We start from the raw sequence: 56943 nt of genomic DNA, 5'->3' as shown, positions 1-56943 counted from the left end.
CTGCAGCGCGATATAAAAAGGCGCTAAAATTGCGGATTAGTGTGACAACATAGTAGGGGTCTAGCATGACTGACGCAGTAAGAAAGCCGAGGCCGGAATACCGGAACATCGGATTCGGCGATATCACGATGAAATACCGCATGCCGCTGGCAGCGATATTGTCGATCCTCCATCGAATCAGCGGCGCGCTGCTGTTCCTGTTCCTGCCGTTCCTGCTGTTCCTCTTCGACCAGAGCCTCACCTCCGAGCTCAGCTTCGAAGTCTTCAAGGCTTTCCTCTCCAACATCGTCGTCAAGTTGATCGTCCTCGCGCTGTCGTGGGCGTTCTTCCACCATTTCTGCGCCGGCATTCGCCACCTGCTGATGGACGTCAACCACGACGCCGTCACGAAGGAAGGCGGCAAGCGGACGGCAGTCGTCGTCTTTGTCGTCTCGATCGCCCTGACGATCGCCATGGCACTCAAACTGTTCGGAGCATTCTAAGAAAATGGCAGCCAACAACCGAATCGGCTCGAAGCGCCTCGTCGTCGGCGCTCATTATGGTCTGCGCGACTGGCTTGCGCAGCGCGTCACCGCCACGATCATGGCGGTCTACACGGTCATTCTGCTCGTCCTGTTCTTCGGCGCGCATGATTTCTCGTACGAAGGCTGGGCATCGATCTTCTCCGCACAATGGATGAAGCTCGCGACCTTCGTGACGCTGCTTTCCCTCTTCTACCACGCATGGGTCGGCGTGCGCGACATCTGGATGGACTACGTGAAGCCCGTCGGTGTGCGCCTGCTGCTGCAATCGCTGACCATCGTCTGGCTGCTCGCATGTGCGGGCTACGCCGCGCAGATTCTCTGGAGAGTGTAAAGAATGGCTGCAATCAAAACTTCCCTGCCGCGCCGCAAGTTCGACGTGGTGATCGTCGGCGCGGGCGGCTCGGGCTTGCGCGCAGCGCTGCAACTGTCGCGCGCGGGCCTGTCGGTCGGCGTGCTGTCGAAGGTGTTCCCGACGCGTTCGCACACGGTGGCCGCGCAGGGCGGCATCGGCGCCTCGCTCGGCAACATGAGCGAAGACAACTGGCACTTCCACTTCTACGACACGATCAAGGGTTCCGACTGGCTCGGCGACCAGGACGCGATCGAGTTCATGTGCCGCGAAGCACCGAACGTCGTGTACGAACTGGAACACTTCGGCATGCCGTTCGACCGTAACGCCGACGGCACGATCTACCAGCGTCCGTTCGGCGGCCACACCGCGAACTACGGCGAGAAGCCCGTCCAGCGCGCTTGCGCGGCTGCCGACCGTACCGGTCACGCGCTGCTGCACACGCTGTACCAGCAGAACGTCGAAGCGAAGACGCAGTTCTTCGTCGAGTGGATGGCGCTCGACCTGATCCGCGACGCCGACGGCGACGTGCTGGGCGTGACGGCCCTCGAGATGGAGACGGGTGACGTCTACATCATGGAAGGCAAGACGACGCTGTTCGCGACGGGCGGCGCAGGCCGGATCTTCGCGGCATCGACCAACGCGTTCATCAACACCGGCGACGGCCTCGGCATGGCAGCCCGCTCGGGCATCGCGCTGCAGGACATGGAGTTCTGGCAGTTCCACCCGACCGGCGTGGCCGGTGCGGGCGTGCTGATCACCGAAGGCGTGCGCGGCGAAGGCGGCATTCTGCGCAATGCGAACGGCGAGCGTTTCATGGAGCGCTACGCACCGACGCTGAAGGATCTGGCGCCGCGTGACTTCGTGTCGCGTTCGATGGACCAGGAAATCAAGGAAGGCCGCGGCGTCGGTCCGAACAAGGACCACGTGCTGCTCGACCTGTCGCACATCGGCGCAGAGACGATCATGAAGCGTCTGCCGTCGATCCGCGAAATCGCGCTGAAGTTCGCGAACGTCGATGCGATCAAGGAGCCGATCCCGGTCGTCCCGACGATCCACTACCAGATGGGCGGCATCCCGACCAACATCCACGGTCAGGTCGTCGGCACGTCGCGCGATCACAAGGAACCGGTCAACGGCTTCTACGCAGTGGGCGAATGCTCGTGCGTGTCCGTGCACGGCGCGAACCGTCTCGGCACGAACTCGCTGCTGGACCTCGTGGTGTTCGGCCGTGCGGCCGGCAACCACATCGTCGAGCACGTGAAGAACCAGAAGGAACACAAGCCGCTGCCGGCTGATGCAGGCGAATTCTCGCTGGCACGCCTGGCGAAGCTCGAGAAGTCGAGCTCGGGCGAGTACACGCAGGACGTCGCGAACGACATCCGTTCGACGATGCAGAAGCATGCAGGCGTGTTCCGCACGTCGGCGCTGCTCAAGGAAGGTGTCGAGCAGATGGCCGACCTGAAGGCCCGCGTGGAAAACATCCACCTGAAGGACAAGTCGAAGGTGTTCAACACCGCGCGCGTCGAAGCGCTCGAGCTGGAGAACCTGATCGAAGTGGCCCGCGCGACGATGGTGTCGGCGGAAGCGCGCAAGGAAAGCCGTGGCGCGCACGCACACAGCGATTACGAACACCGCGACGACGACAACTGGCTGCGCCACACGCTGTGGTACAGCGAAGGCGATCGCCTCGACTACAAGCCGGTTCAAATGAAGCCGCTGACGGTCGAATCCGTGCCGCCGAAGCCGCGCACGTTCTAAGCCGAGTCAAAGGAATCCGAAATGGCAAAACGCATTTTTGAAGTCTACCGCTACGATCCGGACAAGGACGCGGCACCGCGCATGCAGACGTACGAGCTCGAGATCAAGCATGAACGCATGCTGCTCGACGCACTGGTCAAGCTGAAGGCAGTGGACGAGACGCTGTCGTTCCGCCGCTCGTGCCGTGAGGGCGTGTGCGGTTCGGACGCGATGAACATCAACGGCAAGAACGGTCTCGCGTGCCTGACGAACCTGAACGACCTGCCGCAGAAGATCGTGCTGCGCCCGCTGCCGGGCCTGCCCGTCGTGCGCGACCTGATCGTCGACATGACGCACTTCTTCAACCAGTATCACTCGATCAAGCCGTACCTGATCAACGACGCGCCGCCGCCGGAGAAGGAGCGCCTCCAGTCGCCGGAAGAACGCGACGAGCTCGACGGCGTGTACGAGTGCATTCTGTGCGCGAGCTGCTCGACGTCGTGCCCGAGCTTCTGGTGGAACCCGGACAAGTTCGTCGGCCCGGCCGGCCTGCTGCAGGCTTACCGCTTCATCGCGGATAGCCGCGACACCGCCACCGGCGAGCGTCTCGACAACCTGGAAGATCCGTACCGTCTGTTCCGTTGCCACACGATCATGAACTGCGTCGACGTTTGCCCGAAGGGCCTGAACCCGACGAAGGCGATCGGCAAGATCAAGGAACTGATGGTTCGCCGCGCGGTTTAAGGTCGTATGAGCGACGATTCGCATCAATCCGACCCGCACCGTCGCGCGCGCCTTCGCTGGCGCGCGCGACGGGGTCTGCTGGAGAACGACATCGTTTTCGAACGGTTCTTCGGCAGATACGAGCATGACCTCACCGATGCAGACGTAGGCGCGTTGTCGCGCCTGCTCGATCTGAGCGACAACGACCTGATGGACTTGCTCCTCGCGCGCAAGGAACCAGAAGGCGACCTAGACAGCCCGGATATTCACCGGCTGTTGGAGATGCTGCGCAACGTGTAACGCGTTACGCCCGTTATCGAATCCCGTTTCTTTATTTCGATTGAGGATGTGCCATGACTCCGTCTGATGTTAAAGCCACGCTATCGTTCAGCGACAACTCGCCGAGCGTCGAAATGCCGATCTACAAGGGCACGATGGGCCCGGACGTAATCGACATCCGCAAGCTGTACGGCCAGACCGGCAAGTTCACGTATGACCCGGGCTTCATGTCGACGGCAGCTTGTAATTCGGCGATCACGTACATCGACGGCGACAAGGGCGAACTGCTGTACCGCGGCTACCCGATCGACAACCTCGCGCAAAACGCGGACTTCCTCGAGTCCTGCTATCTGCTGCTGAAGGGTGAACTGCCGAATGCAGCGCAGAAGAAGGAATTCGTCGACACCGTCACGAAGCACACGATGGTGCACGAGCAGATGCACTTCTTCTTCCGCGGCTTCCGTCGCGATGCGCACCCGATGGCAGTGCTGGTGGCGGCCGTCGGCGCACTGTCGGCGTTCTATCACGACTCGCTCGACATCAACGACCCGCGTCACCGCGAAGTGTCGGCGATCCGCATGATCGCGAAGCTGCCGACGCTCGTCGCGATGGCGTACAAGTTCAGCATCGGCCAGCCGTTCGTGTATCCGAAGAACGAGCTGTCGTACAGCGCGAACTTCATGCACATGATGTTCTCGAACCCGTGCGAAGAGTACAAGGTCAACGACGTGCTCGTCCGCGCACTCGACCGTATCCTGATCCTGCACGCCGATCACGAGCAGAACGCATCGACGTCGACCGTCCGTCTGGCCGGCTCGTCGGGCGCGAACCCGTTTGCATGTATCGCAGCCGGTATCGCCTGTCTGTGGGGCCCGGCGCACGGTGGTGCGAACGAAGCCGCGCTGAACATGCTCGAGCAGATCGGCTCGCCGGACAACATTCCCGAATTCATCAAGCAGGTGAAGGACAAGAATTCGGGCGTGAAGCTGATGGGCTTCGGTCACCGTGTGTACAAGAACTACGACCCGCGTGCGAAGCTGATGCGCGAAACGTGCTACGAAGTGCTGAACGAACTGGGCCTGCACGACGACCCGCTGTTCAAGCTCGCGATGCAGCTCGAGAAGATCGCGCTGGAAGACGAGTACTTCGTGTCGCGCAAGCTGTACCCGAACGTCGACTTCTACTCGGGTATCGTTCAGCGCGCGCTGGGCATCCCGACGTCGATGTTCACGTGTATCTTCGCAATGGCACGTACGGTCGGCTGGATCGCACAGTGGAACGAAATGATTGCCGATCCCGAGCAGAAGATCGGCCGTCCGCGTCAGCTGTTCATCGGCGACACGCCGCGCGAAGCGAAGCCGATCAGCGCACGTTAAGTCGTGCGTGGCGCGAACGGCCGCGAGGCCGCTCGCGTCCGGCAGGTGCAACGCCTCGACACCCCGGTGGGTCATCCCGCCGGGGTGTTTTCATTTGTGCGGCCGAAGCCGGCCCGATCCGGTGCGGTGTTCCAGCGACGGCGGCCGCGTATCGAGCGGCGACGCGCCGTTATCGGGCGCGTGGCCGTGCTGCACGAAGAACTGCCGGTATGCGCCCGGTGTCATCCCGCGCGCGGCAAGAAACTGGCGGTTGAAGTTCGCCGCGTTCGGAATGCCGCAGCGCACGGCCACCGTCGCGATCGGCCAGTCGGTGCCGACCAGATGCCGGCACGCATGCGCGAGCCGCAGCCGCTGCACGTAGCGGCCGACGCTTTCGCCGAGGTGCCGCACGAAGAGCCGCTGCAGCGTGCGTTCGGACATGTGTGCCGCCGCGGCGAGTGCGTCGACGCGCAGCGGTTCGTGGAAGTGCCGGTCGATCGTATCGAGCACGCGGTCGAGGCGTTCGGCCTCCGGCGCGGCGACGTCGGCGGCCACGGACGTGGCTGGTGCAGCGGGCCGGCCATACGCCTGCGCGGTGGCGAGCGGCTCGCCGCCGGCTTCCGCGAGATCGGCGAGCGTGTCGAGTGCGGCCGCGAGGCGGATGCGCGGCGATGGATCGAGCAACTGCGGCAGCCGTGCGCGCATCGCGCGGGCCGTGCCGGCTGCAAAGCTCAGCCCGGGCGTCGCGCGCCGCAGCAGCGAGCGCAGCGGCGCGTACTCGGGGCAGCAGTCGGCCATGCGTCGCGCCCAGTCGCCATCGAACCAGACGACGAGCGCGACTTCGGGCGCATCGCGATCGATGCGCGCGTTCGACGACCACGTATGCGGCAGGTTGGGCGGTACGAGTACCAGGTCCTCGTCCGCGTAGCTGGCGACGTGATCGCCGACGAAGCGCCGGCCGCGGCTGTTGAGCGTCAGCGTCAGTTCGTATTCGGGATGGCGGTGCCATTCGAACGGAATGCGCGCGAGCTGGCGGTGGTACACGCGGATCGAACAGCCGGGGGCGAACATCACGTGCTCATACTGCGGTTTCATCGCGGCCTCCAGCGGGAGCAGACAACGCGCCGTGGCATGATCGTGAGCATTCGTCACGACGGAGCGATGCCATGTTTTCACATGTTTGCGTGGGTGTCGGCGATACCGCGCGCGCGTACGACTTCTATGCGCCGCTGCTCTCGGCACTCGGGCTGCGTCTGAAGTTCAGCGAGCCGGACGGCTGGTCGGGCTGGATGCCGGCCGATACCGACCGTCCGCTGTTCTTCTTCGGCCGCCCGCTCGACGGCCGCACGCCGGAACCGGGCAACGGCCATACGATCGCGTTCGCCGCGCAGACGCGCGCGCAGGTCGATCGCTGCCATGCGCTCGCACTGCAGCAGGGCGGCACCTGCGAAGGGCCGCCGGGGCTGCGGCCGCATTATCACCCCGACTATTACGGTGCGTATTTCCGCGACCCGGACGGCAACAAGCTATGCGTGGCGTGTCACCGGGCCGAATGATATCGGTTGTCAGGATTGTATCGATTGTTGGCTGAATAGTGTCGTTGCAGGACGCGCGGCGGCCGTACGCTGAGCACTTGTCACGACACGATTCAGCGAGGAGACAACGATGCACCTGACGATTGACGATCTGCCCGTCGCGATTGGCGCGGCGAAACAGGCGCTGCGCGCCGATCTGCCCGGCTACGCGGCCACGTTCCGCGAACTGGAGGGCGACATCGCGCGACAGGTCGACGCGATCCGCCGCGCGCACGCGCACGGCCACGATGTGATTCCGGTGCTGCAATTCGCGGATATCGCGAACGGCACGGTCGATCCGGGCGCGATTGCCGCGATCCGCACGCGCGGCGCGGCGGTGATCCGCGGGGTGTTCGACGCGCGGCAGGCGCGCGACTGGAACGACGAGATCGGCGCCTATCTGGAGTCGAACCGCTTTGCCGAGCGTCTGCATGCGCGCGCGGAGGATCGCTACTTCGGCAACCTCGCGTCGAGCAAGCCGCAGATCTTTGGCGTCTACTGGTCGAAGCCGCAGGTGGCCGCGCGCCAGTCGCCGGCACTCACGCAGGCACGCGTGTTCCTGAACCGCCTGTGGCGCCATGCGGACGGCGCGCGCTCACATTTCGATCCCGATCAGGTGCCGGCCTACGCGGACCGGATCCGCCGCCGGCCGCCCGGTTCGACGTCGCTCGGGCTGTCGCCGCACGTCGACGGCGGCTCGGTCGAACGCTGGCTCGGCGCGAATTTCCGGCAGGTTTACCGACACGTGCTGGCCGGCCGGTGGCGCGATTACGATCCGTTCGACGCGGCGTTCCGCCCGGAGGTCGAGGAGATTCCGTCGCCGGCCGTGTGCTCGATGTTCCGCACGTTCCAGGGCTGGACCGCGCTGACGCCGCAAGGGCCCGGCGACGGCACGCTGCAGCTGATTCCAGTCGCGAACGCAATGGCGTATGTCGTGCTGCGCGCGCTGCAGGACGACGTCGCCGACGATGACCTGTGCGGCGCACGTCCGGGCCGCGCGTTGTCGATCCTGCCGGAATGGCATGCGCTGCTGCTCGACGCGCTGGTGCCGATCCCGCACATGGAGCCGGGCGATGCGGTGTTCTGGCATGGCGACGTCGTGCACGCGGTCGAGGATGCGCATCGCGGCAGCGGGGACAGCAACGTGATGTACATCGCGGCCGCGCCCGGTTGCGCGAAGAACGATGCATACCTGCAGCGCCAGCGGCTCGCGTTCCCGCGCGCCGACAGCCCGCCCGATTTCCCGGCTGACCACCTCGCGGTCGACATCGACTGGCGGACTGTCGCCGCTCTGCACCGCACCCGGCCGCGCGCGCAGATGGGGTTCGACCGCTCGCGTAACGGTTGCGACGCGTCGCGCAGGTACCTTCGGCGGCCGTTTGAGCCGCCGTCGGAGGCGGCCTGCCGAATCCGCTGCATCGCGCATGCAATTCGACGCGATCGGCTGCGGACACCCGCGAAATCGACGCGAATTGCGCAATTTGGCTTCCGATAATGGTCCGGACACAACGCAGCTGCCCCGTGCGCCGCATGGGGGAAGCGATGACCATGGAGAAGTCGATGCAATTCACGCAAGCGATCGTTCGCCGTCCCGCGCCGTCCTGTGGCGCGGGTCTCACCACCGCCGTGCTCGGTGCGCCGGACTACGACAAGACGCTCACGCAGTTCCACGCATACTGCGACGCGCTGCGCGGGCTCGGCGTCGAGCTGACCGAGCTGCCGCCGCTGGACGCGTTCCCCGATTCGCACTTCGTCGAGGACGTCGCCGTCGTGACGCCCGAATTCGCGGTGATCACGCGACCCGGCGCGCCGGCACGGCGCGGCGAGACGGCGCATATCGAAGCGGCGCTCGGCGCGCATCGCGACCTGCTGCCGATGCAGGCAGGCCGTCTCGATGGCGGCGACGTGATGCTGGTCGGCAAGCGCTTCTACATCGGCCTGACGAGCCGCACCGACGCCGAAGGCATCGCCGCGTTCGAATCGCTGGTGTCGCGCTACGGCTATTCGGTCGTCGCGGTGCCGGTCGGCGCCGGCCTGCACCTGAAGTCGGTCGTCAACGCGCTCGGCGACGACACGCTGCTCGTGACGGAGGCGCTGGCCGCACATCCGGCGTTCGCCGACTATCGCCGGATCGCGATCTCGACCGCCGACGAATATGCGGGCAACACGCTGCGCGTGAACGGCACGCTGATCACGCCGGCCGGCTATCCGCGCGTGCACGACGCGATCGGCTCGCTCGGGCTGCCGCTGCACGTGATCGACACGAGCGAGTTCCGCAAGATGGACGGCGGCCTGACCTGCCTGTCGCTGCGGTTCTAGCCGATTGGCGCGCGTCCGCTTCGGCCGGATAATGTGGCCCCCGCGCGGAACTGGAGGAGACGCTCCGCGCACCAGCCACGACCCGACCGGAGCGAACGCGGATGACCGACAAGAAGATGCAGCTCGACAAGATCGATCTACGGATCCTCGACATCCTGCGCACCGACGGACGGATCTCGTACCGGAAGCTGTCGGAGCTCGTGAACCTCACGCCGCGCCCGTGTCAGGCGCGCGTGGAACGGCTCGAGGCGCTCGGCGTGATCGAAGGCTACCGCGCGGTGATCAAGGCGCCGCGCGCGACCAAGCCGATCGTCGTGATCGCGCAGATCGTGCTGGCCGATCACGGGCGTTCGCAGGCGCCGTTCGAGGACGAGATGCGGGCGAATCCGGCCGTGCTCGATTGCTGGCTCGTCAGCGGCACGTTCGATTTTCTCGTGCGACTCGCGTGCGAGGATCTCGACGAATACCGGCGGATCGCGAACGAGTGGCTGGAAAGTTCGCGCTTCCGGATCGAGAAGATCGTGACGACGGCCGAGCTGCAGGCGATCAAGCGCAGCGTCGTCTGACGGGGCAGTGCGCGTACGGGCCGGCGGCATCGGATGCGCGGGCCCGTCGGGCAGCGCCGGTTTCGATGCGAATAACCGGCGCGATCGATTGGTATTCCGAATCAAATCGATCGCGCCGAATCCAATCAGGGTGAACACTATGGATGCTTTGCAAGCGGCAGCGGAGACGGCCGCACCGTCCGGGACGGTGCTCAAGCGCCGGCTGCAGAGCCGCCACATCGCGATGATCGCGATCGGCGGTTCGATCGGCACGGGGTTGTTCGTCGCGTCGGGCGCGTCGGTTGCGCAGGCGGGGCCAGGTGGCGCGATCGCCGCATATATCGCGATCGGGCTGATGGTCTACTTCGTCGTCACCGGGCTCGGCGAGATGGCCGCGCTGATGCCGGTGTCGGGCTCGTTCGCGGTCTACGGCGAGAAGTACGTCGACGAAGGCTTCGGCGTCGCGCTCGGCTGGACCTACTGGTACAGCTGGGCCGTGACGATCGCGATCGAGTTGGTCGCCGGGCAGATCGTGATGCGCTACTGGTTTCCGGAGATCCCGGGCGTATGGTGGGGTGCCGGGTTCCTCGTGCTGATCTTCCTGTTGAATACGTTGTCCGTGCGCGGCTTCGGCGAATCCGAATACTGGTTCTCGCTGATCAAGGTCGTCACCGTGATCGCGTTCATCGCGGCCGGGCTGTTGATCGCGGCCGGCCTGCTCGGCAACGGGCATCCGGTCGGCTTGCACAACTTCAGGATCGGCGACGCGCCGTTCGTCGGCGGCGTGCACGCGATGATGAGCGTCGCGCTGATCGCGGGTTTCTCGTTTCTTGGAACCGAGCTCGTCGGGATCACGGCCGGCGAATCGGAAAACCCGCGCAAGACGATTCCGCGCGCGGTGAAGCAGATCTTCTGGCGGATCATGCTGTTCTACGTGTTCGCGATCTTCGTGATCGGGCTGCTGGTGCCGTACACCGACCCGAACCTGCTGAAGAGCGACGTGACCGACATCGGCGTGAGCCCGTTCACGCTGGTGTTCAGCCATGCGGGCTTCCGGCTTGCCGCCGGCGCGATGAACCTGGTGATCCTGACGGCCGTGCTGTCGGCCGGCAACTCCGGCACGTATGCGGCCACGCGGATGCTGTACAACCTCGCGGCCGAAGGCCGTGCGCCCGCGATGTTCGCGACGCTGTCGCCGGGCGGCGTGCCGCGCAACGCACTGTACGCGACGATGGCGGTGGGCGGGCTGTGCTTCCTGACGTCGCTGACCAATAACCAGAGCATCTACCTGTGGCTGCTCAATACGGTCGGCATCACTGGATTCATTGCATGGCTCGGCATTGCGGTCTGCCATTACCGGTTTCGCAGGGGTTTCCTGAAGCAGGGCTACCGGCTCGACCAGTTGCCGTACCGCGCGAAGTGGTTCCCGTTCGGGCCGCTGTTCGCGATCGCGGTCTGCATCGTGATCTCGCTCGGGCAGGATTACCAGGCGTTCTTCGCGACCCGCATCGACTGGATGGAAGTGCTGTCGATCTACGTGTGGATTCCGCTGTTCGTCGCGATCTGGTGGGCGTATCGCCGCGCGCGCAAGAGCCGGCTCGTGCGGTACGAGGAGATGGATATCGGCCCGTGGCTGACGCGCTCGGTCGAGGCCGTCGACGCGGCGACGACGCAGCACGGCCAGTCGCGCTGATCGCGGGGCCGCGGCGCTACGGTCATCGGAGCCGGCATGGGCCGGAGGCCGGCTCCGATGAAGTCCGCACTTCGGCATCGGGCGCGGGCTGTCGGGTCACGCGGAACCCGAGCGGCCCGCATCGCTGCTCAAGCGCCTTTCGCCGGTTTCTCGCTGGTCACGCTGTCGGGTTCGGTGCTCGATTACACGGGCGTCGACGCGCTGTTTTCGCACGGTGCGTCGCTCGACGGCGGGGTTCCTGCGCGAGGCGGATGGCCTGATTGGGTGGCGCTCCTTCACGAGACGCCGGTCGGCGCCTGAGTCGCTGCTATTTGTCCAGCTCCGGATAGTGCCGGAAGATCCCCATGTCGTTGAACGGGATGCGGCGCTCCGACTCGAGATAGCGCGCGACGGGAGGATGCTGCGCAACGCGGTCATGCAGGCCGACGAGTCCCGCAACCTTGTGTTGCGCGCGCTTCATCGCTTTCGGGAATGCGTAACGCAGCCCTTCGATCAGCTGGAATATCGACAGATCGGCGTAACTGAGCGCATTGCCCGCGATGTAGCCGCTCTTGTGCGGATTCTGGCCGAGCACACGATCGAAGTAGTCCAGGAACTTCGGCAGCCGGTGCTCGAGGAAATCGGCCGCGCGCTCGGCGGCCTCGGCCTTCTGGTCCTCGTAGTACAGGCCACTGCCGATCGGGTGATGCGTGTCGTGGATCTCGACGACGAAATCCGCGACGGTCAGCTGGAGCTGATGCACCCATAGCCGCCCGGCTTCGTCGTCGGGCGCGAGCCCGAGCCGCGCGCCGAGAAACAGCAGGATGTTCGCGGTCTGCCCGACGACAACGTCGCCGGCTTTCAGGAACGGCGGCGCGAACGGCACGCACTCGGCCTTCGTGCTGTCCATCATGCGCATCATCGCCGACATGCCCATGCCGCGCCCCGATTCCCGCGCGACGTCGACAGTCAGCCTCGGCCGCTTCCAGCGCGAGCCGTACGTATTCGCCGCGGCCCTGGATCTCGGGCCAGTAATAGAGCTCGTATCGCATGCAGTGCTCCTGTCCGGCCGATGCGTCGGGCGATGCCCGCATCGTGATGACGGGGAGGTCGGCCGTGCGCCGCCCCGTTGCGAATAGACAGTCTAGGAGATCGTACGGAAAGCGCGGTGCGTGCCGCGCGTCATGCGCCGCGTTCGTTGCGCTCGCCGCTTTCGGGGCCGTAGAAAGACACCCGGGTCGAGAAGTCGTCGGAGAATCCGGCGAAGCGGTGCGCGGCGAATGCGGGCACGGACGGATAGCACGTCGCCGGCCGGGGTGACGCTGCCGGTGCGCTACGACACCGCCGCGCAGATGCCCGCGTTGCGGCGTCGCGATCTCTACCTGCCGAGTAGCGCGGGTGTGCGGCTCGGCATCCTGCGGCTCGACCCGATCAGCCGCGAATACCCGAACGGCTGATGCCCCAATTTGGCTGGTAATGCCGATACAGGTATTGGCACTACCAGCCAAACCACTGTTTTTAATGGGTTTTTTCTCGTCTTCGCTGCGCCGTGGCGCATTCTGCGTGGCATAATCGATCGCACCAGTAAGGCTTGTAGTCACAACGACCCCGCATACCCATGGCACAGACTCTCTACGACAAACTGTGGAACACCCACGTCGTCCACACCGAGGACGACGGCACGGCATTGCTCTATATCGACCGTCAGCTGCTGCACGAAGTCACGAGCCCGCAGGCATTCGAAGGGCTGAACGTCGCGCACCGTCCGGTGTGGCGCATCAGCGCGAACCTGGCCGTGTCGGACCACAACGTCCCGACCACCGATCGCAGCCACGGCATTGCCGATCCCGTCTCGAAGCTGCAGGTCGACACGCTGGATGCGAACTGCGATGCGTTCGGTATCACGCAGTTCAAGATGAATGACGTGCGCCAGGGCATCGTGCACATCATCGGGCCGGAACAGGGCGCGACGCTGCCGGGCATGACGATCGTATGCGGCGATTCGCACACGTCGACGCACGGCGCGTTCGGCGCGCTCGCGCACGGCATCGGCACATCGGAAGTCGAGCACGTGCTCGCGACGCAAACGCTGCTGCAGAAAAAGAGCAAGAACATGCTCGTGAAGGTCGAAGGCACGCTGCCGCGCGGCTGTACCGCGAAGGACATCGTGCTTGCGATCATCGGCAAGATCGGCACGGCAGGCGGCACGGGCTACGCGATCGAATTCGGCGGCTCGACGATCCGCGCGCTGACGATGGAAGGCCGGATGACCGTCTGCAACATGGCGATCGAAGCCGGCGCGCGCGCGGGCATGGTCGCCGTCGACGATACGACGATCGACTACCTGAAGGGCCGTCCGTTCGTGCCGACCGGCGCGGAATGGAACCAGGCCGTCGAATACTGGCGCGAGTTCAAGTCCGACGAAGGTGCGCAGTTCGACCGCGTCGTCGAGCTGAACGCGGCCGAGATCGTCCCGCAGGTCACGTGGGGCACGTCGCCGGAAATGGTCACGTCGATCGACGGTCGCGTGCCGGACCCCGAGCGCGAGAAGGATCCGGTCAAGCGCGACGCGATGGAGCGCGCGCTGGCCTATATGGCGCTCGAGCCGAACACGCCGATCGAGTCGATCAAGGTCGACAAGATCTTCATCGGTTCGTGCACGAACGCGCGCATCGAGGATATCCGCGCGGCCGCGTATGTCGTGAAGAAGCTGAACCGTCGCGTCGCATCGAACGTGCGCCTCGCGATGGTCGTGCCGGGCTCGGGCCTCGTGAAGGCGCAGGCCGAGCGCGAAGGGCTCGACAAGGTGTTCACGGACGCCGGTTTCGAATGGCGCGAGCCGGGCTGCTCGATGTGCCTCGCGATGAACGCCGACCGGCTCGATCCGGGCGAGCGCTGCGCGTCGACGTCGAACCGCAACTTCGAGGGCCGGCAGGGCGCGGGCGGCCGTACGCACCTCGTGAGCCCCGCGATGGCGGCGGCAGCGGCGATCGAAGGCCACTTCGTCGATATTCGCAAGCTGGGGTAACGCGTGACGGCATCGAAGGTCATCGCGCGGCTAGTTGCCGCGCTGGCGCTCGCGGGGCTGGGCTTCGGTCTGGCCGGCTGCAATACCGTCCGAGGCTTCGGCGAGGACGTCAATGCGGCCGGCAACGCGCTCCAGCGCGCCGCGGACTGATGCCCGCCGAGAATTTGTCGATGTGCGCCGGCTGATTGCCGGCCCTTCAACCGGATAGACGGATCATGGAAAAATTCAATGTGCATACCGGCGTCGTGGCGCCGCTCGATCGCGAGAACGTCGACACCGACGCGATCATCCCGAAGCAGTTCCTGAAGTCGATCAAGCGCACGGGCTTCGGTCCGAACGCGTTCGACGAATGGCGTTATCTCGACCACGGCGAGCCGGGCCAGGACAACTCGAAGCGCCCGCTGAACCCGGACTTCGTGCTGAACCAGCCGCGCTACCAGGGCGCATCGGTGCTGCTCGCACGCAAGAACTTCGGCTGCGGCAGCTCGCGCGAGCACGCACCGTGGGCGCTGCAACAGTACGGCTTCCGCGCGATCATCGCGCCGAGCTTCGCGGACATCTTCTTCAACAACTGCTACAAGAACGGGCTGCTGCCGATCGTGCTGACCGAGCAGCAGGTCGATCACCTGTTCAACGACACGTACGCGTTCACCGGTTATCAGCTGACGATCGATCTCGACGCACAAGTCGTGCGCACGGGCGACGGCCGCGAGTATCCGTTCGACATCACCGCGTTCCGCAAGTACTGCCTGTTGAACGGCTTCGACGACATCGGCCTGACGCTGCGTCACGCCGACAAGATTCGTCAGTTCGAAGCGGAGCGGCTCGCAAAGCAGCCGTGGCTCAACAACAAGCTGGTCGGCTGAGATTGCCTTTCGGGCGGGCGCGCATGAACCGCGCTCGCCGACCTGCCACCATCACCTACCCAGTCAGGAATAACGCATGAAGATTGCAGTGCTGCCCGGCGACGGCATCGGTCCGGAAATCGTCAACGAAGCGGTCAAGGTGCTGAATGCACTCGACGAAAAATTCGAGCTCGAGCAGGCGCCGGTCGGCGGCGCGGGCTACGAGGCGAGCGGTCATCCGCTGCCCGACGCGACGCTGAAGCTCGCAAAGGAAGCTGACGCGATCCTATTCGGCGCGGTCGGCGACTGGAAGTACGACTCGCTCGAGCGCGCGCTGCGCCCCGAGCAGGCGATCCTCGGGCTGCGCAAGCACCTCGAGCTGTTCGCGAACTTCCGCCCGGCGATCTGCTATTCGCAGCTCGTCGATGCGTCGCCGCTGAAGCCGGAGCTCGTCGCGGGCCTCGACATCCTGATCGTGCGCGAATTGAACGGCGACATCTACTTCGGCCAGCCGCGCGGCGTGCGCGCGGCGCCGGATGGCCCGTTCGCGGGCGAGCGCGAAGGCTTCGATACGATGCGCTACTCGGAACCGGAAGTGCGCCGCATCGCGCACGTCGCGTTCCAGGCCGCGCAAAAGCGCGCGAAGAAGCTGTTGTCGGTCGACAAGTCGAACGTGCTGGAGACGTCGCAATTCTGGCGCGACATCATGATCGACGTGTCGAAGGAATACGCGGACGTCGAGCTGTCGCACATGTACGTCGACAACGCAGCGATGCAGCTCGCGAAGGCGCCGAAGCAGTTCGACGTGATCGTGACCGGCAACATGTTCGGCGACATCCTGTCGGATGAAGCGTCGATGCTGACGGGTTCGATCGGCATGCTGCCGTCGGCGTCGCTCGACAAGAACAACAAGGGCCTGTACGAGCCGTCGCACGGTTCGGCGCCGGACATCGCGGGCAAGGGCATCGCGAACCCGCTCGCGACGATCCTGTCGGCTGCGATGCTGCTGCGCTACTCGCTGAATCGCGCGGAGCAGGCCGATCGCATCGAGCGCGCAGTGAAAACGGTGCTCGAGCAAGGCTATCGCACGGGCGACATCGCGACGCCGGGCTGCCAGCGGGTCGGCACGGCGGCGATGGGCGACGCCGTGGTCGCCGCGCTGTAACGCGTACGGCAGTTAATGTAGAAAGGGCGCGAACGGGCCGGAAAATCGGCCGGTTCGCGCGCGGTTGACCGTTGTGCGGGCAACCGGCTTTGTGTAGACTCGAACGATGGCGCTGATTTCCCTGATCTCCCCGGTCCTGAAACTCCACGGCAACACTGCCCGTGCGGGTGCGCGCGCCATCGTCATCACGAAAACCATTACCACGAAAACGATCATTAAACGCTGATCGTCCGTCGTGCCCGCCTGTTTCCCCGCGCGGTCACGCCGGGGACGGAAATGGCGGGGAAGCTCCATTCAAAGGGTTAGTCATGAACGTAGGTCTCGTAGGTTGGCGCGGCATGGTCGGCAGCGTGCTGATGCAGCGCATGCAGGAAGAGGGCGATTTCGACCTGATCGAACCGGTGTTTTTCAGCACCAGCAACACGGGCGGCAAGGCGCCGTCGTTCGCGAAAAACGAGACTACGCTCAAGGATGCGACCAACGTCGACGAACTGAAGAAGTGCGACGTGATCATCACGTGCCAGGGCGGCGACTACACCAACGAAGTGTTCCCGAAGTTGCGTGCGGCCGGCTGGAACGGCTACTGGATCGACGCGGCATCGTCGCTGCGGATGAAGGATGACGCGGTCATCATTCTCGATCCGGTCAACCTCGACGTGATCAAGGACGCGCTCGTCAAGGGCACGAAGAACTTCGTCGGCGGCAACTGCACGGTCAGCCTGATGCTGATGGCGCTTGGCGGCCTGTTCCGCGAGAACCTCGTCGACTGGATGACGGCGATGACGTATCAGGCCGCATCGGGCGCGGGCGCGCAGAACATGCGCGAACTGCTGTCGCAGATGGGCGCGCTGCACGGCGCGGTGCAGGAACAACTCGCTGATCCGGCTTCCGCGATCCTCGACATCGACCGCCGCGTGCTCGCGACGATGAACAGCGACGCGATGCCGACGAGCCACTTCGGCGTGCCGCTCGCCGGCTCGCTGATTCCGTGGATCGACAAGGATCTCGGCAACGGGATGTCGAAGGAAGAATGGAAGGGCGGCGCGGAAACCAACAAGATCCTCGGCAAGCCCGCGATGGGCGAACCGGGTTCGATCCCCGTCGACGGCCTGTGCGTGCGGATCGGCGCGATGCGCTGCCACTCGCAGGCGCTGACGATCAAGCTGAAGAAGGACGTGCCGCTCGACGAGGTCAACGGCATCCTCGCGTCGGCGAACGATTGGGTGAAGGTCGTGCCGAACGAGCGTGAAGCGTCGATGCGGGATCTGTCGCCTGCCAAGATCACCGGCACGCTGACGGTGCCGGTCGGCCGTCTGCGCAAGCTCGCGATGGGCGGCGAATACCTGTCTGCATTCACGGTCGGCGACCAGCTGCTGTGGGGTGCGGCCGAGCCGCTGCGCCGCATGCTGCGCATCCTGCTCGACAAGTAAGTATCGGGCCGCGCCGCGCGCCATCGGCGCGCGAAGCGATACGCCTGCCTGCCCTTTGCGGGGCGGCAGGCGTTTTTCGTTGGTCGCCCGCGTGTGCAGGGTCGGTATCGATCGATACCCCTGTTCTCGATAAAACCGCTGCACGCGATTCATGCGCCGGCGGCCCGGCGTGGACGTCATTGCAACGATGCACGGCCACGGCCGGCCGCGCCCGCCGGCGACGAATTCGGCCCGAACCCGATCGTGTGAAGTAAACTACGCGGTTACGACGCGCAGAATCGCCGAAAGCGTCGCGTTCTGCGCGACGCTTTTGCATTTCTGCGGCGACTTTGTTGACGCTTCCAAACGCGAATCCGAGCCGCGCCCGCGCGCGGCGATTGAGCCTACGATGTCCCGAATTTCCTTGTTTCCGCGTCAGTCTCGTCTGTCGCGCGCCGTGCGTGGCGCGCTGGCGATCCTGGCGCTCGGTGCGGCCGCGTCGGCCTGGGCGGCCGGCACCGGCGAACTGCCGGCGTCCGGCGCCGGCGGCGCCGCGCTGCTCACCGTGACGGTCCAGCCCGGCCAGTCGTTGAACGACATCGCGAAAGCGGCCACGCAGTCGCACGATCCGGTCGTGCTCGCACGTGCCGGCCGCGCGCTGTTCGACGCGAATCCGCAGGCGTTCATGAAGCATGACGCGAGCCGCCTGAAAGCGGGCGCGACGCTGACGGTGCCCGCGCTCGACGCGACGGGCGCGGCACTCGTGCCGGCCGGTGCGTCCGCGGCAACGGCAGCCTCCGCCGCAGTCGCCGGGGCGGGGGGCTCCGCAGCCGCGCCGCATCCGGGTTCGGCCGTGCAAGCCGCGCCGAGCGCATCGGTCGTGCATGCTGCACCGGTGAGCGGTGCGAGCGCAGCAGCGCCAGCCGGTGCATCCGCTTTGGTCGGTGCTTCCGCCGCACATGGCGCGTCGACGGTCGAAACCGAGCAGCCGACGGCACCTGTCGCCGGTGCAAGCGGGCCGCACGTCTGGAGCGGTACGATCCAGTCTGCACCGTCGTCGGCGAGCGAGGCGGCTGCCCAGCCTGCACGGGGTGCTCCGATCGAAGGCATGCATGAACCGGCCGGTGCGGCACCCGCCGCGGCCGCATCGCAGCCGCGGCCATCGAGCCTACAGCAACTGCTCGCGCTGAAGAATCGTGTGCTGATGGAGCTGCAGAAACACGGGATCGGCAAGCCGGCTGCAACGAACGGCACGGCACCTGCGCCTGCTGCGCCGCGCCCGGCCGCGAACGATGCCGGTGCGCCGGCCGCTGCAGCGCCGGCGAGTGAAGTGGCGTCCGGCGTGGCCACCAGTGCCGCGCAACCGGCATCGGCGCCGGTGCAACCGGCCGTGCCTGTAACAAGCGCACCGCCTGCGAGCAATGGCGTACAGATGGACTGGCGTCCGGCTGCGGTGGCCGGCACGGGTGTGGTCGTTCTCGCAGCCGGGTTCGCGTGGCGCCGGCGCCGGAAAATCCGGCTTGCAAACGCGATCGCGACTGGATCCGGCGATGCACCGACTGCCGATGCCGGCGCGTCGCCGTCCGTCGAGCCGCTGCCGCCGGCACTGCCCGAAACACCGCTTGCCCGCGACGCAGCGACCGACGCAAGTCTCGTCGCGGCGGACGCGGTAGCCGCCGAGGCATTCGATGCACGCGATGCCGATGTGTCGCCGCAGCCGGACGTGGCGAAGCCTCTTGATGATCGAGCGGAAGCGACGACCGCGCACACCGCGCCCGAGAGCGATACGGCGCCGGTTTCGCACGACGTGAAACCCGATGCGGAAGCGGTCGCGGATGCGCCGGCCGATCCGTCCGCCGCACGTCCCGCAAACGACGCGCAGCACGCTGCGCTGATGCAGAATGCGATCGCCGCGCTCAACAGTCTCGACATGCCGCTGCCGCCGCGTATTGCGGATGCGCCGGCCACGCGGGAAGGACAGACGGCAAGCGATCAAATCGCAACTAACGGTCAATTCGCGCCGCAACCGCCAGTTGGCGCGAACGATCCGTCCCCGGAACGCGCGCGCGATCAGGACGACGACTTCGATTGGGATCCGGATGCGGCATTGCCTGCCACCCGTGTGGGCAGCTCGTCCACGTCGTCGCTGCCGCCGCTCGGCGGTGCGCAGTTCGGCGCATTGAAGCTCGATTTCGATCTCGACCTGCCGTCCACGCCGGGCGCCGTATTGCCCGCGCTGACGCCGGACGAGCTCGTGCGCATCGCGCGCAACAAGCTTGACCTTGCGTCGGAGTACGTCGAGCTCGGGGACCTGTCCGGCGCGCGCACGCTGCTCCAGGAAGTGATTGCCGCGAACGATGCCGCGACGCGCGACGATGCGCGCGCGCTGCTCGCGAAGCTGGCGGACCAGGCGTGATGCGGATCGCGCTGGGGATCCAATACGACGGCGCCGCGTTCTGCGGCTGGCAGGCGCAGCCGCACGGCAAGACCGTGCAGGACGCGCTCGAACATGCGCTCGGCGAGTTCGCGTGCGTGCCGCTGCATACGACGGTCGCTGGACGGACCGACACCGGCGTGCACGGGCTCGGGCAGGTCGTGCACTTCGACACTGAACTCGATCGCGCGGAATTCTCGTGGGTGCGCGGCACCAACGCGTTCCTGCCGCCGACCGTTTCCGTGCAGTGGGCGAAGGCGATGCCGGACACGTTCCACGCGCGTTTCTCGGCGTTCGAGCGCACCTATTACTACGCGCTGTACGTGCAGCCCGTGCGCTCGCCGATGCTGGCCGGCCGCGCGGGCTGGATCCACACGCCGCTCGACGACGACGCGATGCGCATCGCCGCGGCACACCTGATCGGCGAGCACGACTTCTCGTCGTTCCGGTCGTCGGAATGCCAGTCGAAGACGCCGGTCAAACACCTGTACCAGATCGACGTGCGGCGCGCGGGCCACTTCATCCATTTCCGCTTCCGCGCGAACGCGTTCCTGCATCACATGGTGCGCAACCTGATGGGCTGCCTCGTCGCGGTCGGCCGCGGCCGCTATCCGGCGGACTGGGTCGCCGACGTGCTGGCAGGGCGCGACCGCGCGCTCGCCGCGCCCACGTTCATGGCCGACGGGCTGTATCTCGCTCACGTCGGCTACCCGGCGGAATTCGCCGTCCCGCCCGCGCAGCTCGGCAGCGTGCCGTGGAGCAGCGTCTGGGCCGATCTGGACCCACAATCATGACGGAGCACGCCGTGTCTTCTTCGATTTCCGCCGCGGCCGGCCTCGCGCCGCGCACGCGCATCAAGCTGTGCGGGCTGACGCGCCCCGATGACGTGCTGCACGCAGCCGCGCTCGGTGCCGACGCGATCGGACTTGTGTTCTACCCGAAGAGCCCGCGCGCGGTATCGATCGCGCAGGCGGCCGAGCTCGCAAGCCTGGCGCCGCCGTTCGTATCGGTGGTCGGCCTGTTCGTGAACGCAACCGAAGCCGAGATCGAAGCCGTCGTGCGCGACGTGCCGCTGACGGTGCTGCAATTCCACGGCGACGAGACGCCGGGGCAGTGCGACGCGCTCGGCCTCGCGGCCCGGCTGCCGTGGTTGCGCGCCGTGCGCGTCGGCCCCTCGACGCAGCCGGCCGATTTGGTAGAATCGGATCTTCATTATTCGAAAGCGCGCGGCCTCCTGTTCGACACTCTTGTGCCGGACTACGGCGGTAGCGGCAAGGTCTTCGATTGGTCTCTTATTCCCGCAGAGCTCGCGCATCGGGCCGTTTTGAGTGGTGGCTTGAACGCGCAAAACGTCGGTGATGCGATTCGCCAGTTGCGTCCGTTTGCTGTCGATGTCTCGAGTGGCATCGAAGTGGAGGGCGCGAAGGGCGTGAAGGATCACGCCCGAATGGCGGCGTTCGTACGCGCGGTGCGCGAAGCGGACGCCGGGTGATGCAAGCGGTGCGGCCCCAAAAGCCGGGCGTGCCGACCGATCGAGAGTGACACCATGTACAACCTTCCTGATGATCGCGGCCACTTCGGCCCGTATGGCGGCGTGTTCGTCGCCGAAACGCTCATTCACGCGCTGGACGAACTGCGCGCCGCATATGAGAAATTCCGGAACGACCCCGAATTCGTCGCCGAATACGAGCGCGAACTGAAATATTTCGTCGGCCGTCCGTCGCCGATCTATCACGCGCAGCGCTGGAGCGAGATGCTCGGCGGCGCGCAGATCTACCTGAAGCGCGAGGACCTGAACCACACCGGCGCGCACAAGATCAACAACGTGATCGGCCAGGCGCTGCTCGCGAAGCGCATGGGCAAGAAGCGCGTGATCGCCGAGACGGGCGCCGGCCAGCACGGCGTCGCGACGGCAACGATCTGCGCGCGCTTCGGGATGGAGTGCATCGTCTACATGGGTGCCGAGGACGTGCGCCGCCAGGCCGCGAACGTGTACCGGATGAAGCTGCTTGGCGCTACCGTCGTGCCGGTCGAATCGGGTTCGCGCACGCTGAAGGATGCGCTGAACGAAGCGATGCGCGATTGGGTCACGAACATCGAAAGTACGTTCTACATCATCGGCACGGTCGCGGGCCCGCACCCGTACCCGGCGATGGTGCGCGACTTCCAGCGCGTGATCGGCGACGAGTGCAAGGTGCAGATGCCGGAACTCGCCGGCCGCCAGCCGGATGCGGTGATCGCTTGCGTCGGCGGCGGTTCGAACGCGATGGGCATCTTCTATCCGTACATCGATGACAAATCCGTGCAGCTGATCGGCGTCGAAGCGGCCGGCGACGGCCTCGACACGGGCCGTCACGCGGCATCGCTGATCGCCGGCAGCCCCGGCGTGCTGCACGGCAACCGGACGTACCTGCTGCAGGACGACAACGGCCAGATCATCGAGACGCATTCGGTGTCGGCGGGCCTCGACTATCCGGGCGTCGGCCCCGAGCACGCCTGGCTGAAGGACAGCGGCCGCGCGCAGTACGTGCCGATCACCGACGACGAAGCGTTGAAGGCGTTCCACGACTGCTGCCGGATCGAGGGGATCATTCCCGCGCTCGAGTCGAGCCACGCGATCGCGTATGGCGTGAAGCTCGCCCCGACGTTGCCGAAGGACAAGATCCTGCTCGTCAACCTGTCGGGCCGTGGCGACAAGGACATGCACACGGTCGCCGAGCGATCGGGCATCGCGCTCTGACCGCCGCCGATGCGTGACCTGATCGAACAGCCGGGCGGCGGCGCCGCGAGCGAAGCGGAGGCGGGGCAGCCCGTCGTCGCCGTGCCGCGCGCGCTGCCGTCCGGGATCGAACTGCATAACCGCGATTTCATGACCGAAGCCGCGCGCCTGCCGGATGCGTCGATCGACCTGATCGTCGCCGATCCGCCGTACGGGCTCGGCAAGGACTACGGCAACGACTCGGACAAGCGTTCGGGCGACGATTTCCTCGCGTGGACGCGCGAGTGGCTCGAGCTCGCGATCCCGAAGCTCAAGCCAAGCGGGTCGATGTACATCTTCTGCACGTGGCAGTACGCGCCGGAAATCTTCAGCTTCCTGAAGACGAAGCTCACGATGATCAACGAGATCATCTGGGACCGGCGCGTGCCGAGCATGGGCGGCACGACGCGCCGTTTCACGTCGGTGCACGACAACATCGGCTTTTTCGCGGTTTCCAGGGCGTATTACTTCGATCTCGATCCGGTTCGCATCCCGTACGACGCCGACACGAAGAAGGCCCGCTCGCGCAAGCTGTTCGAAGGCAGCAAGTGGCTGGAGATGGGCTACAACCCGAAGGACGTCTGGTCGGTCTCGCGCCTGCATCGGCAGCACGCGGAGCGCGTCGATCATCCGACCCAGAAACCGCTGGAAATCATTGAGCGGATGGTGCTCGCAAGCTGCCCGCCGGGCGGCCGCGTGCTCGATCCGTTCATGGGCAGCGGCACGACCGCGGTGGCCTGCGCACGGCAGGGGCGCGACTTCGTCGGCTACGAGATCAACGAAAGTTATTGCGCGATCGCGCACGAGCGCGTGAGTGCGCTCGCCGCGCGGGCGTGCGCGTGAGTCGCGCCGCCGCAGTGCCGATCGCATCAAGGAAAATTGCCATGTCCTCCCGTATCCAGCAGACCTTTGCCACGCTCGCCGAACAAGGCCGTAAGGGCCTGATCCCGTTCATCACGGCCGGCGACCCCGATCCCGCGAAGACCGTCGAATTCATGCATGCGCTCGCCGAAGGCGGCGCCGACGTGATCGAGCTCGGCGTGCCGTTCTCGGACCCGATGGCCGACGGCCCGGTGATCCAGCGCTCGTCGGAACGCGCGCTCGCGCGCGGCGTCACGCTGAAGAGCGTGCTCGCCGACGTGAAGCGCTTTCGCGAGACCGACCCGAAAACCCCCGTCGTGCTGATGGGTTATGCGAACCCGATCGAACGGATGGGTGTCGATGCGTTCGCCGCCGAAGCACAGGCGGCGGGCGTCGACGGCGTGCTGGTCGTCGACTATCCGCCGGAAGAAGCGGGCGTGTTCGCCGAGAAAATGCGCGCCGCGCAGATCGATCCGATCTTCCTGCTCGCGCCGACGTCGACCGACGAACGCATCGCCGACGTGGGCAAGATCGCGAGCGGCTACGTGTATTACGTGTCGCTCAAGGGCGTGACCGGCGCCGGAAATCTGGATGTTTCGAGCATTGCGGGTAAAATCCCGGCCATCAAGTCGCGCGTGCCGGTTCCGGTGGGCGTCGGCTTCGGCATTCGCGACGCCGAAACGGCGCGCGCGGTGGCCGAAGTGTCGGACGCCGTCGTGATCGGCAGCCGTCTGGTGCAACTGCTCGAGAGCGCCGCACCGGAGGGCGCTGCCGCCGAGCTGAAGACGTTCATCGCCGAGCTGCGTGCCGCGTTGGACGGCGCCGGCAAGACGGCGCGATAAACACAACACAGGAAGCGGGAGCGGGCCGTTTGGCCCGCCCCGCCACGGAACAGGAAACCATACGATGAGCTGGCTCGACAAACTGTTGCCGCCGAAGATCAAGCAGACCGACCCGAAAAGCCGCAAGGGCATTCCGGAAGGTCTGTGGGTCAAATGCCCGTCCTGCGAGGCCGTGCTGTACCGCAACGACGTGGATGCGAACCTGCACGTATGCCCGAAGTGCGATCACCACATGCGCATCGGCGCACGCGAACGCCTCGACGGGCTGCTCGATCCGGAAGGCCGCTATGAAATCGGCCAGGAAATCGTTCCGGTCGACTCGTTGAAGTTCAAGGACAGCCGCAAGTACCCCGATCGTCTGAAGGAAGCGATGGACGAGACGGGCGAGACCGACGCGATGGTCGTGATGGGCGGCGCGATCCACACGCTGCCCGTCGTCGCGGCCTGCTTCGAGTTCTCGTTCATGGGCGGCTCGATGGGCTCGGTCGTCGGCGAACGCTTCGCGCGCGGCGCGCAGAACGCACTGGAACAACACGTGCCGTTCATCTGCTTCACGGCATCGGGCGGTGCGCGGATGCAGGAAAGCCTGCTGTCGCTGATGCAGATGGCCAAGACCACCGCGATGCTGACCAAGCTGGCCGAAGCCAAGCTGCCGTTCATCTCGGTGCTGACCGACCCGACGATGGGCGGCGTGTCGGCGAGCTTCGCGTTCCTCGGCGACGTCGTGATCGCCGAGCCGAAGGCGCTGATCGGCTTTGCCGGCCCGCGCGTGATCGAGCAGACGGTGCGCGAGAAGCTGCCGGAAGGCTTCCAGCGTGCGGAATTCCTGCTGAAGACGGGCGCGATCGACATGATCGTCGACCGCCGCAAGATGCGCGACGAGATCGCGCAGCTGCTCGCGCTGCTGCAGCGACAGCCGGCCGACGCGCTGGCCTGATTGGCGCGGCGTTGTGAACTGCGCGCGTCGCCCGGCTGAACCGCCGGGCGGCGCGTTTCGTTTTTTGGCGTAGTGGCGGTACTGATTCAGATTTGATCCGATGAGCACTTTTCCCACTCTCGACGCGTGGCTTTCGCATCTCGAACGCGCGCACCCGGTCGGCATCGACATGGGCCTGACCCGCATCGGGCAGGTCAAGGCGGCGCTGCAGCTCGAATTCGCGTGCCCCGTGATCACGGTCGGCGGCACGAACGGCAAAGGCTCGACCTGCGCGTTCCTCGAGGCGATCCTCGTTCACGCGGGATACAAGGTCGGCTGTCACACGTCGCCGCACCTGCTCGAATTCGGTGAGCGTGCACGCGTGAACGGGCAGCAGGTCAGCGACGCCGAACTGCTGCCGCACTTCGAAGCCGTCGAAGCCGCACGCACGTCGTTGCCGGAGCCGGTGTCGCTCACGTACTTCGAATTCACGACGCTCGCGATCCTGCATCTGTTCGCGTCGCGCGGCCTCGATGCGGTGATCCTCGAAGTCGGCCTCGGCGGCCGGCTCGATGCGGTCAACATCATCGACACCGATTGCGCGATCGTCACGAGCATCGATATCGATCACACCGAATACCTCGGCGACACGCGCGAGAAGATCGCGTTCGAGAAGGCGGGGATCTTCCGTTCGGGCAAGCCGGCGATCTGTGGCGATCCCGCGGTGCCGCAGACGCTGGTCGATCATGCCGACGCGATCGGCGCCGACCTGTGGCTGGTCGGACGCGACTTCCGCTACGAGGCGCAGCCGGGTGCGGAACGTCAGCAGTGGAGCTACCTCGGCCGCGACAAGCGCTATCCGGCGCTTGCGTATCCGGCGCTGCGCGGTGCGAACCAGCTGATCAATGCGTCGGCCGCGCTGGCCGCGCTCGAGGCGCTGCGCCCGGTGCTACCGGTGTCCGCGCAGGACATCCGGCTCGGGCTCGCGAACGTCGAGCTGCCGGGGCGCTTCCAGGTGCTGCCCGGCAAGCCGGCGATCGTGCTGGACGTCGCACACAATCCGCATGCGGCGGCCGTGCTCGAGCAGAACCTCGGCAACATGGGCTTCTTCCCGTACACGTACGCGGTGTTCGGCGCGATGCACGACAAGGACATCGATGGCGTGCTGCGCCACCTGAAGGGCGAGATCGACCACTGGTGCGTGACCGACTTGCCGCTGCCGCGCGCGGCGAGTGCGGAGCAGCTCGAAGCCGCGCTGCGCAAGGCCGGCGTGGAAGAGGGGGCTGATTCGAGCGTCACGCGTTTCGCATCGCCCGCCGAAGCGTTTCGCGATGCACTAAAAAGAGCATCCGAGAATGATAGAATCGTGGTTTTCGGCAGTTTCCATACGGTGGCAGGTGTGATGGCCTACCGGAAATCGCAGCAACACTGACTGACGGGCAGTTTCGGACTCAGCCATTCATGGGAATTTTCTCGTTCGGCAAGAAAGACGACGACGCGCCCACCCGGCGCGGCGGTCGTACCGGGGCCTCCCGGAACGTGCGCACGGAGCGCACTGAACGCGTCGAGCGACGCACGCGCCGTACGGAGCGTCCGGAGTCGGATGCTCTGCTCCTCGATCCGACCCTTCCTGAAAAGCAACGCGCACGCCGTCGCCTCGTCGGCGCGATCGCGCTCGTCGTCGCAGCCGTGATCGTGCTGCCGATGGTGCTCGATTCGCACCCGAAGCCGGTGACGGACGATATCGCGATCGATATCCCGAACCGGCCCGCGCATCAGGCGGTCGCAGCGGGCGATGACGATGCGTCCGACGTGCAGGCGGGTGTCGCGCACGACGAACCGCCGGCATCCGACGTTGCCGCCGTGGCGGCCGCTCCCGCGCCTGCCGCGCAGGATACGGCCAAGCCGGCTGCGAAGCCCGACGCGTCGACGGCCACCACGGCAAGCGTGACGCCGCCGAAGCCTGCCGCGAAGCCGGCCGCCCCCGCGGCGAAACCGGTCGCGCCGAAGCCGGCGCCCGCGGCCGTCGCGAACACCGACACCGATGCCGCGCCCGACAACGGCGACGCATCTTCGCCGGCGTCGCCGGCCGGCGCACGCTTCGCGGTGCAGCTCGGGTCGTTCAAGGATGACGCAACGGCCCGCTCGTGGGCGGCCAAGTTGAAATCGGCGGGTGTACCCGCATATGTCGAGCATCGCAAGCAGGCTGACGGCAGCACGGCTACACTGCTGCGTGCCGGCCCGTTCGCGGATCGTGCGGCGGCATCCGCCGCGATCGCGAAGGTGCGCGAAGCCGGACTGACGCAGTAACGTGCGATGCTGACGGCTTTCGACTACGCTGTATTGGCGGTGATCGCGTTGTCTGCGCTGCGTGGCGCGTGGCGCGGCTTCGTCTCCGAAATTTTCGGGCTGATCGGCTGGATCGCGGCGATCGTGATCGCGGGCCGCTACGTCGGACTCGTCGTACCGTATATTCCGGCGAACTGGCCGGGCGGCGCGCTGACGCAGTGGGTGATCTCGTTCGCGCTGATCGTGATCGGCGTGGTGTTCGTCGCAGGGGTCGCGAACGCGCTGTTGTCGCGCATCGCGCAGGCGACGGGCCTCGGCGGTGTCGACCGCTCGCTGGGCATGATGTTCGGGCTCATCCGCGGCTGCGTGCTGGTCGTGCTGCTGGTCGCGGCGGCCGGGCTGACCGACTTGCCCAAACAGGATTTCTGGCGCAATGCGCTATTGCGTCCTATCGCCGAACAGGGCGTGCACGAGCTGAAGCAGCTCCTGCCCGACGGCATGGCCCAGTACGTACGCGTGTGACGACGCGGCCGGGCAGGACGGAACCGATTTTGTCATCTTGAAGGACATGCCATGTGCGGCATCGTAGGTGTTATTTCCCAATCCCCCGTCAATCAGCTGATCTATGACAGCCTGCTGCTTTTGCAGCATCGCGGTCAGGACGCAGCAGGCATCGCGACGGCGGATGGCAGCAATTTCCACATGTACAAGGCGAACGGGATGGTGCGCGACGTGTTCCGCACGCGCAACATGCGCAGCCTGCCCGGCACCTTCGGCATCGGCCAGGTCCGCTACCCGACGGCCGGCTCGGCGTCGAGCGAAGCCGAGGCGCAGCCGTTCTACGTGAACGCGCCGTTCGGGATCATCCTCGCGCACAACGGCAATCTGACGAACTGGGAACAGCTGAAGGACGAGATGTTCCGGATCGATCGCCGGCACATCAACACCAATTCCGACAGCGAAGTGCTGCTCAACGTGTTCGCACACGAGCTGCAACTGTCGACGACCGGCCTCGAACTCGATCCGGCCGCGGTGTTCAAGGCCGTCGCGGGCGTGCATCGCCGCCTGCAGGGTTCGTATGCGATCGTGTCGCTGATCGCCGGCTACGGTCTGCTCGCGTTCCGCGATCCGTTCGGCATTCGCCCGCTCTGCCTCGGCAAGCTCGAAACCGAACACGGCACCGAATGGATGGTCGCGTCGGAGTCGGTGGCGGTCGAAGGCATCGGCTTCGAATTCGTGCGCGACGTGCAGCCGGGCGAAGCGATCTTCATCGACAAGGCCGGCAACTTCCACAGCCAGCAGTGCGCGGAGCAGCCGACGCTTAATCCGTGCATGTTCGAATACGTGTATCTCGCCCGTCCGGATTCGTGCCTCGACGGCGTGCCGGTCTACAACGTGCGCCTGCGCATGGGCGACTACCTCGCCGAGAAGATCAAGCGCGAGCTGCCGAACGTGCCGATCGACGTCGTGATGCCGATTCCCGATTCGTCGCGTCCGGCCGCAATGCAGGTCGCCGCGAAGCTCGGTGTCGAGTATCGCGAAGGCTTCTTCAAGAACCGCTACGTCGGCCGGACCTTCATCATGCCGGGCCAGGCCGTGCGCAAGAAGTCGGTGCGCCAGAAGCTCAATGCGATGAGCATCGAGTTCAAGGACAAGCACGTGCTGATCGTCGACGATTCGATCGTGCGCGGCACGACCTCGCACGAGATCGTGCAAATGGCGCGCGATGCGGGCGCGAAGTCGGTGATCTTCGCGTCGGCGGCGCCGCCCGTGAAGTTCCCGAACGTGTACGGCATCGACATGCCGACGCGCGGCGAGCTGGTCGCACACGGTCGCACCGACGAAGAAGTCGCGAAGATCATCGGCGCCGACCACCTGATCTATCAGGACGTCGACGACCTGCGCCGCGCGGTGCGCGACATCAACCCGAAGCTCGAGCACTTCGAGGCGTCGTGCTTCGACGGCAACTACATCACCGGTGCGGTGACGCCCGAGTACCTCGATGCGATCGAGCGCGCACGCCTCGCACCGGCGTCGCAGGCCGACCGCGACGCGGCCAGCGACACCGCGGTGTCGCAGATGAACCTGCAGCTGTCGGTCGAGTGATGCCGGCGCGCGCTTCGAATGAAGCGTGATAGGATGTGGCCTTGCGTCGATTTGATTCAGCTTGCGGACGCGGGGCGACTTCCCAAAACAGCTAAAGCGAAGGCCGGCGGCAGCCGGCCCGAGTCGATCGCTGTCGTACCGCACCGAAGCCCGCTGATGCCGACGCATAGCGGGCTTTTTGTTTTGGCCTGGTTTTTGGCTGGGTTCGCGCGTCATGCATGATCTTCGGCGCGACCTTCGAATACGGAAAACGGAACATGGACGACTCCCTCAATTTCGACACGCTCGCCGTGCGCGCGGGCACGCTGCGTAGCAGCGACTTCAACGAGCATTCGGAAGCGCTGTTCCTCACGTCGAGCTTCTGCTTTGCAAGCGCGGCCGAGGCAGCCGAGCGCTTCGCGAATTCGGAAGACTATTTCACCTATTCGCGCTTCACGAACCCGACGGTCACCATGTTCCAGGATCGTCTCGCCGCGCTCGAAGGCGGCGAAGCCTGCATCGCGACGGCGTCAGGCATGGCCGCGATCATGTCGGTCGTGATGTCCGCCCTGCAGGCGGGCGATCACCTCGTCAGCTCGCGCAGCCTGTTCGGCTCGACGCTCGGGATGTTCTCGCAGATCTTCAGCAAGTTCGGGATCACGACGACCTTCGTCGACCCGACCGACCTGAACGCATGGCAGGAAGCCGTGCGGCCGGAAACGAAGATGTTCTTCCTCGAAACGCCGTCGAATCCGCTGACGGAGCTCGCGGACATCGAGGCGATCGGCAAGATCGCGAAGGCCGCGAACGCGCTGTTCGTCGTCGACAACTGTTTCTGCAGCCCGGTGCTGCAGCAGCCGCTGAAACTCGGCGCGGACGTCGTGATGCACTCGGCGACCAAGTTCCTCGACGGGCAGGGCCGCGTGCTCGGCGGCGCGCTGGTGGGTTCGAAGGAATTCATCATGGGCAAGGTGTTCCCGTTCGTGCGCAGCGCGGGCCCGACGCTGTCGGCGTTCAACGCGTGGGTGCTGCTGAAGGGGATGGAGACGCTGTCGCTGCGCGTCGAGAAGCAGTCGGCGAATGCGCTGGAAATCGCGCGCTGGCTCGATTCGCATCCGGCCGTCGCACGCGTGTTCTATCCGGGGCTCGCATCGCACCCGCAGCACGAGCTCGCGAAGCGCCAGCAGAAGGCGGGCGGCGCGATTGTGTCGTTCGAGCTGAAGGGCGACACGCCGGAGCAGCAGCGCGCGAACGCATGGCGCGTGATCGACAGCACGAAGCTGATCTCGATCACCGGCAACCTCGGCGACACGCGCACGACGATCACGCATCCGGCCACGACGACGCATGCGCGCATCACGCCGGAAGCGCGTGCGGCCGCCGGCATCAGCGAAGGGTTGATCCGCCTCGCAGTCGGCCTGGAGAACGCCGGCGACCTGCGCAACGATCTCGCGCGCGGTCTCGAAGGCTGAGCGTAGCGGCCGGTTTCACGGCTGCATGAAAGACGGGCCGCTCAGACTGAGCGGCCCGTTTCGCTTTGACTGGCGACGTGCGCGTTGCCGGATTCAGCCTGCGTGCGCGGCCTGCCCGGGCTGTGGCGCGTCGCGCATCGCGTTCACCATCCAGCGCAGCGTTTCGTCGAGCGGCGTCGCGGACAATTCGCCCACCGCGCGCCGCAGCTTGTCACGCGACCCGCTCAGGCGCTTTACTTCGTTATGCCGCACGAAACGCGGATCGATCGTCACGTCGATCGCGTAACCGGCGATGCGCGACAGCATCGCCAGCACTTCTTTCAGCGAATACGCGCGCTCCGAGCAGACGTTGAACGTCTCGCCGGCCGGCGCCGCTTCGAGCAGCTTCAGATACGCGGCCGTCACGTCGCGCACGTCGGAGAAATCGCGGCTCACGTCGAGATTGCCGAGCGAGATGCGCGGCGCGTTGCACGCATAGTGCGACACGAGCTTCGGCAGCAGATATGCGTCGTCCTGGCCGACGCCGGTGTAGTTGAACGGACGCGCGATCACGATCGGCAACCGGTCGGCCCACAGCTTCGCTGCGTATTCCATCGCGAGCTTGCTGACCGCGTAGTCGTTCGCGGGCGCCGGCGCGACGCCCTCGTCGAGCACGCCGGCCGTCGAATTGCCGTAGACGTTCGCGCTGCTGGCGAGCAGCACGGCCGACGGGCGGCGGTCGAGGCCCGCGAGCGCGGCCAGCAGGTTGCGCGTGCCGGCGATGTTGACCGCGTAGGTCTGCGACGGCTCGTCCCGCGCGACGTGCGCACGTGCGGCGAGATGCACGACCGCATCGGGGCGCGCATCGGCCGCCGCCGCACGCATTGCGTTCGCATCGAGCAGATCGGCCTGCAGCAGGGTGCAGTTCGCGAATGCCGGGTCGTCGGGCCGCGTCGCACCGGGCGTCACGGTGCCCCACACGTCGTAGCCGGCCGCTTCGAGGCGCTGCGCCATGTAGCGGCCGGTGAAGCCCGTCAGGCCCGTGACGAACGCACGGCGCGGCGGGCATCCCGCGTCAGTACGTGTCATGGCGGCGATTTCGCGTCAGGTCCGCTTCCACCATCATCTGGCAAAGCTGCTCGAGCGTCGTCTCGGGCGCCCAGCCGAGCCTGGATCTGGCCTTGTCCGCGCAGCCGATCAGCAGGTCGACTTCGGCGGGGCGGTAGAACTTCGGGTTCACTTCGACGAGCACGTTGCCGTTCGACGCGTCGAGGCCGCGTTCCTGCTCGCCCTTGCCGGTCCATTCGATCTGATAGCCGGCGGCCGCGAACGCCATCCGCACGAAGTCGCGCACGGTCTCCGTGCGGTTGGTCGCGAGGACGTAGGTGTCGGGCTCGTCGACCTGCAGCATCCGCCACATCCCTTCGACATATTCGAGCGCGAAACCCCAGTCGCGTTTGGCATCGAGGTTGCCGAGTTCGAGTCTGGCCGCCTTGCCGAGCTTGATCTTTGCGACGGTGTCGGTGATCTTGCGCGTGACGAACTCGCGGCCGCGCAGCGGCGATTCGTGATTGAACAGGATGCCGCTGCAGCCGAACAGGCCGTACGACTCGCGGTAGTTCACGGTCATCCAGTGCGCGTACAGCTTCGCGACGCCGTACGGGCTGCGCGGGTAGAACGCGGTCGCTTCCGTTTGCGGGATCGACTGCACCATGCCGAACATCTCGGACGTCGATGCCTGGTAGAAGCGCGTCTTCGGGCTTACCACGCGGATCGCCTCGAGCAGGTTGAGCGGGCCGATGCCCGTCACTTCGGCGGTCGTCGCCGGCTGGTCGAACGATACGCCGACGAAACTCTGCGCGGCCAGGTTGTACAGCTCGTCGGGCTGCGTGCGTTCGAGCAGCCGCAGGCTGGAGCCCGCATCCGTCAGGTCGTGCTCGACGAGCGTCAGGTTCGGATGCGTGTCGACGCCGAGTTCGGCGATGCGCCAGAAGTTTACCGAGCTGGTGCGGCGATAGGTGCCTGTGACCTCGTAGCCCTTGTCGAGCAGCAGCCTGGTCAGGTAGGCGCCGTCCTGACCGGTGATCCCCGTGATGATGGCCTTCTTGCGAGTTTGGCTCATGGCAATGTCCTGGTCGAAGCGTTGAATTGAGAAAATCAGGCGGTCGTGCTGGCGGCGGCCGGCAACGTGCGGCGTGCGGGGCCGCGCGTGAGGCGCCGCTCGAAGCCGTACCAGCTCAGCGTGGCGTACACGAGCGTGATCGCGAGCGCGAGCGCGGCCGTCACGAAGCGGTTCAGGTGCAGCGGCCACAGTGCGTACAGCACGCTCAGGTGAATCAGGTACACGGTGTAGCTGACGGTGCCGACGTAGACGAGCAGCGGGTTCGTCAGCACGCGTTGCACGAGGCCGCGTCCGCGCAGCGCGATCACGACGATCGACGTGCACAGCAGCAGCGAGATGCTGTAGAGCGCGGCGTTCGACACCGGCGTGTTCGCCGCGCGGAACCGCGGGAACGACAGGTGCAGCCACGCGAGGATCGCGAGCGACACGAGTGCGCCGACGATCGCAAGCGGGTAGAACGGCTCCAGCGCGCGGCGGTCGCGGCGCAGCACGATCGCGAGCAGCGCGCCGGCGGCGAGCAGATCCATCCGGAACGGCGTCAGGTAGTAGATCGGCCAGAACGAATCGAACCACGGCGTCGCGATCGCGCGCAGCACGGGCGCCGCGACGATCAGCGCGGCGGCGATCCACAGCAGCGCGCGCTCCGAACACCACAGCACGACGAACGGCCAGAAGATGTAGAACTGCTCCTCGACGGCGAGCGACCACAGCACGTTCAGGCTGTCATGGCCGATGCTGCCGAGCGACAGCCCGATATTGGTCGAGAAGAACGCGAACCATGGCCAGTGCGGCAGCCAGCTCGCCCCGAACAGCAGCGTCGACACGACGAGCAGCAGCGCGTACGGCGGCAGGATCCGGCGCACGCGGCGCGCGTAGAAGTGGCTGAAGTACGACTGTCCGCGCGCCTTGCGATCAAGCAGGATGCCGGTGATCAGCAGGCCGCTCAGCACGAAGAACAGGTCGACGCCCATCCACAGCGGCGCCCTCAGCGCGTGCTGCAGGAACACGGCGCCAACGGCGATCGCGCGCAGTCCGTCGAGCTGCACGATGCGGCCGTGTTGCGGCGGGGCGAGGCCGGCGGTTTGCGCGCTGCCCGTCATCGCGCCGCTCCTTCGCGACGCGCGGCCGAAGCCGTGGCGCGCCGCGCATTCGATGCGTGAACGTAATGCATGCCTTTTAAATGAAATATTGAGCCGAAATCGATTCTAGGGAAAAGAAATCGGCAAAAAAACGCATGTCATTTATCCGGCTGAAAACGTGCGAATGACGGCGGTTTCAATCGCTACATGAAAGGTTTTCCGGCTGGGCGCCATGTGGGGCGTGCCGGAGCGGCATTTTCTACGGATTGGTGCGTGAAAGGTGGTCGTTATTTCCGCATCGCCGGTCATTTTAAATTTTGTTCCAGATCGATATTTCAGGCAGAAACATCCAAAAATATTTCCAAATTTCTTGTGATTATTTTTGCTTGTAACCTGCATCGCGACGTTTGAAACCCATTTCGCGACAGGTCATCCGGGCATGCGGCACGCCGCGGCGCCGGTCGTTTCCGCATCAAGTCTGGAGAGCGCATTGCGACGTCTGATTCTGGTTGGCATGACGGTGTGCGCGGCGCTCACGTGGAGCGCCGCATCGGCCGAAACGGTGTTGCCCGCGACGACCTCGTGGATCGGCAACACGTTCGGCTATGGCGACGGCAGCTGGACGCAGATCGACATCCGTGCGATCGCGGTGACGCCCGACGGCAAGGTGTATACGAATGCGCCGTGGGACGAGAGCGGCGCCGAGGCGAGCGTCTACCAGGACGGGAAGATGCTCGGCTTCGCCGGTGGCACGCATGGCTGGGGCAACCTCGGCGGCAGTGCGATCGCGGTAAACGGCAAGTACGCGTATGTCGCGATCGGCGTCGGCAACGAGCGCGGCCATCTGCAGTCGCCGGGTATCTGGCCGGATAAGGGCAAGCAGTGGTTCGGCATCTCGCGGCGCACGCTCGGCGACATGAAGCAGCCGGCGCCGTTTCGCGCCGCGCCGCAGGTCGCGCCCGGCGGGCGCGCCGATGCCGGCCGCGCGCGAATGGCCGCGAGCTTCATGATGGTCAACGAGGTGCCGGCGCCGGCCCGATCGGAAGTGGGCGGGTTGAAAGCGGAAGTGGGCGGCCTAGCGGCGGACGACAAGACGCTGTTCGCGACGAATCCGTCACATGACGCGGTCGACGTGTACGACGCCGACACGATGCAGAAGAAGGCCACCTGGAGCGCACACGAGCCGGGCCGCATCGCGCTCGCGGGCGACGGCACGCTGTGGCTTTTGACCGATACGGTCAGCGGGCCTGCGCACCTCGTGCACGTGCGCGCCGACGGCCGCAAGCTCGACGACGCGCCCGCGCTGCCCGACGGCACCGACGCAGTGGACGTGGCGGTCGATGCGAAAGGGCGCGTGCTGGTCGCGGACAACGGCCCGCGCCAGCAAATCCTGATTTTCTCGAAAGGCGGCAAGGGCTACGCGGCGTCCGGCACGCTCGGCGAGCGCGGCGGCATCTTCTCGGGTCCGGTCCCGGGTCGCCCCGGGCCGCAGCGCTTCAACGGGCTGACGGGCGTGGGCGTCGATCGCGAGGGCAACATCTATGTGTCGATGAACGGGATCGGCCCGCACCACGACACGATCGGCGCGGGGCTCGGCGCGGTGCTCGAAAGCTATACGCCGGACGGCAAGCTGCGCTGGCAGGTGCAGGGCTTGCTGTTCGTCGATGGCGCGTGGCTCGACCCCGCGCGGCCGAACAGCGTGTATACGGGCAACAAGCGCTTCGAGCTCGACCTGTCGAAGCCGCCCGGCCAGGACTGGAAATACGCCGGCTTCCTGTCGAACCGCTTCAAGTATCCGGACGATCCCGTGTTCCACACGGATCAGTATCCCGGCATGCCGTTCGCGCGGCGCGTCGACGGCCGCACGTTCCTGTACCTGACCGACATGTATGCCGATCACCTGAAGATCTACCGCTTCGACGCGAAGCGCGACGGCGAGGTCGCGATTCCGTCGGGCCTGATCGCGGGCCGCGCGCGTCCGGTCGACAAGGTGCCGAACAAGCCGCCGGGCGGCGACTGGATCTGGCGCGACGCGAACGGCAACGGCCGCATCGACGCGGACGAGTTCGAGCTCAACACGACCGGCAAGGCGAAGGCCGGCGGCTGGGGCTGGTGGGTCGACACGAAGGGCGACATCTGGCGCACGAGCGACGTACGCGGCATCCACCGCTTCCGCTACGGCGGCGTCGACAAGGCCGGCAACCCGATCTACGCGTACGACAAGGTCACGACCTATCCGATGCCGCAGCCGTTCACGCAACTGCGCCGTGCGATCTACGAGCCGCAGACGGACACGCTGTACGTGACGGGCTATACGGCCGATGCGCCGCCGCAACCAGGCATCAACAAGGAAGTCGGCCGCGTGCTGGTGCGCTACGACAAGTGGTCGACCGGCTCGCCGGTCGTGCGCTACACGGTCGCGCTGCCGTGGCAGCTCGATGCGAAGCCGATCCTCGACCTGATTGGGATCACGGTCGAGGGCCGCTACATCTTCACGGTGGAGCCGGTCGGCAAGATCCACGTGTACGACAAGGAAACCGGCAAGGAAGCCGGCGTGATGAGTCCGGGCGCGGAGGTCGGCAAGGCGTCGGGCTGGGTCGACGTGCCGTTCGGCATCAGCGCGTTCCGGCGCGAGAACGGCGAATACCTGGTGTTCGTCGAGGAAGACGCACGCGGCAAGGTGCTCATGTACCGCTGGAAACCGTAACGGGCCCATGGGCTAAAGCATGGACAAAGGCATACTCAAGAACGTTTCGATCAACTTCATCGGGCTGATCCTGCCGACCTTCGTGTCGCTGGTGACGGTGCCGGCTTATATTCACGCGCTCGGGGTCGAACGCTATGGCGTCGTGAGCCTCGTGTGGACGCTGATCGGCTATTTCGGGATCCTCGATCTCGGGATGAGCATGGCCGCGCAGAACCACATCTCGAAGGCGCTCGCGAGCGGCAACGAGGACGAAAGCGCCCGCGTGTTCTGGAGCGCGTTCTGGCTGAACCTCGGCACCGGCATCGCGGGCGGGCTGCTCATCTACTTCGGCGCGTTCGTCTACACCGCGTATTTCACGAAGGTGTCGGCGGCGATGCAGCACGAGGTGTATCTCGCGCTGCCGTGGCTCGCGCTCGCGATTCCGCTCGCGAACGTGTCGTGGGTGTTCGCCGGCGCGATCAACGGCGCCGAGCGGTTCGGCGTGTTCAATACGAACCAGACGATCGGCACGTTCCTGTTCCAGCTGCTGCCGCTCGGCGCAGCGTGGTGGATCGCGCCGAACCTGCAGACGGTGCTGGCCGCGGCGGTCGTCGCGCGGCTGATCGCGGCGGTGATGCTCGGTCACGCGAGCATCAAGGTGCTCGGGATCCGGCGCATCGATCCGCCGCGGTGGGGCACCGCGAAAGGGCTGTTCAACTTCGGCGGCTGGATGCTGATCGCCAGCACGGCCAGCATGATCGCCGACACGCTCGATCGCGTGATGCTCGGCGCCGGCATGGGCGCGAAGTTCGTCACTTACTACACGGTCCCGCAGAACCTCGTCACGCGGCTGAACATGCTGCCGAACGCGCTGGTGCGCACGCTGTTTCCGCGCCTGTCGGCGGTCGGCCGCGATCACGCCGACACGCTCGCGCGCCAGTCGCTCGAATTCCTGAACGGGGTGTTCACGCCGGTCGGCATCGTCGCGATCTTCGCGCTTGCGCCGTTCCTCACGCTGTGGGTCGGCGCCGATCTCGCCGCGCATTCGGCGCCGGTCGGGCGCGTGCTGGTGATCAGCGTATGGCTCGTCGGTCAGGCGAGCGTCACGCGGATCCTGATCCAGTCGCAGGTCAACCCGGCGCGCGCCGCGTTCGCGGGCCTCATCGAGATGCCGTTCTTCGTCGGCGGCCTGTGGTTCGGCATTCATCACTTCGGGCTGATCGGGGCGGCGGTCGTCGTCGCCACGCGTGCGCTGGTCGACTACGGCGTGCTGCTGTACCTGTCGGCGATCCGGATGCGCGCGATCGTGCTCGACATGCTCGCGCATCTCGCCTTCTTGCTCGCGAGCCTGTTTCTCGCGCAGGCGTGGTCGGGGCTCGGCGAGTCGATCGGCATGTGCGCGGTCGTGCTGGTGCTGAACCTTGCGTGGTCGCTCACGATGACGCCGGGCCTGCGCGCGCTCGTGCGCGACCTGTTCGTCCGTCTCAATGCGAGGAAAACCATTTGACGTCCTCCACGGCCTAAAGGCAGCGGATTCCCACAACCGGCGATGCACGTCCGCATCGGAGAATGTTCAGCGCAGCGTTGATATCACGATCATGCACGACACCACAGCCGTCGCAGGCCCACTCTCTTATTCGCAGTCCCGCGATACCTTTCGGCCGCGTCGTGCTGTCTTTCGACCCGCACGCCGAACAGGACTGGGTGGAACCGCTTTCGTCGACTTCCTCGAACGTGGCCCCATGCGCGATCGCCTTATAACGGAGCTTGTTTCGGAAGGACGACCAGGATGCGTCGTAGACGCTTTTCGCCATCCTGGTCCTGGCGAGCTTCGCGGCCGACACGTTGCCAACCGCGATGTAATCGAAGCGCCGCACCAGATCGAGCGCGAGCTTGTGTTGGAAATCGGCACGGGCATTCGCGACCTTGGCGTGCAACTTCGCGATATGCCGCTTGTGCTGTCGCGCCCGTTGCGCTTTCGCGAGCTTCTCGGCCGCGCGTCGACCGAACCGGTCAGTTGGCAGCTTCTCGCCCGTCGAAAGTGTGGCGAAGTCTTTCAGGCCAAGATCGATGCCGACACCGGAGCGGATCGGTCGGGCAGGAACATCAGGCATCTCGATCACGATGTTGAGAAACCAGTTGCCCCGCGCATCCTGCGCAAAGTTGGTTCCGTCCTTGATCTTGCCTTCGGGAAGTGGCCGACTGTTGAACACGCGGAAGGTGTTGCCGGCAAAGCAAAACGCATCGCTGTCGCGCTTCCGGTCACGGCCCTTAAGCGATTTCCTGCCGCGATAACGCAGGTAAGGGCGCCGGTGCTGGTTGCGCGACTTCGCGTATTGCTTGCACGTAGCGTTGACCGTACCGGAGTGGATGCCGAGTTCCTTGCTGCTGCCGGTCGTCAGCACGTTCAGGTCGAAGCCGGTCGGCCATTTCTTGCGCCACTTGAGCGCGTGCTTCTGTGTGTCGTTGCAGAAGTTCCAGACGTAGTTCACCGCACGGCTCTGCTTGTTGAGCAGTCCGTTGAGCGACTTCACCCGGTAGCGGTAGACAAGAATCATACCGGCGAGACTAACCCGTGGAAGAAGCTGCCTGTCAACAGCACTCCTTTCCTTCCCGTCATCCGCCCCGAAGGAAGTCCCCTTGGGGGAAATGGCGGGGTTTCATGGAGCGACTGATGAATCGCGATCTGGCGGAACACGCCATCCTGAACATCGCCACGGCCGACGGCGCCGTGGCCGAAGCCGGTGCCGCCGCCGCGCTGCGCCGTGCCGAATCGGCCGGGCAGGCAGGCGCCCGCCATGCGTCGCGCCCGCTGCGCGTGGCGATCGTCCACGACTGGCTCGTCACGTATGCGGGCGCCGAGCGCGTGCTCGAGCAGATCGTCGCGTGCTTTCCCGACGCGGACCTGTTCAGTCTCGTCGACTTTCTCGACGATCGCGCGTTCGTGCGCGGCAAGCGGGTGACGACGTCGTTCATCCAGAAACTGCCGTTCGCGCGCACCAGATACCGCAGCTACCTGCCGTTGATGCCGCTTGCGATCGAGCAACTCGACGTGTCCGGGTACGACCTCGTGATCTCGAGCAGCCATGCGGTCGCGAAGGGCGTGCTGACGGGGCCGGACCAGATGCACATCAGCTACGTGCATTCGCCGATCCGCTATGCGTGGGACCTGCAGCACCAGTATCTGGAGCAGTCGAATCTCACGCACGGGCCGAAGTCGCTGCTCGCGCGGATGATCCTGCACTACATCCGCAACTGGGACACGCGCACGGCGAATGCGGTCGACGGCTTCGTCGCGAATTCCGCGTTCATCGCGCGCCGGATCCGCAAGGTGTATCACCGCGACGCGGCCGTGATTTTCCCGCCGGTCGACGTCGACAGCTTCTCGCTGAACGAGACGAAGGACGACTTCTACCTGACCGCGTCGCGGATGGTGCCGTACAAGAAGATCGACCTGATCGTCGACGCGTTCTCGCGCACGCCCGAGCGCAAGCTCGTCGTGATCGGCGACGGCCCGGAGATGCAGAAGATCCGCGCGAAGGCCGGCCCGAACGTCGAAATCATGGGCTATCAGCCGTTCGCGGTGCTGCACGACCGGATGCGCCGCGCGAAGGCATTCGTGTTCGCGGCCGAGGAGGATTTCGGCATTTCGGTCGTCGAGGCGCAGGCATGCGGCACGCCCGTGATCGCATACGGCAAGGGCGGCGCGCTCGAAACCGTGCTGGAGCCGCAGTCGCACGGGAATCCGACCGGGTTGTTCTTCGACGAGCAGACACCGCATGCGATCGTCGCGGCCGTCGACGATTTCGAGCGCGCGCCGCAGCGCTTCACGCCGAAGGCGTGCCGCGCGAACGCGGAGCGCTTCTCCGCCGACACCTTCCGGCGACGTTTTATCGACTATGTGGAGGCGGCGTTGCCCGGCTCGACCGCGCAGCGCGGCACGGCCGCAGCGCCGATGCCGGCCGCGCGCGGCCCGGCGACGCTCGTGCTCGACCAGAGCGGCGTGCTCGGCGGCGCCGAGCTGTCGCTGCTCGAAATCATGAAGCACATGCGCGCGAACGCCGACGTGCTGCTGTTTGACGACGGCCCGTTTCGCGCGGCGCTCGACGAGGTCGGCGCACGCGTCGACGTGCTCGACCAGGGCGCGCTCGCCGGCGTGCGCAAGCAGGGCGGCGTGTCGGCCGGCGCAATGAAGCAGCTCGTCGGGATGGTGCGCGACGTCGCGCGGCGTGCGCGTCGCGCCGAGGTGATCTACGCGAACACGCAGCGCGCCATGGTGGTCGCCGCACTGGCCGGGCGGCTCGCGCGCAAGCCGGTGGTCTGGCACTTGCGCGACATCGTCAGCGACGACCATTTCGGCAGCAAGCAGCTGATGGCGATCAAGTACTGCGCGCGCCTGGGCGTCACGCGCGTGATCGCGAACTCCGATGCGTCCGCACAGGCATTTCGCGCGCTGACGGGCTTCACGCCGCAGCATGTCGACGTCGTGTTCAACGGGATTTCCGCCGAACCGTTCGATGCGCTGGACGACGTCAGCCAGGCCGCGCTGCGCGCGCGCTTCGGGCTACCCGAGCACGCATGGCTGGTCGGCTCGTTCAGCCGCCTCGCGCGCTGGAAGGGGCAGCATCTGCTGCTCGAGGCCGCCGCGCGGCATCCGGACATGCACGTGGTGCTGGTCGGCGCGCCGCTGTTCGGCGAGGACGAATACGCCGCGCAACTGCACGAGACCGTCGCGCGTCACGGCATGGACAAACGCGTGCATTTCCTCGGTTTCCAGCGCGACGTGGCCGCGTGCATGAAGGCGGTGGACGTGGTCGCGCATACGTCGATCACGCCCGAGCCGTTCGGGCGAGTGATCGTCGAGGGCATGCTCGCGCGCCGGCCGGTGGTCGCGGCCCGCGCGGGCGGGGTCGTCGAGATCATCGAGGACAGGGAAAGCGGGTTGCTGTGCGAGCCGGGCGACGCGGGTGCGCTGGCCGATGCGCTCGGCAAGCTGCAGCGCGACGCCGCGTTGCGCGCGCGGCTCGTCGCGAGCGGGCGTGCGACGGCGGTGCGCCGGTTCGGCACCGAGACCTATGTTGAGCGGGTCGAGAAGATTCTCGCGGATACAGCGAAGGCTGCGAAGGCGAAGAAGCGGTAAGCATGCGTGCCGGCGCGAGTCGGCGCAAAAACGGACCCTCATGCGGTGTCGCGCTGCATGGGGGCTTTGTTTTGCGGGCGGACGGGAGCGTGCTGCGCGGCAAGGGATGTTTCCTTGTCGGGGCGGGTAGATGCCCGTTCTGCGGGTATGCGGCCGGCAGCCGTCTCGATCGGAATCGCCTTTCGGGACGCCAGAGGCGTCGCCGTGCGGACCCGCGGTCGAGACGCGGCCCGACGGGTAGGACAGCCGACAAGCGGCCGTTACGCGCCGGTCAGGCGCCTTGCTGCGTGGCTCGCGTCACGCCTTGGCGCGGGAACGCATCCTCGTGCCGCTTCGTTCCATGAAAAGCCCCTGCGCAGCCGGAAGCCGCACGGGGGCTGGAGCCGCCGTCACGACGCGCTCAGGCGGCCTGCTCGGGCGCCGATGCGACGACCCGGGCCGCGCGCGTCGGCTTCAGGCTCGCCGACCACGCCATCGCCGGTCGTTCGAACAGCCGGTAGAACAGGTACGCGACCGGAATCGCCGCGGCCATGAACGCGAGCGACGGCCAGATCGACAGTTGCAGCTCGGAATGGAACAGCACCGAGCCGAGGCAGACGAACAGCGGCAGGTGAATCAGGTACAGCGAGTAGCTGAAGTCGCCGAACCGGCCGAGCAAGCGCAGCAGCGGTGTCGGACGCGGCGGGCACGCGAGCGCGCGGTACAGGAAGCACGCGAAGCCGGCCGCCCACAGCTGGAACGCGCCGTACTGGCCGAAGTGGAACGCGCCGCAGCCCGCAGCCAGCAGCACGGCAGCCGCGCCGTACCACGCGCGCGACGGCACGGCGGGCGTGCCGCGCGCCGGCTGCGCGCGCACGTCGGCGATCCACGCGCCGATCGTCCACGACAGCCAGTACGACGTGAAGAACTGCAGGTCGTGCCGCTCCAGCAGCAACGCCGACGCGACGTTGACGAGCGCGACGCCCGCGACGATGGCCGGCATCCCGACGCGCCGGCGCAGCGCGAACAGCAGCGGATAGACCACGTAGAACTGCACTTCGAGCGACAGCGTCCACAGCGCGCCGTTCGACCCGTACGTATAGCCGGCGACGCCCTGCAGCGAGAACAGGTTCACGAGAAACGCGGCGATGCCGATGTCGCGGATCTTGTGGCTGACCGGCGCGATCTGCAGGCTGATCGCGTCGAGCGCGAGCGTGAACAGCAGCGCGGCGAGCAGCACCGGATAGATGCGCGCGAAGCGGCGCGCCCAGAAATTCGGCGCGTCGAGCCGGTACGCCGGGTTGGCCGCGAATTTCAGCGCCGCGTTGCGGTGGATGCAGTAGCCGCTGATCACGAAGAAGATCGGCACGCCGGCCGAGCCCCACGCGAACGGGAACGTCAGATAGCCGACGATCACGCTCGGATCCAGCGCGTGACCGTAAGCGCGATGGAAGCTCTGCATGCCGACCCAGGCGACCTGGCGGCAATGGAAATAGGCGACGAGCAGCGCCGCGAACCCGCGCATCGCGTCGATCACGTGTTCCTTGTGGTCGGCGACGGGCGGCGCAGTCAAAGACGATCCGCTGAAAGCTTGCATGCGATTCGATTCCTTGCGACGGATGAAGGGGATGGTCCAATCGTAATGCGCAAGAATTCGATCGAATGAATAAAAAAATCGCGACGAGAAATAATGGTGTTTCACGTAATGGCCTTATTCACGTTCTGAAAGCGGTTTCGAAGCCGCCGCAATTATTTGCCGATTTTTTTCTGTTAGTTTGAAGCTCCGGTTGATTGATGCAAGGAGCGGCAAGATGGACATGCATTGGATCGCGAGCGCGGCAGTACTGCTGGTCATGGCCGTGCTGTCGGCGTATCGCGAGGCGCTGAAGAACGAGCCGATTCGCCCCGGTCTCGAACGGGGTAGCGTCCCGTATATCGAGGAATTCGAATCGTAAGTATTTGTATCCGTGAAATCGGTAATTTGTTTCTGCTTCGACAATGGGTGCGGCAATATCGACCGGATCGGCTGATTATCTCTTTTTCGGAAAAATGGGCAATCGGTCCATATCGAAAATGAACGGAGTGAAATTGGCCGTACCGTCGATTCTCGATATGCCGTTCGGAAAACAACCGCGCCGGGTCGCAGGTCGACGCGGCGCAGTCAACGCAATCAGGATGCGAACATGTTGAAAGTCACCAAGGCCGTGTTCCCCGTCGCCGGTCTCGGCACGCGGTTCCTCCCGGCAACGAAGGCGAGCCCGAAGGAAATGCTGCCCGTCGTCGACAAGCCGCTGATCCAGTACGCGGTCGAGGAAGCGATCAACGCCGGTATCACCGAGATGATCTTCGTGACCGGGCGCAGCAAGCGCGCGATCGAGGATCACTTCGACAAGTCGTACGAGATCGAGGCCGAGCTCGAGGCGCGCGGCAAGGAAAAGCTGCTCGAACTCGTGCGCGGCATCAAGCCGAGCCACGTGAACTGCTTCTACGTGCGCCAGCCGGAAGCGCTCGGCCTCGGCCACGCGGTGCTGTGCGCGGAAAAGCTCGTGCATGGCGAGCCGTTCGCGGTGATTCTCGCCGACGACCTGTTGCACGGCGAGCAGCCGGTGCTCAAGCAACTCGTCGACGTGTTCGATCACTATCACAGCTCGGTGATCGGAGTCGAGACGATCCCGCGCGACGACAGCCGTTCGTACGGCGTCGTCGAAGGCCGCGAATGGGAAGAGGACATCATCAAGCTGTCCGGCATCATCGAGAAGCCGGCGCCGGAAGATGCGCCGTCGAACCTCGGCGTGGTCGGTCGCTACGTGTTCATGCCGACGATTTTCGATCACCTGCGCCGGCTCAAGCCGGGGGCGGGCGGCGAACTGCAACTCACCGACGCCGTCCAGTCGCTGCTGGCGCACGAACAGGTGCTCGCGTATCGCTACTACGGCACGCGTTTCGATTGCGGCAGCAAGATCGGTTACCTGAAGGCGACCGTCGAGCTCGCACTCCAGCATCCGGAAGTGAGCCGCGAATTCGAGGCGTATCTGCGTACCTGTCTGCCCACGCTGGCTGCTGTCGCATAAGCAGCCGCGCTGCTCCGTTGTTTCAGGTGGTGGTTGTTCCGTTGGCCCCGGCTGCCTTGCGCGTCGGGGCTTTTTTGCGTCCGGGCGAAACGGGGCGGGTGACGGACGGCGGGCGAGCGGTCGGGCTGAAGTCGGGCGGGTTTAAGGCGAGCGGGCGCGGGGCTCCTGACGTACCGGCGCGCGGCCTGGTTTGCGGTGCGCGTCGGTCGCGTTCGGTCAGGATTGCTTGTCCGACTGAAACCGGTGCCGGTGTACCGGCTGCTTGCGGTTTGATCGATGCCCGGTTGGTGTGACCGCTGCCCGCGTTCGCGGTGATGTCGATGCAGGATTGATGTCGACGCGGCGTATTCAAGCCTTGCTCCTTCGGTGCAACGCGTTTCCGGCGCCGTTTCCGCGTGCCGGCATCGCGTACCGTGGTCGCGCCACGCGTTTCCGGTTCGAGGTCATCGACGCCGGCTTTCCGCTCGGCGCGGCGACGTGTCGGGCCGAGCGACGAAGTGGCGCGCCAGCATCGCGGCGACCGGTTTCTTGAAGTCGAGCAGACGCTTTTCCAGGTAGCGCCACGACAGATGCGCGAGCAGCACGGCGAGCGCGAACTGCAGCACTTCAGGCAGGACATCCCGGACGATCGCCGGGATCGGCACGTGCGCGAACGTTGCCGGCAACACGCCGAAGCGCGCCGGAATCAGGTTGTGGAACAGGTAGAAGCCGTAGCTGATCGTGCCGAGATAGACGAGCGGCGCCCAGTCGAGCAGCGACACGGCTGGATGGTCGGGTTCGGTCACGATCCACAGCATCAGCGAGCCGAGCGATGCGGACAGGCCGAGATCCGCGAGCCCCGTCACGAGGTCGGGCAGCGTCGTGAGCGCGGGCAGCACGAGGAAAATCACGATGCCGGCGGCACCGAGCCAGCCGGGCGGAATGCGGCGTGCGACGGCTGGACCGCGATCGGCGAGCGCCATTGCGCCGATGCCGCCGAGCGCGATCAGCGCGAAATTCCACGGGGAAAACGCGTAGATCAGCACCGGCGACGCATCGACCGCATAGAGCGCGAGATGTGCGAGCGCGCATGCCGCGACGGCCGAGATGCCGAGCCGGACGTGTCGCGCCGCAGGCACGGCGAGCAGCGTCAGCGGCGCAATCAGATAGAACTGCTGCTCAACCGCGAGGCTCCAGAAGTGCGACGTGGAGCCGGGCCAGCCGTCCTTGACGACGCCGATCCAGTAGTTCGACAGGAACGTCGCGTGCCACGCGAGCCCGAGATTGACGCCGCGCTGGTAGAACAGCGCGTGCGCGATCGCGAGCGCGGCGAGCAGCAGGTAGTAGACGGGAAAGATCCGCAGCGCGCGCTTGGCGAGGAACAGCGCGAACGCATGGCGGCGCGTCATCGTGCCGCGCTCGATCGCCTGACGGTTGCGATGAAGCTCGCCGACGATCAGGAATCCGCTGATGAAGAAAAACGTCCACACGCCGAGCTTGCCCACGTCGACAGCGAGGACGTGGCCCTTGTGGGACAGGAAAACGAGGATGACGGCGATGGCTCGCAGGCCGTCGAGTCCTTTGACGTATCTGACTTCGCGCATGAAGGCATCCGTGGCACTGAGCGAGGTCAGTATAGGTACGCAAATATCGAACGTAATTCCGGTCCGGACGTATACGTGACGACGTTTTTCGATGCTCGAGCGTCGGCGAAGTCGGTCGGGCGCAACAAAACCTGCGGGAAACCCCGCGAAAACGCATAAAAGTACTGCACGAAGCGTCAAGGCGCTTGTAGAATCCGGCGTTGAAGCGCGCGCGTTGCACGCTTCGTGTATCCAACGACCACACCTGGTAGGAGAAACATGGCGACTTCCGCAAAAAAGGTGGCCAAGAAGGCTGCCGCACCGGCCACCAAGAAAGTGGCTGCCAAAAAGGCTGCGCCCGCGAAGAAAGTAGTGGCCAAGAAGGCTGTCGCGAAGGCAGCACCGGCTGCTCCGACGCCGCTGAAGGACAAGTTCACGAAGGCATCGCTCGCAACGCATATCGCCGAGCGCGCAGCTGTCGAAGTGAAGGCGGTCAAGGCAGTGCTCACCGCACTCGAAAACGTCGTGCTGGGCTCGGTTCACAAGAAGGGCGCAGGCGAGTTCACGCTGCCGGGTCTGCTGAAGATCACGGCGCAAGTCGTTCCGGCGAAGAAGAAGCGCTTCGGCAAGGATCCGTTCACGGGTGAAGAGCGCTGGTTCCCGGCAAAGCCGGCCAGCGTGCGCGTGAAGGCACGTGCGCTGAAGAAGCTGAAGGACGCGGCAGCGTAATGCCGCGTAACGGTTGCCGACTGCAGGTCGGCAACCGTTACGATGTCCGACGATCCCCGCACGCGAAAGCGTGCGGGGATTTTTATTGCGTTGCGCAAATCGGGCGGCGGTCGAGGCGGGGTGTGCGATCTCGTGTCGCGCGATGCGCATTCGAGGCGGCGTGTCGTATGTGCGGATGGTGGGCGCGGCGCATGCGCTCGCGGGTTGCTTTGCCGCGCGGCCCGTTGTTCATGCGTGGCCGTGCGAGCCTCGTTTTACGAGCCGGGACGCTGCCGTTCCCGTCGAATTCTCCGGCAGCTCGAGGGTCGCGCGCGCCGCGATCGGGCTGCATGTCGGCGCGACGCGCACTGCAATTCGGGCGAGTCGTCGCGCTGCGATTTGTGTTGTCGGTATCGACGGGCTGGCATGCAGCGATCGCGATCTGGCGATTCTGTCGACGAAGAGATGCATCGCGCGTCGTCGCCTCGTTCGAGCCAATGCCTGTGTGCGAGACGGTCACCTCCCTTCTCGCGACCGTCGCGAAACCAGGCGGGTGCGGCGACGAATGCAACGTCGTGCTCGCATTTGCGCATGCGTTCGGCACAGCGCCGTGATCTGCGGAGTCATCGATCGAGAACATCGCCGCGGCGAGCGGAGTGGCCTACCTCTCTCCGATACGTATGCGCCGATCGTCACGGCCGCGCGCACCGACTCTGGTTGCGCAGTGACGGCGATGACGCGATCGATGTTCGCCGAACCGGTTGCCGCATTCGTTCGCGACGCGCGACGCGCGATGCGCGACGTGTAATGAATGGACCGTCGAACCGAAGCTGTCGGCATGGCACGCAACCATCGCCCGGGATTGCATCGCCACGCGACGCAGCGCCTCGGCAGAGACGTCCTGCGCCGACGGCCATGCACGATCGACCGCGCCGCACGAGCGTCCCCGCGCCTCGCGACGCACGCGTCGCACCGATGGCTCAACGTCAGCCCGCCGTGCCCTCATACGCTGCCTTCAACGCGGCGACATCGAACTTCGTCATCTGCATCATCGCGGCGGCCACGCGTGCGGCCTTGATCTCGTCGCGGTCGGCCATCATCGGGATCAGCGCGTCCGGAACGATCTGCCACGAGACGCCGTAGCGGTCCCGTAACCAGCCGCAGCTGTCGGCCGTGCCGCCGTTCTCGAGCAGCGCGCTCCAGTAGCGGTCGAGTTCCGCCTGGTCGGCGCAACTGATCATCAGCGAAATCGCGTGGTTGAACGTCTCCGTGCGCGGGTGGCTCATCGCGATGAACGGTTGGCCGAACAGCTCGAATTCGACCATCCGCGTGCCGCCAGCGCCGGATACCGTCGTGACGCGCACGACACGCGAGTTCGGGAAAATGCCTGCATAGAAGGCTGCGGCTTCCTCGGCTTCCGTCGAGTACCAGAGGAATGGCGTGATCTTCTGAATCGTCATGGGATGTCTCCTGTCAGCGGTCGATAGGGCAGCGGCAGCCTGCGTGCATGCCGCCATCGATACGACGGATGAAGCCTGCCGAACTCGACACGTCGAAGGATAGTCGTCCGGATCGTGCAACGCGCGTTGTGATCGAATGGAGGGCGGGGCAACGGTCGACGTGCCCGGATGCCCGCAAGTGCGCCTCTGGCGCGTCACAGGCCCTCCAGGAGCCGCTTCCCGTACGTTGTCGTACCGATGGGGCTGGCACGCGACCGCAGCCCGCCACCGGGCCGCTGGCGACGGACGAAAAAAAACCAGCCACGGCCGAAACCGATGACTGGTTTTGCAGTTCGGCGACATGGCGTCGGAGACGCCATGCACACCGGAAGCGTACTTCTTAGAACTTGTGGCGCAGGCCCAGAGCGACCATTTCCTGCGACTTCGTGCCGGCGTAGCCGTACGAGCCGATCGATGCTTGCGCTGCCGACGTCGTGCCGTCGTCGTTCAACTGCGTACCGCTCGCGTGCTGGTAAGCGCCGAGCAGGTAGACGTCCGTGCGCTTCGACAGCGAGTAGTCCGCACCCAGCGACACCTGGTGGTACTTGGCGTCCGTGTTGCCGCTCGCCTTCGTGTACGAGTAGCCGAGGCCCAGCAGCAGCGGCGGCGTGACCTGGTACGTCACGAACGCGCGGCCCGTGTTGTACTTCTCGGTCGACGTGTAGAGCGAGTATGCGTCCGGCTTGTATTGCGCGTTGCTGTAGCCGAGGCCGAGCGTCACCGGGCCGATTGCGTACTGGCCTGCGACTTGCGCGATGCCGATCGACTTCGCCGTCACGTAGCCTGCGTTGATCGGGCCGTCGACGATGTTGTCGGACGTCGTCGAGCCCCAGCCCGAACGGGTCGGGCCCGTCGTCGGCGACGGGTTGTTCGCGTAGAAGTAGCCGGCTGCGATGCCGATCGGGCCGTTGTTGTAGGCGGCTGCGGCCGACCACGTCTGACCTTGGCCCGGACGGCCTGCAACGCCGCTCAGACCGTACATGCCTTCGAACTGGAAGCCGTTCCAGACCGGCGAAGCGTACTTGATCGCGTTGCTGACGCGCAGGCTGTTGTCGTTGTTGTCGACGTCGCCCGGGGTCGCGAAGAAGCTGCCGAAGTAGTTGTCAGCCGTGACTGCCTGGACCAGGTCGACCACCGGGTCGTACTGGCGGCCCAGCGTCAGCGTGCCGTACTGGTTGCTTTGCAGGCCGACGTAAGCCTGGCGGTTGAAGATCGTGTTGGATGCGCTCAGCTTGCCGGTGCCCGGGTTGAAGCCGTTTTCGATCTGGAAGATTGCCTTCAGGCCGCCACCCAGGTCTTCAGCACCCTTCAGGCCCCAGCGGCTGCCTTGCAGGTTGCCCGACAGCATTTGCACCATGTTGTTGGCCTGGCCGTCATTGCCGTGAACCAGTGCGATCGACGTATCGATCACGCCGTACAGCGTCACGCTGGATTGAGCGTGAGCAGCGCCAGCGGCGCCCAGCAGGGCGAGCGAGAGGGTCGAGAGAGCGAGTTTCTTCATCGTTGAGTATCTCCACGCAAATGATTCAGTCGTTATTTGTTGCGGATTGGAGAATAGCTCAGTGCCATACAGGCAAGAAAGCTTAAAAAATAAAGTGTCTCGAAAAGGTAACAGCGAGAAAAAGTCCATATATATCAAGCACATCAAGAACTGTTCCTCTTTTTGAAATAGTTGACAATTGCTGCGCCGCGATTGTTGCGACGTTTGATGCGTTCGGCAACGCACGGGCCGATTTGGCGGGTTCGCGCACGAAAATCGAAGCTTGCAAACGTTTGCCTTTGCGGCGAGCGTTACGCGCCGATGCAACGAACGCATCAGCGTCGCGCCGGCGCGCGGCGGCGAGGTCGTTGCGAAAGCGCGAAGAGTTGTGCAAGGCACGGCGCGCACGCAAACATGCGCGGCCGCGTGACGAGCAGGAAGGGGCAATCAGTTGCCGCGCGCGTGATCGGCGGGGCGCTCGGCCTGTGCGGACGCGGCCGGCACATCGGCGGTGCGGCGGTGCGCGACGCCGCGCGCAGCCGCGAATTCCGCGCCGAGCAACAGCACGGCGGCGGAGAAGTACAGCCACATCAACAGTACCGCGAACGATCCGGCCGCACCGAACGCGCTCGCCGTGCCAGCGTGTGCGAGATACAGCGCGAACAGCTTCTTGCCACCGGAGAACAGGATCGCCGACACGATCCCGCCGACTGCCGCGTCGCGCCACGCGACGCGCGCGTCGGGCAGGAACTTCATCAGCGCGGCGAACGCGCCCGCGAGCACCGCGATGCCGACGAAGAACTGCAGCAGGTTGGTGACGACCACATACGGCGAATTGCCGAGCAGCCAGGTGCCGACGAACGTGATCGCGGTGTCGAGCACAAGCGACACGATCAGCAGGAACGCGACGCCGAGCACGAGCCCGAACGAAACCAGCCGCACGCGCACGAGCCCGAGCATGCTCGACCAGCGGTTTTCGGTGCTCGGCCAGATCACGCTCAGCGCCGTGTTCAGCGACGCGAACGTTGCCGACGCACCGATCGCGAGCGCGGCGAAGGAGATCAGCGCCGCGATGCCGCCGCGCTCGCCTGCGCGATGCGCGTTCTGCACGATGGTCTGGATGCTGGCCGCGGCATCGTCGCCGATCAGTTGATGTGCCTGCTCGAACACCTGGCCGCGCGCGGCATCGTCGCCGTAGAACCAGCCGGCCACCGCGATCACCATCACGAGCGTCGGTGCGAGCGAGAACGCGGAGAAGAACGCGATGCTCGCGGCCATCGCCGAGCAGCGGTCCGAGGAGAAGCGCCTGAACGCGTTGAGTGCCCAGTTGGCCTGTTGTTGCGCGAGACGGGTGGCTTCCGAGGTGATCTGTCGTTTCATGACGGTTCGGTGGTGTGCTGACCGCGGGATATTGGCGGATCAGACAAATCAGTATTGATCCGAAGATTCCATCATAGTTGCGTTGGCTGTCTATAATCCTTTCAGTTGCTCCCAACCCCACAAAACCGCCGAGACCATCATGCTACAAATGTCCCGGCGCCAGTTCCTGAAGGTGACGGCCACGTCGCTTGCCGGATCGAGTCTCGCCCTGATGGGCTTTTCTCCGACGGAAGCGCTTGCCGAAGTCCGACAGTACAAGCTGGCGCGCACCACCGAAACGCGCAACACCTGTCCATACTGTTCAGTGGGTTGCGGCATCCTGATGTACGGCCTTGGCGACGGCGCGAAGAATGCGCAGCCGAGCATCATCCACATCGAAGGCGATCCCGATCACCCCGTCAATCGCGGCACGCTGTGCCCGAAGGGCGCGAGCCTGATCGACTTCATCCACAGCCCGAACCGCCTGACGCACCCCGAGTATCGCGCGCCCGGTTCGGACAAGTGGGAGCCGATCTCGTGGAATGACGCGCTCGACCGGATCGCGAAGCTGATGAAGGCCGACCGCGACGCGAACTTCGTCGAGACGGCCGAAGACGGCGCGAAGGTCAATCGCTGGCTCACGACCGGCATGCTGGCCGCGTCGGCGGGCAGCAACGAAGTCGGTTACCTGACGCACAAGGCTGTCCGCAGCCTCGGGATGCTCGCATTCGACAATCAGGCGCGTGTCTGACATGGCCCGACGGTGGCAGGTCTTGCCCCGACGTTTGGCCGTGGAGCGATGACGAACCATTGGGTCGACATCAAGAACGCGGACGTGATTCTCGTGATGGGCGGCAATGCAGCCGAGGCCCATCCATGCGGTTTCAAGTGGGTAACGGAGGCGAAGGCGCACCGCAAGGCGCGGCTGATCGTCGTCGACCCGCGCTTTACGCGTACGGCCTCGGTGGCCGACTACTACGCGCCGATTCGCACCGGCACCGACATCGTCTTCCTGGGCGGCGTCATCAACTATCTGCTGACGCACGACAAGATCCAGCATGAGTACGTGAAGAACTACACGGACTTCTCGTTCATCGTGCGCGAGGACTTCGCGTTCAACGACGGCATCTATTCCGGCTACGACGCGGAGAAACACGCGTATCCGGACAAATCGAGCTGGGACTACGAGCTCGGCGACGACGGCTTCGCGAAGGTCGACCCGACGCTGCAGCATCCGCGCTGCGTCTACAACCTGCTCAAGCAACACTACGCGCGCTATACGCCGGACCTGGTCCAGCAAGTCTGCGGCACGCCGAACGAGAAATTCCTGAAGGTGTGCGAGATGCTCGCGACGACGGCCGTGCCCGGCCGCGCCGGCACGGTGCTGTACGCGCTCGGCTGGACGCACCACTCGATCGGCGCGCAGATCATTCGCACCGGCGCGATGGTGCAGTTGCTGCTCGGCAACATCGGCATCGCCGGCGGCGGGATGAACGCGCTGCGCGGCCACTCGAACATCCAGGGGCTGACCGACCTCGGGCTGATGTCGAACCTGCTGCCGGGCTACATGACGCTGCCGATGCAGGCCGAGCAGGACTTCGACGCGTACATCAAGAAGCGCGCGCAGCAGCCGCTGCGTCCGAACCAGCTGAGCTACTGGAAGAACTACAAGGCGTTCCACGTCAGCTTCATGAAGTCGTGGTGGGGCGATGCGGCGACAGCCGAGAACAACTGGGGCTACGACTACCTGCCGAAGCTGGACAAGCAGTACGACCTGCTGCAGGCGATCGAGCTGATGAATGCCGGCAAGATGAACGGCTACATCTGCCAGGGCTTCAACCCGCTCGCGGCGGCGCCGTCGAAGGTGAAGACGGCCGCGGGCCTCGCGAAGCTGAAGTGGCTCGTGATCATGGATCCGCTCGCGACCGAGACGTCCGAGTTCTGGAAGCATCACGGCGACTTCAACGACGTCGATGCGTCGAAGGTCCAGACCGAAGTGTTCCGCCTGCCGACCACGTGCTTCGCGGAGGAGGACGGCTCGCTCGTGAGTTCGAGCCGCGTGCTGCAATGGCACTGGAAGGGCGCGGAGCCGCCGGGCGAGGCGAGGAGCGATCTCGAGATCATGGCGGGGCTGTTCCTGCGCATGCGCAAGATGTATCAGGCAGAGGGCGGCAAGTATCCCGATCCGATCCTGAACCTGACCTGGCCGTATGCGAACCCGGAAAGCCCGACGCCCGAAGAACTCGCGATGGAGTTCAACGGGCGCGCGCTCGCCGACCTGACCGATCCGAAGGATCCGGCCAAGGTGCTCGTGAAGAAGGGCGAGCAGCTTGCCGCCTTCGCGCAACTGAAGGACGACGGCACGACCGCGAGCGGCTGCTGGATCTTCTGCGGTGCGTGGACGCAGGCCGGCAACCAGATGGGGCGGCGCGACAACGCCGACCCGACCGGCATCGGTCAGACGCTGAACTGGGCGTGGGCATGGCCCGCGAACCGGCGGATCCTGTACAACCGTGCGTCGTGCGACGTGAGCGGCAAGCCGTTCGACCCGACCCGCAAGCTGATCGGCTGGAACGGCAGCGCGTGGAAAGGGGCCGACGTGCCGGATTTCAAGGCGGACGAACCGCCCGAGAACGGGATGAATCCGTTCATCATGAACCCGGAAGGCGTCGCGCGCTTCTTCGCGCGTGCAGCGATGAACGAAGGTCCGTTCCCCGAGCACTACGAGCCGTTCGAGACGCCGCTCGCCGCGAACCCGCTGCACCCTGACAACCCTCTGGCGCTGAACAATCCGGCGGCCCGCGTGTTCGCGGACGACCGCGCGTCGTTCGGCAAGGTGTCCGAGTTCCCGCACGTCGCGACGACTTACCGGCTCACCGAGCATTTCCACTACTGGACCAAGCATGCGCGGCTGAACTCGATCATCCAGCCCGAGCAATTCGTCGAGATCGGCGAAGAACTCGCGAAGGAAGTCGGCGTCGCGCACGGCGAGCGCGTGAAGGTGTCGTCCAAGCGCGGCTACATCATCGCGGTCGCCCTCGTCACGAAGCGGATCAAACCGCTGACGATCGAAGGCAAGACGGTCCAGACGGTCGGCGTCCCGTTGCACTGGGGCTTCAAGGGTCTCGCGAAGCCCGGCTATCTCGCCAATACCCTGACTCCGTCCGTCGGCGACGGCAACTCGTACACACCGGAATTCAAGTCGTTCCTGGTGAAGGTCGAAAAGGCGTAAGGGGGAAGAGATGGCATTGCAATCGCTGGATATCAAGCGCGTCTCCGCCACCACGACGCCGCCGCCCACGGTGCGCGAACCGGTGACCGGGAGCGTCGCGAAGCTGATCGACGTATCGAAGTGCATCGGCTGCAAGGCATGCCAGACGGCATGCATGGAGTGGAACGACCTGCGCGACGAGATCGGCACGAACGTCGGCGTGTACGACAACCCGGCCGACCTGACCGAGCACTCGTGGACGGTGATGCGGTTCTCCGAATACGAGAACCCGGCGGGCGACCTCGAATGGCTGATCCGCAAGGACGGCTGCATGCACTGCGAGGATCCGGGCTGCCTGAAGGCATGCCCGTCGCCGGGCGCGATCGTGCAGTACAACAACGGGATCGTGGATTTCCACGAGGAGAACTGCATCGGTTGCGGCTATTGCGTGACCGGCTGTCCGTTCAACGTGCCGCGGATCTCGAAGAAGGATCATCGCGCGTACAAGTGCACGCTCTGTTCCGACCGCGTCGCGGTCGGCCAGGAGCCGGCCTGCGTGAAGACCTGCCCGACGGGCGCGATCGTGTTCGGCACCAAGGAGGACATGAAGCAGCACGCGGCCGAGCGGATCGAGGACCTGAAGGAGCGCGGTTTTGAGCATGCGGGGCTGTACGATCCGCAGGGCGTCGGCGGTACGCACGTGATGTACGTGCTGCACCACGCCGACAAGCCGTCGCTGTATCACGGCCTGCCCGACAATCCGTCGATCAGCCCGATGGTGAAGCTGTGGAAGGGGATCGCGAAGCCGCTGGCGGTCGCCGGCCTCGCGCTGACCGCGCTGGCCGGGTTCTTCCACTACACGCGGGTCGGTCCGAACGAGGTCAGCGACGAGGAAGAAGCCGCCGCCCGCGACGAGGCGCGACGCATCAAGGAGGACGGAAAATGAAACACGACGACCCGAACCTGATCGTTCGCTACACGCCGAACGAGCGCACGAACCACTGGATCACCGCGATCACGTTCGTGCTGCTTGCGCTGTCCGGGCTCGCGCTGTTCCACCCGTCGATGTTCTGGCTCACCGCGCTGTTCGGCGGCGGCCAGTGGACGCGGATCCTGCATCCGTTCGTCGGTCTGGTGATGTTCGTGTCGTTCGCGATTCTCGTGGTGCGGTTCTGGCACCACAACGCGCTCGACGCGGACGATCGTCAATGGCTGAAGCAGATCGGCGACGTGCTGACCAACCAGGAAGACAAGCTGCCGCCCGTCGGCCGGTATAACGCCGGACAGAAGCTGCTATTCTTCACGCTGGTGGCGTGCCTGCTGCTGCTCCTGCTGTCCGGGCTCGTGATCTGGCGGCGCTACTTCTCGTTCTATTTTCCGATCGAGGTGATCCGTGCGGCGGCCGTCGTGCATGCAGTGGCGGCGTTCGTGCTGATCGCAAGCATCATCGTGCACATTTACGCGGCGTTGTGGGTGAAGGGCTCGATCGGTGCGATGGTGCGCGGCACCGTCACGCTGGGCTGGGCACGCAAGCATCACCCGAAGTGGTTCCGTGAAAGCGTGAAGTAGCGCACCGGAGCGGGGCGGCTCGCCATCGCGGCGTACCGTTCCGGCACCGTCGGAATCGCCTGAAAAGCGCCGATCCGTCGGCGCTTGTTTTTTGGAAGACATATTTGTGACACAACGCATTCTCGAACCGACCGAGATCTCGGCGCTCGATCATTCCGCCATTCCCCGCTTTCGCCTGCCGGAGCGCGGCACCGCATTCGCGGCGCGCGCCACGCGGCTGCGCAAGCTTGCCGACCTGAACCCGATCAGCGGCTACCTGCGGCTGATGGCCACCGTCGCCGACGCGCAGCACGCGACGCTGCAGCAGTTGAACCT

General features: G+C 65.6%; 52 protein-coding genes and 1 pseudogene. 41 read left to right on the top strand and 12 right to left on the bottom strand.

Annotated features, from left to right (window positions below; genetic code table 11):
- Positions 1-65 precede the first annotated feature (65 nt).
- From sdhC to gltA, 6 genes are read left to right on the top strand one after another with little or no spacing between them, the layout of a single operon-like run.
- Positions 66-482 carry a succinate dehydrogenase, cytochrome b556 subunit gene (gene sdhC, locus J7024_RS18905; RefSeq protein ID WP_124826401.1) on the top strand — a complete coding sequence of 139 codons (417 nt, stop codon included), beginning with the start codon at positions 66-68 and terminating at the stop codon, positions 480-482.
- 4 nt (positions 483-486) lie between these two features.
- Entirely contained in the window at positions 487-855 is a 369-nt protein-coding gene (sdhD, locus tag J7024_RS18900) for a succinate dehydrogenase, hydrophobic membrane anchor protein (RefSeq protein WP_006399546.1), read from the top strand.
- Between the two features lie 3 nt (positions 856-858).
- The gene (gene sdhA, locus J7024_RS18895; RefSeq protein ID WP_124826400.1) at positions 859-2634 is read left to right on the top strand and encodes a succinate dehydrogenase flavoprotein subunit; all 1776 of its coding nucleotides are present in this window, start codon (positions 859-861) and stop codon (positions 2632-2634) included.
- A gap of 21 nt (positions 2635-2655) precedes the next feature.
- Positions 2656-3357: a succinate dehydrogenase iron-sulfur subunit gene (locus tag J7024_RS18890; RefSeq protein WP_038570896.1), complete on the top strand. Its 702-nt coding sequence runs from the start codon at positions 2656-2658 to the stop codon at positions 3355-3357.
- A 6-nt stretch (positions 3358-3363) separates the two neighbouring features.
- Positions 3364-3636, top strand: coding sequence for an FAD assembly factor SdhE (locus J7024_RS18885; protein ID WP_011548107.1), 273 nt, complete (start codon positions 3364-3366; stop codon positions 3634-3636).
- 53 nt (positions 3637-3689) lie between these two features.
- Positions 3690-4991, top strand: a complete 1302-nt coding sequence (gene gltA / locus J7024_RS18880; RefSeq protein WP_096503987.1) for a citrate synthase — start codon at positions 3690-3692, stop codon at positions 4989-4991.
- Positions 4992-5081: 90 nt separating this feature from the next.
- Here the strand turns inward: gltA and J7024_RS18875 are convergent, their stop codons facing one another.
- On the bottom strand, positions 5082-6065 hold the full coding sequence (locus J7024_RS18875) for a helix-turn-helix domain-containing protein (protein WP_175760207.1): 984 nt from the start codon (positions 6063-6065) through the stop codon (positions 5082-5084).
- A gap of 71 nt (positions 6066-6136) precedes the next feature.
- Here J7024_RS18875 and J7024_RS18870 point away from each other — a divergent pair, with 71 nt between their 5' ends.
- The 5 genes from J7024_RS18870 (at position 6137) to J7024_RS18850 (ending at position 11101) form a co-directional block, all read left to right on the top strand.
- Positions 6137-6526: a VOC family protein gene (locus J7024_RS18870; RefSeq protein WP_124826398.1), complete on the top strand. Its 390-nt coding sequence runs from the start codon at positions 6137-6139 to the stop codon at positions 6524-6526.
- Positions 6527-6635: 109 nt separating this feature from the next.
- Complete coding sequence (locus J7024_RS18865) at positions 6636-8039, top strand: DUF1479 domain-containing protein (protein WP_442861906.1); 1404 nt, start codon at positions 6636-6638, stop codon at positions 8037-8039.
- 65 nt (positions 8040-8104) lie between these two features.
- Positions 8105-8863 (top strand): dimethylarginine dimethylaminohydrolase family protein, encoded by a 759-nt coding sequence (locus tag J7024_RS18860; protein WP_124826396.1) that lies wholly within the window; start codon positions 8105-8107, stop codon positions 8861-8863.
- Positions 8864-8964: 101 nt separating this feature from the next.
- Positions 8965-9429, top strand: coding sequence for an Lrp/AsnC family transcriptional regulator (locus J7024_RS18855; RefSeq protein WP_124826395.1), 465 nt, complete (start codon positions 8965-8967; stop codon positions 9427-9429).
- A gap of 139 nt (positions 9430-9568) precedes the next feature.
- Complete coding sequence (locus tag J7024_RS18850) at positions 9569-11101, top strand: amino acid permease (protein ID WP_124826394.1); 1533 nt, start codon at positions 9569-9571, stop codon at positions 11099-11101.
- Between the two features lie 307 nt (positions 11102-11408).
- Here J7024_RS18850 and J7024_RS18845 read toward each other — a convergent pair.
- Positions 11409-12132 (bottom strand): annotated as a pseudogene (locus J7024_RS18845) (glutathione S-transferase).
- 228 nt (positions 12133-12360) lie between these two features.
- On the opposite strand from J7024_RS18845, the gene J7024_RS18840 reads away from it, so the two are divergent.
- The 19 genes from J7024_RS18840 (at position 12361) to J7024_RS18750 (ending at position 31184) form a co-directional block, all read left to right on the top strand.
- Positions 12361-12537, top strand: coding sequence for a hypothetical protein (locus tag J7024_RS18840; RefSeq protein WP_233410084.1), 177 nt, complete (start codon positions 12361-12363; stop codon positions 12535-12537).
- A gap of 161 nt (positions 12538-12698) precedes the next feature.
- Entirely contained in the window at positions 12699-14108 is a 1410-nt protein-coding gene (gene leuC / locus J7024_RS18835) for a 3-isopropylmalate dehydratase large subunit (RefSeq protein WP_096503953.1), read from the top strand.
- A 3-nt stretch (positions 14109-14111) separates the two neighbouring features.
- Positions 14112-14258, top strand: coding sequence for an entericidin A/B family lipoprotein (locus tag J7024_RS18830; protein ID WP_124826391.1), 147 nt, complete (start codon positions 14112-14114; stop codon positions 14256-14258).
- A gap of 65 nt (positions 14259-14323) precedes the next feature.
- Positions 14324-14974 carry a 3-isopropylmalate dehydratase small subunit gene (gene leuD, locus J7024_RS18825; RefSeq protein ID WP_124826390.1) on the top strand — a complete coding sequence of 217 codons (651 nt, stop codon included), beginning with the start codon at positions 14324-14326 and terminating at the stop codon, positions 14972-14974.
- A gap of 76 nt (positions 14975-15050) precedes the next feature.
- The gene (leuB, locus tag J7024_RS18820) at positions 15051-16118 is read left to right on the top strand and encodes a 3-isopropylmalate dehydrogenase (protein ID WP_124826389.1); all 1068 of its coding nucleotides are present in this window, start codon (positions 15051-15053) and stop codon (positions 16116-16118) included.
- A gap of 106 nt (positions 16119-16224) precedes the next feature.
- Entirely contained in the window at positions 16225-16344 is a 120-nt protein-coding gene (locus J7024_RS18815; protein ID WP_006756675.1) for a hypothetical protein, read from the top strand.
- Between the two features lie 82 nt (positions 16345-16426).
- Positions 16427-17548, top strand: a complete 1122-nt coding sequence (asd, locus tag J7024_RS18810) for an aspartate-semialdehyde dehydrogenase (RefSeq protein ID WP_124826388.1) — start codon at positions 16427-16429, stop codon at positions 17546-17548.
- 388 nt (positions 17549-17936) lie between these two features.
- On the top strand, positions 17937-19943 hold the full coding sequence (locus tag J7024_RS18805) for a FimV/HubP family polar landmark protein (RefSeq protein WP_175770147.1): 2007 nt from the start codon (positions 17937-17939) through the stop codon (positions 19941-19943).
- Positions 19943-20755, top strand: a complete 813-nt coding sequence (truA, locus tag J7024_RS18800; RefSeq protein ID WP_175751658.1) for a tRNA pseudouridine(38-40) synthase TruA — start codon at positions 19943-19945, stop codon at positions 20753-20755. Before J7024_RS18805 ends, truA begins: the two co-directional genes overlap by 1 nt.
- Complete coding sequence (locus J7024_RS18795) at positions 20752-21453, top strand: phosphoribosylanthranilate isomerase (protein ID WP_124826385.1); 702 nt, start codon at positions 20752-20754, stop codon at positions 21451-21453. The genes truA and J7024_RS18795 overlap by 4 nt, the downstream gene beginning before the upstream one ends.
- A gap of 54 nt (positions 21454-21507) precedes the next feature.
- A complete protein-coding gene (trpB, locus tag J7024_RS18790) occupies positions 21508-22701 on the top strand; it encodes a tryptophan synthase subunit beta (RefSeq protein ID WP_124826384.1) in 1194 nt (397 codons plus the stop codon).
- Positions 22702-22710: 9 nt separating this feature from the next.
- Positions 22711-23562: a DNA-methyltransferase gene (locus J7024_RS18785; protein ID WP_124826383.1), complete on the top strand. Its 852-nt coding sequence runs from the start codon at positions 22711-22713 to the stop codon at positions 23560-23562.
- Between the two features lie 41 nt (positions 23563-23603).
- On the top strand, positions 23604-24422 hold the full coding sequence (gene trpA, locus J7024_RS18780; protein WP_124826382.1) for a tryptophan synthase subunit alpha: 819 nt from the start codon (positions 23604-23606) through the stop codon (positions 24420-24422).
- Positions 24423-24486: 64 nt separating this feature from the next.
- Complete coding sequence (gene accD, locus J7024_RS18775) at positions 24487-25359, top strand: acetyl-CoA carboxylase, carboxyltransferase subunit beta (RefSeq protein WP_009691548.1); 873 nt, start codon at positions 24487-24489, stop codon at positions 25357-25359.
- 100 nt (positions 25360-25459) lie between these two features.
- Complete coding sequence (gene folC / locus J7024_RS18770; RefSeq protein ID WP_124826381.1) at positions 25460-26770, top strand: bifunctional tetrahydrofolate synthase/dihydrofolate synthase; 1311 nt, start codon at positions 25460-25462, stop codon at positions 26768-26770.
- 29 nt (positions 26771-26799) lie between these two features.
- Positions 26800-27648, top strand: a complete 849-nt coding sequence (locus J7024_RS18765; protein ID WP_124826380.1) for an SPOR domain-containing protein — start codon at positions 26800-26802, stop codon at positions 27646-27648.
- A 6-nt stretch (positions 27649-27654) separates the two neighbouring features.
- On the top strand, positions 27655-28149 hold the full coding sequence (locus J7024_RS18760) for a CvpA family protein (protein ID WP_124826379.1): 495 nt from the start codon (positions 27655-27657) through the stop codon (positions 28147-28149).
- A 51-nt stretch (positions 28150-28200) separates the two neighbouring features.
- Complete coding sequence (gene purF, locus J7024_RS18755) at positions 28201-29733, top strand: amidophosphoribosyltransferase (RefSeq protein ID WP_124826378.1); 1533 nt, start codon at positions 28201-28203, stop codon at positions 29731-29733.
- Positions 29734-29990: 257 nt separating this feature from the next.
- The gene (locus tag J7024_RS18750) at positions 29991-31184 is read left to right on the top strand and encodes an O-succinylhomoserine sulfhydrylase (protein WP_124826377.1); all 1194 of its coding nucleotides are present in this window, start codon (positions 29991-29993) and stop codon (positions 31182-31184) included.
- A 93-nt stretch (positions 31185-31277) separates the two neighbouring features.
- Here the strand turns inward: J7024_RS18750 and J7024_RS18745 are convergent, their stop codons facing one another.
- From J7024_RS18745 to J7024_RS18735, 3 genes are read right to left on the bottom strand one after another with little or no spacing between them, the layout of a single operon-like run.
- Positions 31278-32252: an NAD-dependent epimerase/dehydratase family protein gene (locus J7024_RS18745; RefSeq protein WP_175760204.1), complete on the bottom strand. Its 975-nt coding sequence runs from the start codon at positions 32250-32252 to the stop codon at positions 31278-31280.
- A complete protein-coding gene (gene gmd, locus J7024_RS18740; protein WP_124826375.1) occupies positions 32239-33285 on the bottom strand; it encodes a GDP-mannose 4,6-dehydratase in 1047 nt (348 codons plus the stop codon). Before gmd ends, J7024_RS18745 begins: the two co-directional genes overlap by 14 nt.
- Positions 33286-33320: 35 nt before the next feature.
- Positions 33321-34385: an acyltransferase family protein gene (locus J7024_RS18735; protein ID WP_124826374.1), complete on the bottom strand. Its 1065-nt coding sequence runs from the start codon at positions 34383-34385 to the stop codon at positions 33321-33323.
- Between the two features lie 186 nt (positions 34386-34571).
- Between J7024_RS18735 and J7024_RS18730 the strand changes: the two genes are divergently transcribed.
- From J7024_RS18730 to J7024_RS18720, 3 genes are all read left to right on the top strand, one after another.
- Entirely contained in the window at positions 34572-34775 is a 204-nt protein-coding gene (locus tag J7024_RS18730) for a hypothetical protein (RefSeq protein WP_175770149.1), read from the top strand.
- A gap of 103 nt (positions 34776-34878) precedes the next feature.
- Positions 34879-37071 carry a hypothetical protein gene (locus J7024_RS18725; protein WP_175751679.1) on the top strand — a complete coding sequence of 731 codons (2193 nt, stop codon included), beginning with the start codon at positions 34879-34881 and terminating at the stop codon, positions 37069-37071.
- Positions 37072-37090: 19 nt separating this feature from the next.
- A complete protein-coding gene (locus J7024_RS18720) occupies positions 37091-38557 on the top strand; it encodes a flippase (protein WP_234745356.1) in 1467 nt (488 codons plus the stop codon).
- Positions 38558-38570: 13 nt separating this feature from the next.
- Here the strand turns inward: J7024_RS18720 and J7024_RS18715 are convergent, their stop codons facing one another.
- The gene (locus tag J7024_RS18715) at positions 38571-39608 is read right to left on the bottom strand and encodes an RNA-guided endonuclease InsQ/TnpB family protein (protein ID WP_234745352.1); all 1038 of its coding nucleotides are present in this window, start codon (positions 39606-39608) and stop codon (positions 38571-38573) included.
- Positions 39609-39724: 116 nt separating this feature from the next.
- On the opposite strand from J7024_RS18715, the gene J7024_RS18710 reads away from it, so the two are divergent.
- Positions 39725-42190, top strand: a complete 2466-nt coding sequence (locus J7024_RS18710; protein WP_124826370.1) for a glycosyltransferase family 4 protein — start codon at positions 39725-39727, stop codon at positions 42188-42190.
- Between the two features lie 400 nt (positions 42191-42590).
- Here the strand turns inward: J7024_RS18710 and J7024_RS18705 are convergent, their stop codons facing one another.
- Complete coding sequence (locus J7024_RS18705; RefSeq protein WP_175751649.1) at positions 42591-43766, bottom strand: acyltransferase family protein; 1176 nt, start codon at positions 43764-43766, stop codon at positions 42591-42593.
- Between the two features lie 214 nt (positions 43767-43980).
- Between J7024_RS18705 and J7024_RS18700 the strand changes: the two genes are divergently transcribed.
- Both J7024_RS18700 and galU read left to right on the top strand, forming a co-directional pair.
- The gene (locus J7024_RS18700) at positions 43981-44124 is read left to right on the top strand and encodes a hypothetical protein (protein WP_175686281.1); all 144 of its coding nucleotides are present in this window, start codon (positions 43981-43983) and stop codon (positions 44122-44124) included.
- 228 nt (positions 44125-44352) lie between these two features.
- Positions 44353-45240 (top strand): UTP--glucose-1-phosphate uridylyltransferase GalU, encoded by an 888-nt coding sequence (gene galU / locus J7024_RS18695; protein ID WP_124826368.1) that lies wholly within the window; start codon positions 44353-44355, stop codon positions 45238-45240.
- A 443-nt stretch (positions 45241-45683) separates the two neighbouring features.
- On the opposite strand, the gene J7024_RS18690 is transcribed toward galU, so the two are convergent.
- Positions 45684-46823 carry an acyltransferase family protein gene (locus tag J7024_RS18690; protein ID WP_124826367.1) on the bottom strand — a complete coding sequence of 380 codons (1140 nt, stop codon included), beginning with the start codon at positions 46821-46823 and terminating at the stop codon, positions 45684-45686.
- Positions 46824-47081: 258 nt separating this feature from the next.
- Between J7024_RS18690 and J7024_RS18685 the strand changes: the two genes are divergently transcribed.
- Entirely contained in the window at positions 47082-47531 is a 450-nt protein-coding gene (locus tag J7024_RS18685) for an HU family DNA-binding protein (RefSeq protein ID WP_006754477.1), read from the top strand.
- A gap of 965 nt (positions 47532-48496) precedes the next feature.
- Here the strand turns inward: J7024_RS18685 and J7024_RS18680 are convergent.
- From J7024_RS18680 to J7024_RS18665, 4 genes are all read right to left on the bottom strand, one after another.
- Positions 48497-48970, bottom strand: a complete 474-nt coding sequence (locus tag J7024_RS18680) for a VOC family protein (RefSeq protein WP_124826366.1) — start codon at positions 48968-48970, stop codon at positions 48497-48499.
- A 379-nt stretch (positions 48971-49349) separates the two neighbouring features.
- The gene (locus tag J7024_RS18675) at positions 49350-50510 is read right to left on the bottom strand and encodes a porin (RefSeq protein WP_124826365.1); all 1161 of its coding nucleotides are present in this window, start codon (positions 50508-50510) and stop codon (positions 49350-49352) included.
- An 82-nt stretch (positions 50511-50592) separates the two neighbouring features.
- On the bottom strand, positions 50593-50883 hold the full coding sequence (locus J7024_RS18670; protein ID WP_175751647.1) for a hypothetical protein: 291 nt from the start codon (positions 50881-50883) through the stop codon (positions 50593-50595).
- Positions 50884-50936: 53 nt separating this feature from the next.
- Positions 50937-51869 (bottom strand): YihY/virulence factor BrkB family protein, encoded by a 933-nt coding sequence (locus tag J7024_RS18665; RefSeq protein WP_124826363.1) that lies wholly within the window; start codon positions 51867-51869, stop codon positions 50937-50939.
- A 139-nt stretch (positions 51870-52008) separates the two neighbouring features.
- Here J7024_RS18665 and fdnG point away from each other — a divergent pair, with 139 nt between their 5' ends.
- From fdnG to fdhE, 4 genes are all read left to right on the top strand, one after another.
- Positions 52009-55080: a formate dehydrogenase-N subunit alpha gene (gene fdnG / locus J7024_RS18660; RefSeq protein ID WP_175751645.1), complete on the top strand. Its 3072-nt coding sequence runs from the start codon at positions 52009-52011 to the stop codon at positions 55078-55080.
- A 10-nt stretch (positions 55081-55090) separates the two neighbouring features.
- A complete protein-coding gene (gene fdxH / locus J7024_RS18655) occupies positions 55091-56005 on the top strand; it encodes a formate dehydrogenase subunit beta (RefSeq protein ID WP_124826361.1) in 915 nt (304 codons plus the stop codon).
- Complete coding sequence (locus tag J7024_RS18650) at positions 56002-56628, top strand: formate dehydrogenase subunit gamma (protein WP_124826360.1); 627 nt, start codon at positions 56002-56004, stop codon at positions 56626-56628. The genes fdxH and J7024_RS18650 overlap by 4 nt, the downstream gene beginning before the upstream one ends.
- Positions 56629-56734: 106 nt before the next feature.
- The coding region (gene fdhE, locus J7024_RS18645) for a formate dehydrogenase accessory protein FdhE domain-containing protein (RefSeq protein ID WP_234745351.1) at positions 56735-56943 on the top strand (209 nt) is incomplete at its 3' end.

Source organism: Burkholderia sp. WTPI3 (assembly GCF_021483755.1).
GTDB lineage: Bacteria > Pseudomonadota > Gammaproteobacteria > Burkholderiales > Burkholderiaceae > Burkholderia.
This window is presented reverse-complemented; position numbering and strand designations above follow the sequence as displayed.

What these genes read in the sequence shown, in the direction of transcription:
- J7024_RS18685 (WP_006754477.1), top strand. Translation starts at nt 47,082, where the DNA reads ATGGCGACTTCCGCAAAAAAGGTGGCCAAGAAGGCTGCCGCACCGGCC.
- accD (WP_009691548.1), top strand. Translation starts at nt 24,487, where the DNA reads ATGAGCTGGCTCGACAAACTGTTGCCGCCGAAGATCAAGCAGACCGAC.
- J7024_RS18860 (WP_124826396.1), top strand. Translation starts at nt 8,105, where the DNA reads ATGCAATTCACGCAAGCGATCGTTCGCCGTCCCGCGCCGTCCTGTGGC.
- folC (WP_124826381.1), top strand. Translation starts at nt 25,460, where the DNA reads ATGAGCACTTTTCCCACTCTCGACGCGTGGCTTTCGCATCTCGAACGC.
- sdhD (WP_006399546.1), top strand. Translation starts at nt 487, where the DNA reads ATGGCAGCCAACAACCGAATCGGCTCGAAGCGCCTCGTCGTCGGCGCT.
- J7024_RS18700 (WP_175686281.1), top strand. Translation starts at nt 43,981, where the DNA reads ATGGACATGCATTGGATCGCGAGCGCGGCAGTACTGCTGGTCATGGCC.
- fdxH (WP_124826361.1), top strand. Translation starts at nt 55,091, where the DNA reads ATGGCATTGCAATCGCTGGATATCAAGCGCGTCTCCGCCACCACGACG.
- J7024_RS18750 (WP_124826377.1), top strand. Translation starts at nt 29,991, where the DNA reads ATGGACGACTCCCTCAATTTCGACACGCTCGCCGTGCGCGCGGGCACG.
- J7024_RS18840 (WP_233410084.1), top strand. Translation starts at nt 12,361, where the DNA reads ATGCGGGCACGGACGGATAGCACGTCGCCGGCCGGGGTGACGCTGCCG.
- J7024_RS18850 (WP_124826394.1), top strand. Translation starts at nt 9,569, where the DNA reads ATGGATGCTTTGCAAGCGGCAGCGGAGACGGCCGCACCGTCCGGGACG.
- J7024_RS18745 (WP_175760204.1), bottom strand. Translation starts at nt 32,252, where the DNA reads ATGACACGTACTGACGCGGGATGCCCGCCGCGCCGTGCGTTCGTCACG.
- leuC (WP_096503953.1), top strand. Translation starts at nt 12,699, where the DNA reads ATGGCACAGACTCTCTACGACAAACTGTGGAACACCCACGTCGTCCAC.
- trpB (WP_124826384.1), top strand. Translation starts at nt 21,508, where the DNA reads ATGTACAACCTTCCTGATGATCGCGGCCACTTCGGCCCGTATGGCGGC.
- J7024_RS18675 (WP_124826365.1), bottom strand. Translation starts at nt 50,510, where the DNA reads ATGAAGAAACTCGCTCTCTCGACCCTCTCGCTCGCCCTGCTGGGCGCC.
- trpA (WP_124826382.1), top strand. Translation starts at nt 23,604, where the DNA reads ATGTCCTCCCGTATCCAGCAGACCTTTGCCACGCTCGCCGAACAAGGC.
- J7024_RS18890 (WP_038570896.1), top strand. Translation starts at nt 2,656, where the DNA reads ATGGCAAAACGCATTTTTGAAGTCTACCGCTACGATCCGGACAAGGAC.
- J7024_RS18870 (WP_124826398.1), top strand. Translation starts at nt 6,137, where the DNA reads ATGTTTTCACATGTTTGCGTGGGTGTCGGCGATACCGCGCGCGCGTAC.
- J7024_RS18715 (WP_234745352.1), bottom strand. Translation starts at nt 39,608, where the DNA reads ATGATTCTTGTCTACCGCTACCGGGTGAAGTCGCTCAACGGACTGCTC.
- J7024_RS18725 (WP_175751679.1), top strand. Translation starts at nt 34,879, where the DNA reads ATGACGGTGTGCGCGGCGCTCACGTGGAGCGCCGCATCGGCCGAAACG.
- J7024_RS18795 (WP_124826385.1), top strand. Translation starts at nt 20,752, where the DNA reads ATGACGGAGCACGCCGTGTCTTCTTCGATTTCCGCCGCGGCCGGCCTC.
- J7024_RS18765 (WP_124826380.1), top strand. Translation starts at nt 26,800, where the DNA reads ATGGGAATTTTCTCGTTCGGCAAGAAAGACGACGACGCGCCCACCCGG.
- J7024_RS18650 (WP_124826360.1), top strand. Translation starts at nt 56,002, where the DNA reads ATGAAACACGACGACCCGAACCTGATCGTTCGCTACACGCCGAACGAG.
- J7024_RS18760 (WP_124826379.1), top strand. Translation starts at nt 27,655, where the DNA reads ATGCTGACGGCTTTCGACTACGCTGTATTGGCGGTGATCGCGTTGTCT.
- J7024_RS18730 (WP_175770149.1), top strand. Translation starts at nt 34,572, where the DNA reads ATGAAAGGTTTTCCGGCTGGGCGCCATGTGGGGCGTGCCGGAGCGGCA.
- J7024_RS18735 (WP_124826374.1), bottom strand. Translation starts at nt 34,385, where the DNA reads ATGACGGGCAGCGCGCAAACCGCCGGCCTCGCCCCGCCGCAACACGGC.
- galU (WP_124826368.1), top strand. Translation starts at nt 44,353, where the DNA reads ATGTTGAAAGTCACCAAGGCCGTGTTCCCCGTCGCCGGTCTCGGCACG.
- J7024_RS18720 (WP_234745356.1), top strand. Translation starts at nt 37,091, where the DNA reads ATGGACAAAGGCATACTCAAGAACGTTTCGATCAACTTCATCGGGCTG.
- J7024_RS18885 (WP_011548107.1), top strand. Translation starts at nt 3,364, where the DNA reads ATGAGCGACGATTCGCATCAATCCGACCCGCACCGTCGCGCGCGCCTT.
- gmd (WP_124826375.1), bottom strand. Translation starts at nt 33,285, where the DNA reads ATGAGCCAAACTCGCAAGAAGGCCATCATCACGGGGATCACCGGTCAG.
- J7024_RS18875 (WP_175760207.1), bottom strand. Translation starts at nt 6,065, where the DNA reads ATGAAACCGCAGTATGAGCACGTGATGTTCGCCCCCGGCTGTTCGATC.
- sdhC (WP_124826401.1), top strand. Translation starts at nt 66, where the DNA reads ATGACTGACGCAGTAAGAAAGCCGAGGCCGGAATACCGGAACATCGGA.
- J7024_RS18665 (WP_124826363.1), bottom strand. Translation starts at nt 51,869, where the DNA reads ATGAAACGACAGATCACCTCGGAAGCCACCCGTCTCGCGCAACAACAG.
- purF (WP_124826378.1), top strand. Translation starts at nt 28,201, where the DNA reads ATGTGCGGCATCGTAGGTGTTATTTCCCAATCCCCCGTCAATCAGCTG.
- J7024_RS18855 (WP_124826395.1), top strand. Translation starts at nt 8,965, where the DNA reads ATGACCGACAAGAAGATGCAGCTCGACAAGATCGATCTACGGATCCTC.
- leuB (WP_124826389.1), top strand. Translation starts at nt 15,051, where the DNA reads ATGAAGATTGCAGTGCTGCCCGGCGACGGCATCGGTCCGGAAATCGTC.
- J7024_RS18865 (WP_442861906.1), top strand. Translation starts at nt 6,636, where the DNA reads ATGCACCTGACGATTGACGATCTGCCCGTCGCGATTGGCGCGGCGAAA.
- asd (WP_124826388.1), top strand. Translation starts at nt 16,427, where the DNA reads ATGAACGTAGGTCTCGTAGGTTGGCGCGGCATGGTCGGCAGCGTGCTG.
- sdhA (WP_124826400.1), top strand. Translation starts at nt 859, where the DNA reads ATGGCTGCAATCAAAACTTCCCTGCCGCGCCGCAAGTTCGACGTGGTG.
- J7024_RS18680 (WP_124826366.1), bottom strand. Translation starts at nt 48,970, where the DNA reads ATGACGATTCAGAAGATCACGCCATTCCTCTGGTACTCGACGGAAGCC.
- J7024_RS18815 (WP_006756675.1), top strand. Translation starts at nt 16,225, where the DNA reads ATGGCGCTGATTTCCCTGATCTCCCCGGTCCTGAAACTCCACGGCAAC.
- truA (WP_175751658.1), top strand. Translation starts at nt 19,943, where the DNA reads ATGCGGATCGCGCTGGGGATCCAATACGACGGCGCCGCGTTCTGCGGC.
- J7024_RS18705 (WP_175751649.1), bottom strand. Translation starts at nt 43,766, where the DNA reads ATGCAAGCTTTCAGCGGATCGTCTTTGACTGCGCCGCCCGTCGCCGAC.
- leuD (WP_124826390.1), top strand. Translation starts at nt 14,324, where the DNA reads ATGGAAAAATTCAATGTGCATACCGGCGTCGTGGCGCCGCTCGATCGC.
- gltA (WP_096503987.1), top strand. Translation starts at nt 3,690, where the DNA reads ATGACTCCGTCTGATGTTAAAGCCACGCTATCGTTCAGCGACAACTCG.
- J7024_RS18690 (WP_124826367.1), bottom strand. Translation starts at nt 46,823, where the DNA reads ATGCGCGAAGTCAGATACGTCAAAGGACTCGACGGCCTGCGAGCCATC.
- J7024_RS18785 (WP_124826383.1), top strand. Translation starts at nt 22,711, where the DNA reads ATGCGTGACCTGATCGAACAGCCGGGCGGCGGCGCCGCGAGCGAAGCG.
- J7024_RS18805 (WP_175770147.1), top strand. Translation starts at nt 17,937, where the DNA reads ATGTCCCGAATTTCCTTGTTTCCGCGTCAGTCTCGTCTGTCGCGCGCC.
- J7024_RS18710 (WP_124826370.1), top strand. Translation starts at nt 39,725, where the DNA reads ATGAATCGCGATCTGGCGGAACACGCCATCCTGAACATCGCCACGGCC.